This window comes from Streptomyces abyssomicinicus, from assembly GCF_008974245.1.
Classification (GTDB): Bacteria; Actinomycetota; Actinomycetes; order Streptomycetales; family Streptomycetaceae; genus Streptomyces; species Streptomyces abyssomicinicus.
In genome coordinates this window covers 1-55,320 of the sequence record NZ_BBZI01000016.1, presented here as the reverse complement: position 1 = coordinate 55,320, position 55,320 = coordinate 1, and the positions used below count along the sequence as shown (strand labels likewise).

Here is a 55,320-nt window from a genome sequence, read left to right as displayed (position 1 = left end):
CGGAGCCCGGCACCCGTCGCTGGTGCTCGTGCGGGTCGAGAACAACGGCTCGGTCCCGGTCGACGTCGACGACTACATGGAGACCGACCCCGTGGGGCTCTCCATCCGCTTCCCGCGCCGCCGGGTGGTGCGGGCGTTCGACCCCACGCGCCGCGGCCCCAGCTCGCCCACCAACGTCATCCCCGACCTCAACCAGGACCCGGAACGGGCCGATCCCGACGTGCTGCGGCTGCCCAGGGTGCCGCTCAACAGGAACGAGCACTACAAGGTGCTGGTCCTGCTGGACGAACTCGACGGGGACGACGCGCCCGACCGGGACGGGGACGAGTCCGACGCGGTGATGGTCAGCAGGATCAAGGGCGGCCGGGTCACCCGCACCCGGTACCGGGCGGGCGTCTCCCGGGGCGTGGTCGCGCTGATCACCGTGATGGCGTCGCTGATCGTCGCGCTGTACTACGTGTCCGGGGAGAACTCCACCGCGGCGGTGGACTGCGCCTCCGGCGAACTCACCGTGGTCGGCTCCACGGCCTTCCGCCCCGTGGTGGAGGAGGCCGCCGGGAGCTACCGCGAGGCATGCCGCGACGCCCCCGGCGAGGTGGAGATCCACATCCGGGCGGCCGGCAGCCAGGAAGGCGTCCGCACCCTGGACGAGGCGGGCCGCGGGGCCGGTGAGGACGGCCCGGCGATGCTCGCCTTCTCCGACGGCCGTAAGGGCGACGGGCATCCGCAGCTCCTCCCGCGCCCCGTGTCGTTCTCCCTCTTCACCCTGGTCGTCAGCAAGGAGGCCGGAGTCCAGGACCTGACGCCGGAGCAGATCCGGCGGATCTACTCCGGCCGGTACCGCAACTGGAAGGACGTGGGCGGCGAGGACCTGCCGATCGCGCTGGTCGGCCGGTACTCCAGCTCCGGCAGCCGCCGCGCCCTGGAGGAACGGGTGCTGGGCGGCGCCACCGAGCCCAACTTCACCTCGCAGGACTGCCGCAGCCGCGTCGCGCGCCCCGACAACCCGGCGCTGCGCTGCGAACGCGGCTCCACGGAAGAGGTGCTGGACACGGTGGCCGCCGTGCCGGGCGCCCTCGGCTACGCGGAGGCCCACGCGGCGGCGGCCGAGGCGGACCGCCTCCACCTGGTGCGCATCGACGGCCAGCCCGCCGAACTGGACGCCGCCGACCGGGGCGTCTACCCGTACTGGGCGACCGAGTACGCGTACACGTACGGGCAGCCGCCGGCCGACTCCCTGGTGGCCGGGTTCCTGCGGTACATCACCCTGGAGGTCGGCCAGGACGTGATCCGCGAGCACGGCCAGCGGCCCTGCGCCGACCTCGCCAACCCGAGGCTGTGCCGCCCATCGTGACGCCGCTCGTCCCGCCGCCTCCCACGACGCCCCTCACGCCGCCCTCCTGACGCGGCCGGGCCGGGGGACCTAGGGTGCGGTGCATGAGTGATCACGCGGTGCTGCGGGTGAAGGGGAGGGTGCTGGTCGGGCCCGAGGAGGTCCGGGACGAGGTCTGGGTGGTCGGCGGGCGGATCACCTACGACCGCCCGGCCGGCGCCCGGGACGTCCGCACCGTCGAGGGATGGGCCCTGCCCGGACTGGTCGACGCCCACTGCCACGTCGGACTCGGCGAACGGGGAGCGGTCCCCGACGACGTCTCGGAGAAGCAGGCACTGACCGAACGGGAGGCGGGAGCGCTGCTGCTGCGGGACGCCGGGTCGCCCGCCGACACCCGGTGGATCGACGACCGGGACGACCTGCCGAAGATCGTCCGGGCCGGGAGGCACATCGCCCGTACCCGGCGCTACATCCGCAACTTCGCCTGGGAGGTCGAGCCGGAGGACCTCGTCGCGTACGTCGCACAGGAGGCGCGGCGGGGCGACGGCTGGGTGAAGCTGGTCGGCGACTGGATAGACCGTGGCGAGGGCGACCTCGCGCCCTGCTGGCCCCGTGACGCCGTGGAGGCGGCCATCGCCGAGGCCCACCGGCTGGGCGCGCGGGTGACGGCGCACTGCTTCGCCGAGAACTCGCTGCGGGACCTCGTCGAGGCGGGCATCGACTGCATCGAGCACGCGACCGGGCTGACCGAGGAGACCGTCCCGCTCTTCGCGGAGCGGGGCGTCGCCATCGTGCCGACGCTGGTCAACATCGCCACGTTCCCGAAGCTGGCGGCGGGCGGGGAGGAGAAGTTCCCCCGCTGGTCGGCACACATGCGGCGGCTGCACGAGCGGCGCTACGACACCGTGCGCTCCGCCTGGGACGCGGGCGTGCCGGTGTTCGTCGGCACCGACGCCGGTGGGACGCTGCCGCACGGGCTGGTGGCGGAGGAGGTCGCGGAACTGGTGCGGGCGGGGATCCCCGCCGTGGACGCGGTGGGGGCGGCGTCGTGGACGGCACGGTCCTGGCTGGGCCGCCCCGGCCTCGACGAGGGGGCCCCGGCCGACCTGGTCGTCTACGGGTCGGACCCCCGCGAGGACGTGGCCGTCCTGGCCGCCCCACGCCGCGTCGTCCTCAACGGCCACATCCTCGCCTGACCACCCCGGCAGGCGCGTACCGCGCCGCGCGGCGGGACGACGATCCGCCCCGCTTCCGTCTGCGTGCGGCCGGGCCGCCCTGGTCCGCCCCGTTCCCGTCTGCGTGCGGCCGGGCCGCCCTGGTCCGCCCCGCTCCCGTCCGCGTGCGGCCGGGCCGCCCGGGGTGGCGTGAGCTCGCCTGACGGCGCCGGCAGGCGTGTGCCGGGTGGCGGGGCGATGCGCCGATCGCCCTGTTCTCGTCTGCGTGCGGCCGGGCTGCCCGGGGTCGGCGCGGGCCCGCTTCACGGTGCCGGTAGGCGTGTGCCGCGCGGCGGGGCGATGCGCCGAACGCCCCCGTCCCCGTCTGCGGGCGGCTGGGCCGCCCAGGGGGCGGCACGGGCGGGCGCAGGCGGTGCCGAACGCACCCGACCTCACAGCGGCACGGGTACGGCCCAGGCCCCGGAACCGCACGCACGTGACCGGCCGGGCCGGGACCCAGGCCGTACGCCGGAGCCCCGGCGCCACGGCAGGGTCCGGGCCCGACCGGCGAGCCCCGGCCCGACAGGCGGGGAGAGGCCTACTCGCCCACGCCGGCGAGATCCCGCAGGCGCCGCCCCTGCGCGGCCCGCTCCGCCGCCCGCTGCTCGTCGAACGTGCGCCCCACCGCCCCCCGCAACAGCGCCTTCGTCTCGATCACCGCGTTCCGCGGCGCGGCCAGCAGCGCGGCCGCGAGGTCCCGCACCGCCCCGTCCAGTTCCTCCCGCGTCACCGCGAGGTTGGCCAGCCCGCTGCCGACCGCCTCCTCGGCCGTCACGAACCGCCCGGTGGCACAGATCTCGAGCGCACGGGCGTACCCCACGAGCGCCACCAGCGGCTGCGTACCGGTGAGGTCGGGCACCAGGCCCAGGCTGGTCTCCCGCATGGCGAACTGCACGTCGTCCGCGACGACCCGCAGGTCGCAGGCGAGCGCCAGCTGGAAGCCGGCACCGACGGCATGCCCCTGCACGGCCGCGATCGACACGATGTCGTTACGCCGCCACCAGGTGAACGCCTCCTGGTACTCGGCGATGAGTGCGTCCATCTCCGCCTCACCGCCGCGCGCCATGTCGAGGAAGGACGGCTCGCCGGGGAAGCCCTCCGGCGCGAACGCCTGCCGGTCGAGACCGGCGGAGAAGGACTTGCCCTCCGCGCGCAGCACGACCACCCGGACGGCGCCCGGGAGCGCCCGGCCCGCTTCCGCGAGGGCACGCCACAGGGCGGGGCTCTGCGCATTGCGCTTGGCCGGGTTGGTCAAGGTCACCGTCGCGGTCTCACCGTCGACGACGAGCCGGACTCCGTCCTTGTCGAGGACAGGGTCGAGCGAAGTCATGACGCCTCCGAATGGGTGCGGTCGGCCGACGCGTCCCCGTGAGACGCGCCGGTAAGTGACTGCACAGTAACCACCCGGCCGGTCGGGGGACCGACCGGGTGGCCGCCGTTCATCGGAGTCGACGGCTGCCCGGCCTCAGGCGGATGCCTTCTTGCCGCGCGTCGCCCCGCCACGCCCACGCAGCGTGACGCCCGACTCGCTGAGCATCCGGTGCACGAAGCCATACGAGCGGCCGGTCTCCTCGGCCAGTGCCCGGATGCTCGCACCGGAGTCGTACTTCTTCTTCAGGTCTGCCGCGAGCTTGTCGCGCGCGGGGCCGGTCACCCGGCTGCCCTTCTTCAGAGTCTCGGCCACCCGTGCCTCCTCGTGGGAAGTGCGCTCTGGTCCTCTCATGATCACCCCTCCCCGCCGTCCTGGCCACCCATTCGGCAAGGTCCGTGAGACCGGCTTTTGACGACAGGAGTGCGTGCGCACAATCGGAATGCCTTGTTCCGTCGACCGGTACCCGCACAGCTGAGCGGTATTCAGGACGAACCAGCAGGTCATGGACGCGAGGCGGCCGGGCCTCCGTGAAAGGGAGGCCCGGCCGGGAATTCCATGCAGGACACACCTGGGGACCAGGAGTTCTCACACAGATGAAGGACCAGGGATCGTCCGAATGATCCAATACGGGTCAGGCGAGCGCCACCAGGTCGGCGTACGAGGCGCCCCAGAGGTCCTCGATGCCGTCCGGGAGCAGGATGATCCGCTCCGGCTGGAGCGCCTCCACCGCGCCCTCGTCGTGCGTCACCAGCACCACGGCGCCCGTGTAGGTGCGCAGTGCCCCGAGGATCTCCTCGCGGCTGGCCGGGTCCAGGTTGTTGGTGGGCTCGTCCAGCAGGAGGACGTTGGCCGAGGAGACGACCAGGGTCGCCAGGGCGAGCCGGGTCTTCTCGCCGCCGGAGAGCACCCCGGCCGGCTTGTCGACGTCGTCGCCGGAGAACAGGAACGAGCCGAGCACCTTGCGGACCTCGACGAGGTCCATGTCGGGCGCCGCCGAGCGCATGTTCTCGAGCACCGAGCGGTCCGGGTCGAGGGTCTCGTGCTCCTGGGCGTAGTAGCCGACCTTCAGGCCGTGCCCGGGGACGATCCGGCCGGTGTCGGGCTCCTCCACGCCGGCCAGCATCCGCAGCAGGGTGGTCTTGCCCGCGCCGTTGAGGCCCAGGATGACGACCCGCGACCCCTTGTCGATGGCCAGGTCGACGTCGGTGAAGATCTCCAGCGAGCCGTACGACTTCGACAGGCCCTCCGCCGTCAGCGGGGTCCTGCCGCACGACGCGGGCTCCGGGAAGCGCAGCTTGGCGACCTTGTCGGACTGCCGGACGTCGTCGAGGCCGGAGAGCAGCCGCTCGGCGCGGCGGGCCATGTTCTGCGCGGCGACCGTCTTGGTGGCCTTGGCGCGCATCTTGTCGGCCTGGGCGTTGAGCGCGGCGGCCTTCTTCTCGGCGTTCTGGCGCTCCCGCTTGCGCCGCTTCTCGTCCGCCTCGCGCTGCTGCTGGTAGAGCTTCCAGCCCATGTTGTAGACGTCGATCGAGGCCCGGTTGGCGTCCAGGTAGAAGACCTTGTTGACGACCGTCTCCACCAGCTCCACGTCGTGGGAGATCACGATGAAGCCGCCGCGGTAGCTCTTCAGGTAGTCCCGCAGCCAGACGATCGAGTCCGCGTCGAGGTGGTTGGTGGGCTCGTCGAGCAGCAGGGTGTCCGCGTCCGAGAAGAGGATGCGGGCCAGCTCGATACGGCGGCGCTGACCGCCGGAGAGGGTGTGCAGCGGCTGGCCGAGCACCCGGTCGGGCAGGTTGAGCGCGGCGGCGATGGTGGCGGCCTCGGCCTCGGCGGCGTAACCGCCCTTGGTGAGGAACTCCGTCTCCTGGCGCTCGTACTGCTTCATCGCCTTCTCGCGCGTGGCGCCCTTGCCGTTGGCGATGCGCTCCTCGTTCTCGCGCATCTTGCGCAGCAGCACGTCGAGTCCGCGCGCGGACAGGACCCGGTCGCGGGCGAGCACGTCGAGGTCGCCGGTGCGCGGGTCCTGGGGGAGGTAGCCGACCTCGCCGGAGCGGGCGACCGATCCGCCGGCGGGGATGCCCTCGCCGGCCAGGACCTTGGTGAGGGTGGTCTTGCCGGCTCCGTTGCGGCCGACCAGGCCGATGCGGTCGCCCTTGGCGACGCGGAAGCTGGCGGACTCGATGAGGACGCGGGCGCCGGCACGCAGCTCGATACCGGTGGCGGTGATCACGGACAGACTCCAGGGCGTGGGATGAGGGCGGACGGTCTTCGCGGAGGCGTACCGCCGTCTAATGCGCGAGGAGAAAGGCCATGCCGAAAGTCTAGCGGGCGTATGCAAGCACTCTCTCCGGCGTGCGTTGTCGGACCCTGGTGCAAGACTGGGCAACAGGTCACAGATCAGGCGATACGGACGAACGCGAGGCAAGTGCGAGGCAAGCACGAGAAGGAGAAGGTGGGAGCGATGACGGATGCGCGGAACGGACGCGCGGGCCTGTGCCCGACGCTGCTGTACGCCGACGCCAGGGCGGCGGTCCGGCAGCTGACCGAGGGCCTGGGCTTCCGGGAACTCGCCCTCTACGAGGGCGAGAACGGCACGGTGGCGCACGCCGAGCTGACGCAGGGCGGCGGCGTGGTGATGCTCGGCTCGCAGGACAGCGGCCGCGGGGTGTTCGCCCGCGCCATGAGCGGGGCCGGGCCGGCCGGGGTCTACGTGGCGGTCGAGGACGTCGACGCACACCACGCCCGCGCGGTGCGGCACGGGGTGGAGATCCTCATGGCGCCGGCCGACCAGGACTACGGCTCGCGGGACTACATGGCCAGGGACCTCGAGGGCAACGTGTGGTGCTTCGGCACGTACGCCCCCGAGATACCGGCCTGACGCGTCACCCGCCCCCGGTGTGCACCTGGAAGGCGGCCCTGCGCACGGCCTTGGCCAGCGCCGGGTCGGGGTGCGCCGCGGCCAGCGCCACCAGCACCTGCACGGTCCGCGGGTGGCCGACGGCGCGCACCTCCTGGAGCAGCTGGGGCACGGTCGCCTGCATCGCGGACTCCAGGTGGCGCACCAGCATGGGCCCCTCGCCGTGGTCGGCGACGGCCGCCGCGGTGTCCACCCAGAGCCAGGTCGCCTCGTCCCGGGTGAGCGCCTCGTGCGCGTCCTCGGGGTCGGCGCCGTCGTGCTCGGCGAGCCACAGCAGCGCGTACGGCCGCAGCGTCGCCTCGGAGGCCGCGGCGCGTACCCCGGCCTCGGCCGGCGCGCCGACCACCCTCAGCGCCTCGAAGGCGAGCCCGCGCAGCAGGGCGTCCTCGCCGCGGGCGGCGGCCAGCAGTTCGGTCACCGCGCGGCCCACCGGGCGGGCGGCCAGCCACGCCTGGTACTCGGCGCGGGCGGCGTTGGGGCGCAGCCGGGCGCAGCCGCGGAGCATGTCCTCGGCGGCCTGCTCGATGTTGCCGGCGGGGCTCTGCGCGGCCACGCAGATCTGCTCCAGCTTGACCCAGACCGCCCAGCTGCCGAGCGGGGTGAGGGTGGCCTGGCCGCCCTGCGGCTCGTCGTCCAGCTCCAGGGCGCCGACACCGGCCAGCGCGCCCAGTGCCCAGTCCAGCAGAGGGGCGAGCTCACCCGGGGTGACGGGCTCCGCCGCCCGCCGGTCCTCCGGCCGCGGCGGCGCAGCGGAGGGTTCCGTCGGGCCGGCCTCGGCGGCCGGGGCGTAGGGCACCTCGCAGCGCTCGGTGCGCAGTTCGGTGACGCGCTGGCCGAGCAGGTCGAGGAGCTGCTCCACCGGGACCGGACCGGCCGACAACTGGAGGAAGGAGAGGACCTGGGGCATCGCGGAGACGGTGTCGGCGACCGCCGACGGCTCCTGCCCGCCGGGTTCCGGACAGGCCAGGGACCAGGCGTCGAACAGGGCCACCCAGCCCCGGAGCACGGCGCTGTCGTCGCGGTCCCAGGCGCGCAGCCGCCAGCCGGGGCGGGCGTCGGCGCCGTGCACCTCGACCAGGCCGGCCAGCCGGGCGATGTCCCAGTCGGAGCGGACCTGCTCGGTGGTCAGGCCCAGTTCGCCGGCGGCGCGGGCGGCGGTCCGGTCGGAGAGGGTGCCCTTGCCGTCGGGGGTTCCGCCCTGGGTGCCGGGGCCCAAGGCCCCGTCGGCCCAGCGGGCCACGCGGACCGCGTCGGCCAGCCGGGTGCGTGCCATGGCGGCCAGTGCGGACCGGGCCGGCGTGCCCTCCGGTGGTCGGGGTGCCGGCCTGGGGGCACGCCGCTGGTCCGTCACTCGGGGGGCGGCGGCCAGGGGTCGGGTACGGACGAGTCGAAGCCTGGAGTCGCGCGGAATACGGGACGTCACGGGGGCAGTCTCTCGGGTGGGGGACCGAAAACCCAAACGGAACCCCCGCCCGGCCTTCGGAACGGGGCCTCGGAAGGCCTCCGGGGTGGTCACATGAAGGGGGTGAGGAAGCGGCGTAGGGCCTCCTCGTAGCGCGTCGGGTCGCTGTTCCACATGGCGGCGTGAGGGGCGCCGCGGAAGGTCCGGAGGGTGACCAGACGGGGGAGCCGGTCCGCCAGGCCGCGCGACAGCTCCCAGGACGCCACCTCGTCGTCCGGTCCGTGCAGGATCAGCGTCGGGGTCCGCAGCGGCTCGGGGTCGTCGAAGGCGGAATCCTCGTGCGCCTGGAGCCGGCCGCGCGCGGCGCGCACCGCGAGCGGCAGCAGCGCCCGGGGCACTCCGCGGGCGGTGGCGAGGGTGCGTGCGGTGGCCTCCCAGTCCAGCACCGGGGAGTCCAGCACCAGTCCGGCGATCCGGCTCCGCAGCCCGGAGCGCTGGGCGGCGCGCAGGGCCATGGTGGCGCCGGCGGACCAGCCGAGGAGCACCACCCGGCGGGCTCCGTAGCGGACGGCGTAGCGGATGGCGGCGTCCAGGTCCCGCCACTCGGTCTCGCCGAAGTGGAAGCGGCGGTCCGGGGAGCGGGGCGCGTCCGGGTCGCCCCGGTGGGCGAGGGCCAGCACCGCGAAGGCCTGGTCGTGGAAGAAGGGGAGCAGGTTGAGGACCTGCTCGCGGGAGGATCCCAGGCCGTGCGCGGCGATCACCCAGGTGGAGCGCCGGCCCGGCAGGAACCATGCGGGCAGCAGACCCAGTTCGCCCGGGACCTCGACGTCGGCGTAGGTCAGGTCCAGGGCGGTCACCGGGTTGCCGACGCGCAGCGAGGGGGTGAGCCACACCCGGTCGCCGCGCCGGAAGGTCCCCCGGGTGACGCGCTCCAGGCGGCGGACCACCGCGTCGGCGGGGTGCGGGAGGTCCTCGCGGACCGGTCCGACCACGGCGTGCGGGCCGCCGTCCCCGTGGTCCTTCCCGGTGAGTCCGTAGACCCCCGGGCGGAGGGCCGCCAGGTCGCGGGTGAGGCTGATCCAGTCCGCGCCGACGTCGTGCACGGTGAGGTGGGGCTCCGTGGGCAGCGGGCGGTCCGGGGGTGTCTTGAGCGCCGCGTCGCCCGCGAGCCGCCCGGCGGCCACCGCCGCCGCGCCCGCGACCGCCGTGACGGTCGCGGCCTTGATACCGCCCGCCCGCAGACCGCCCGTCCGCAGACCGCTTGCTCGCAGGCCGCCGGCCCGCAGGCCGCTCGCCCGCCGGGCGCCCGCCCTCACGTGCCCCGTCCTGAAGTTCACTGTGCGCACCCGACCAGTTTCAAGGGGCTCCCCTGTCCTCGCCACCGGAGCCGCGGCCCGGCGACCGGGCTCCCTGCAGGGCACGTGTTCCCCGTCCCGGCGGTGTCAGCCCCGGTGCGTCAGCTCCCGGCGCGGCGGCCGTAGTGGCGCAGGCGGTCGGCGGTCTCGGCGAGCTGTCCGGTGGTGAGCAGCGTGGGGGAGCGGCCGGGGACGGAGGAGGCGAGGAGCCACAGCCGGCACATCCACTCCAGCTGGGCGGTCCGGTCGTAGGCCTGGTCCAGGTCCTCGCCGTACGCGACCGTCCCGTGGTTGCGCAGCAGGCAGGCGGAGCGGCCCTCCAGGGCGGCGAGCGCGGCCCCGGCCAGCTCGGGGGTGCCGTAGCCCGCGTACGGGGCGACCCGCACAGGGCCGCCGAGCGCGGCGGTCATGTAGTGGACCGGCGGGAGCTCGTCGACCAGCGTGGAGACGGCGGTCGCGTGCACGGCGTGGGTGTGCACCACGGCCCGCGCGTCGGTGGCGCGGTAGACCGCCAGGTGCAGCGGCAGTTCGCTGGTCGGCTCCGCGGTCCCCAGCAGCCGCCGCCCGTCCAGCCCCACGCCGACCAGGTCCCGCGGCCCCAGCCGGTCGTACGGCACCCCTGAGGGCGTCACCAGCACCGTGTCGCCCACCCGTACCGAGACGTTGCCCGAGGTGCCGACCACCAGCCCTTCGTCGTGGGTGCGCCGGGCGGTGGCCACCAGCCGCCGCCACGCCCCGCCGGTTTCGTCCGGTATGCTCGCCGGTTCCGTGTCCCGCATGTGCGGGATCCTGCCACCCCGGCCGGCCGTCGGCCACGGAGTGACAAGGATCATCCCGGCGCCTGCCCCGCCGTCGGCGCCGTTGTCCGGCCGCCGGGTCGAGGGTGCCGTGCTGACCAGGTTGTATCGACAAATCGACAAGTTCTGCGAGCTTCCCGCCCCTCCGGCCCGGAGCCGCCGTGGGGTCCGCATGGGTGACCGTAAACCGCATGTAGGGCGTCAGTTCACCTTCCGTTCACCATGGTTACCTACGTTCGAATCGCCAATGACGTCGAACGATTGCCTGGGTAAATGGAAAGCTTCTCGCTGATCCTCGCGATTGTGGTGATCACCGCTCTCGCGTTCGATTTCACGAACGGTTTCCACGACACCGCCAACGCCATGGCCACCACGATCTCCACCGGCGCGATGAAGCCGAAGATCGCCGTGGCGATGTCCGCCGTGCTGAACCTTGTGGGTGCTTTCCTCTCCGTGGAGGTCGCCAACACGATCTCCAAGGGACTCGTCGACGAGTCGGGGATCCAGCCCGAGGTGATCTTCGCGGCCTTGGTGGGTGCCATTCTCTGGAACCTGCTGACCTGGCTGGTCGGCCTGCCTTCCAGCTCCTCCCACGCCCTCATGGGCGGTCTCCTGGGCGCCACCGTCGCCTCCGCCGGTTTCGGCGCGGTGCACGGCGGCACGCTGATCACCAACGTGCTGATCCCGGCCCTCGCCGCCCCGCTGGTGGCCGGCATCGCCGCCACGGTCGGCGCGCGGATCACCTACAAGCTCGGCTCGAAGACCGAGGAGCAGACCGCCAAGAAGGGCTACCGCGCCGGCCAGATCGCCTCCGCGGCCCTGGTCTCCCTCGCCCACGGCACCAACGACGCGCAGAAGACCATGGGTGTCATCACCCTGGCCCTGGTCACCGGTGGCGTCCTCGTCCCGGACTCCGACCCGCCGGTCTGGGTCATCGCCTCCGCGGGTCTGGCCATCGCGCTCGGCACCTACCTCGGCGGCTGGCGCATCATCCGCACCATGGGCAAGGGCCTGACCGACCTCCAGCCGCAGCAGGGCTTCGCCGCCCAGACCTCCGCGGCCACCGTCATCCTGGCCTCCTCGCACCTGGGCTTCTCGCTCTCCACCACCCACTCCGTCTCGGGCGCCGTGATGGGCGCCGGCCTCGGCCGCAAGGGCGGCGTGGTCCGCTGGTCCACCGCCGGCCGGATGCTGGTCGCCTGGCTGCTGACGCTGCCGGCCGCCGCGCTGGTCGCCGCCGGCGCCGAGTACGTGACGCAGCAGGGCACCTGGGGCACCGTGCTCGTGGCGGTCTTCCTCGTGGGCTCCAGCCTCGCCATCTGGCTGCTCTCCCGCCGTGAGGTCGTCGACCACACCAACGTGAACCACGTCGAGGAGGACGGGGTCGTCGCCGACGCCGTCGCCGCGGTCACGCCGCCCCCGACCGTGGCGCTCGAGGAGGAGCTGGACCGCGTGATGCCCTCCCAGGCCATCGGGTCGCCGGCCGCGGCCGGCGAGAAGCCCGTGACCACGGCCGCCAAGGTCTGACGCCCCCTAGCGCACCCGCAACGAAGTAGGAAGAGAAGCAGCATGAAGATCGACTGGGCGGCTCTCGGCTCCGTCTTCGGGGTCAGCCTCGTGGCCACGGTTCTCCTGGTGGGCCTGTTCACCCTCGGCATCGCCGGCCTCTCCCAGAAGGAGAAGGCGGCCCGCACCGGCGGCTCGGCCCCGCTCGCGGTCACCGGCGCCTACCTCTGCTTCGCCGCCTGCGCGGCGGCGGTGGCGTTCGGCATCTACCTGATCGTCGCCTGACCCGTCCCGTCCTCGGCCTGCCCCGGCGGGACGGGGGCGGGAGCGGGCGGGACCCATGGCCATCGCGTCCGAAGGGCCCGGCGGAGAACCTCTCCCCGCCGGGCCCTTCGGCGTACCCGGCCCCGCTGCCGCTGCCGCTGCCGCTGCCGCAGTCCTGCCGCTGCCGCAGTCCTGCCGCTGCCCGCTGCCGCCCGCCGCCGGGCCGCGCCGCTGCCCGCCGCCGGGTCGTGCCACCGCCGGCCGCACCGGCACGGCGCGGACTACTCGACGGCGGTGACCAGTACCGCCACCGAGGCCTCCGGCAGCGCCGCCGTCACGGCCTCCCGCACGTCCCGTGCCACCTCCAGCGGCCGCCGCGCCCCGCTCACCGCCACGTCCACCCGGACCAGGGTCCGGCCGGTCGCCGCCTCCCGGGACAGGTGCAGTCCCCGCCGCGGCGGCCCTCCGGGGACCACCGGCATCCCGCGCAGGTCCAGCACGCCGTGGACCGCCCGCACCGCCGCCTCGGCCAGCGCCTCGTCACCGCCCGCCGGCGCCGAGTGGTCCCCGGCGGGCCGCGACGGGCCAGGGGGACCGGCGGGCAGGTCCTCCTCGTCCTCCTCCAGGTCGTCACCCGAACGGGCGTCCTCGCCGAGGAGAAGATCCGTCACCTCCAGATCGATCGCCTCGACGGCCAGCCCCAGCTCCCCGGCCGCCTCGGTGACCGCCTCGCGCAGCCGTCGCGCGGCCTCCGTCACCGGCTCCCCGCCCACCGCCGCGAAGGCCGCCTCCACCCGCAACGGACCCGGCGCCACCGCGGCCTCCGGGGCGGGCGGCGCGGCACGCCCGGTGGACGGGTCCCGCGGCCCGACCCGCAGTGCCCGCAGGCGGATCCCCCGCACCGACCGTGCGGCCCGCCGCAGCTCGGTCTCGGCGGGCCGCGCGGCGATCCACAGGCCGTCCCGCGGCCCGCCCAACGGCAGCGGCCTGCCGAGTCCGATCCGGCGCCGGACCGCCCCGGCCCACTCCTGAGAGGTCGTTCTCGCATGGGAGGTCATTCCTCCACCTTGCCGTATCCGCACGGCGAGTCACGGAAGCGCCACTTAGCGTGGTCCCAGGAGGACGACCGAAAGGACGTACGGCTATGAGCGAGACGACGAACGCCACCGGTGCCGCGGGAACGCGCGGCCGCACGACGATCGCCGACGGCGTGGTCGAGAAGATCGCCGGCCTGGCGGCCCGCGACGTGGTCGGCGTGCACGCGATGGGCAGCGGCACCTCGCGGGCCTTCGGCGCCATGCGCGAGCGGGTCCCCGGAGGGAGCGGCCCCAAGTCCGTCTCCCGCGGGGTGAAGGCCGAGGTCGGAGAGGTGCAGACGGCGCTCGACCTGGAGATCGTCGTGGACTACGGCGTCTCGATCTCCGACGTCGCCCGCGACGTACGGGAGAACGTGGTCGCCGCCGTCGAGCGGATGACCGGCCTCCAGGTGGTCGAGGTCAACATCGCGGTCAGCGACGTCAAGCTCCCCGACGAGGAGGACGAGTCGGCGCCGGAGCCCAGGATCCAGTGACCCGGTCCTCCGACGAGAAGAGCGGGACCGACAGGCGCACGATGAGGAGCGCACGATGAACATGGCCGTGATCGGCATGATCGCCGGAATGGCACTGGGCTTCGCCGGATACTTCGGCGGCTTCGGGGCCTTCCTGCTGGTGGCGGCGCTGGGCGCCGTCGGCTTCCTGGTCGGCAGGTACCTGGAGGGAGACCTGGACGCCGGCGACCTGTTCCGCTCCCGCGGCAGCCGGCGGGGGTGACGGTGCCCGCCACGACCACGGACCACCGCCGCCCGGACGCCGCTCCGGGCGGCGGCCCGGCATCCGTGCCCGCCGCGGAGCGGGGCGAGACCCGGCTCGCCGACCGCGTGGTGGCCCGGATCGCCGCCCAGAGCGCCCGCGAGGCGCTGCACAGCCTCCCCGCCGACGCGGTGCCGCCGTACGCCAACGTGACCCTCCACCAGGACGCCGGCACCGCCCGGGTGAACATCAACCTCGAACTCGCCTACCCCTCCGACATCGGCGCCCAGTGCCGGGCCGTGCGCCGCCGCGTCAGCGAGCGGGTGGCCGAGCTGGCCGGGCTGAAGGTCCTGGAGGTCGTGGTGCACGTGGAACGCCTGCACTCCGTCCGGGGAGAACTGCGATGAGCGACACGACGGCCGAAGAGCGCCCCGCCCCGCAGCCCCCGGCGCCGGACACCGGGGCCACCGTGGTCGAGCCCGGCGCCACCGGACGGTTCTGGTCCACCCGCCGCAGGCCCTCCGCCGTGGTGGCGCTGCTGCTGCTGGCCGCGTCCGTCCTGCTCCTGTCCGACCTGGCCGCCGTCCGCGCCGGCCGCCCCGCGCTGCACGTGCGCCGAACGCTGGCCCAGGAGCTGGCGGAGCGGCCGCTGGACGACGTGTGGGTGCTGGTCGGGGCCGGGGTGGCCGCGGCCCTCGGGCTCTGGCTGCTGGTCCTCGCCCTCACGCCCGGGGTGCGGGGCATCCTGCCCATGAGGCGCGCCACCCCGGACGTGCGCGCCGGACTGGACCGCAAGGCCGCCGCCATGGTGCTGCGGGACCGGGCGCTGGAGGTTCCCGGGGTGCGGTCGGTCCGGGTGAGGATGCGCCGCCGGAAGGCCGACGTGCGCGTGGCGGCGCACTTCAGGGAGATCGACGAGGTCGACGCGGACGTCCGGCACCGGCTGGAGGAGGCGGTGAGCGGCCTGGGCCTGTCGCGGCCGCCGTCCCTCACCGTCCGGGTGCGGCGTCCCGAGCGGAGGAAGGGGTGAACACGGTGCTGCGGACGGTCAACCGGGTGCTGCTGGGACTGATCGGCCTGCTGCTGATCGTGACCGGCGGATCGGTGCTGGCGATCGGGCTGGGCGCCCCCTCGCCCGGCTGGTGGATCCACCGGGACCGGCACGACGTCCTGCTGACCGCCGCCGAGCGCACCAAGTGGCGGGACCAGGGCTGGTGGTGGCCCGTCGTCTTCACGGTGCTCGCTCTGCTGGTGGTGCTGACCCTGTGGTGGCTGACCCGGTCGGTGCAGCGGCACCGGCTGGCGGTGGTGCGGGTCGAGACCGGCGACGACGAGGGCGCGGCGCTGCGGGCCCGCGCGCTGGAGAGTTCGCTCGCGATGGAGGCCGCGCGGCTGGAGGGCGTGGAGCGCGTGCGGGTACGGCTCACCGGGCGGCGCCGGGCCCCCCGGGTCCGGGTGCGGGTGCGGCTGGAACCGGACGCGGATCCCGGGCGCACGCTGGACACCCTCACCTCGGAGACGCTGGCCCACGCCCGGGCCTCGGTGGGCCTGACCTCGCTCCCCTCGGAGATCCGCATGCGGGCCACCGGGCACCGCCCGGAGCGGGTGACCTGAGAGGGGACGGGAGGGGCGGGGATGCGCGCCGCGGACCCCGCCCCTGCCACGTAGCCCCGCCGCCGCGTAGCCCCGGCCCGCCGCGGGTCAGAAGCCGCGCCGCACTCCGCCGTCGACCGGGACCATGATCCCCGTCAGGTAGGAGGCGGCGGGCGACAGCAGGAACGCGGCCACCCGGCCGAACTCCGCCGGGGCCCCGTACCGGCCCAGCGGGATGTGCGACTCGTTGGCCGCCCGGGTGGCGGCCGGGTCGGCGGAGAGCGCGTCCAGCTCCCGCACCCGGTCCGTGTCGATCCGCGACGGCAGCACGCCGACCACCCGGATCCCGCGCGGCCCCAGCTCGTCGGCGAGCGACTTGGCGAAACCGGCCAGCCCCGGCCGCAGCCCGTTGGAGATGGTCAGCCCGCCGATCGGCTCGTGGACCGAGGCGGAGAGCACCAGGCCGATCACACCGCCCGCGCCCAGCTCCGCGGCGGCCGCCCTGGCCATCCGCACGGCCCCGAGGAACACCGTCTCGAACGCGCCGAGCCACTGCTCGTCGGTGTTGTCGGCGGCCAGCCCGGCCGGCGGCCCGCCCACACTGATCAGCACGCCGTCGAACCGGCCGAAGTGCTCGCGCGCCGCCGCGATCAGCCGTTCGGGGGTACCGGGGTCGCCGTTGTCGGCGGCGACGCCCACCGCGTTCGGGCCCAGCTCCTCGGCGGCGGCGGCCACCGAGGCGTCGTCCCGGCCGGAGACGACCACCTTCGCGCCGTCGGCCACCAGTTCACGCGCGGTGGCGTTGCCCAGTCCGCGGGAGGCGCCGGTGACGACGTAGACACGGTCCTTCAATCCAAGATCCATGCCCCCCATCCTGCACCCGGCGGCGCGGTCAGGCGGTGGCCGGGGTCGCGCTCTCCTCCGTGGCGTCCTCGCCGCCGTCCTCGCTCCCGCCCTTCCCGGACGCCTCGCCGGCGTCCTGGCCGGTCTTCTCGCGCCGCTCTCGCAGCTCGCGGCGGACCAGCACCACCCAGCCGACCGGCACCCCGGCGGTGAACAGCCACCACTGGACCGCGTACGCCATGTGGTTGCCGATGCTGTCGTGGTCGGGGCCGGGGACCAGCTCGGGGCTGCCGTCCGCCGGTGCGGGGGAGACCAGCTCGACGTACCCGCCGAGGACCTCGGCGCCCAGCCGCTCCGCCTCGCCCTCGCTGCTGATCAGCATCACCTGCCGGTCGGGCAGGTCGGAGAGATCCTTGATGCCGCTCTCCGCGGTGGTCTGGTCGGCCATCAGCCGCCCGGTCACCGTCACCTCGCCGGCCGGCGGCGCGGGGATCTCCGGGAACTCCGTCTGCCTGCCGTCGGCCGGCACCCAGCCGCGGTTGACCAGCAGGTACCGCCCGTCCTCCAGGCGCAGCGGAGTCAGCACGTGGTAGCCGACGCGGTCGTCGGCGTTGGTGCGGCGGCGTACCACCACCTCGCGGTCGGTCTCGAAGACGCCGCGCGCGCTCACGTGCCGGTAGTACAGGTCGCGGTCGATCCGCGCGCCGGGCCGGGTCAGCGAGCCCACCGGCACCGGAGCGGTGTCCAGCGCGTCCTCGATGCGCTGGTTGGAGGCCACCCGGTCCCAGTGACGGTGCCACTGCCAGAAGCCCAGCTCGATCATGGTGGGAACGAGCGCCAGGGCGACCAGGGTGACGATCACCCATTGCCGGGTCAGCAGGAAGCGGTACACACGACGACGGTAACAATCGCCGCGTCCCGGTCCTCCGTCGGCCCCGGCCGCCCCGGACCGGGTCACACCCGGTCGACGATGCCCGCCTTGCCGTCCGCCCTGGCGCAGTGGGCGCCGCAGTACCACTTGCCGTCGGCCTCCACGCCCTGGCCGATGACCTGCACCCGGCAGTGCTCGCAGATCGGGGCCATCCGGTGGATCGCACAGGCGAAGCAGTCGAAGACGTGGACGGCGCCCTGTGCGTGCACCTCGAACGTCATGCCGTAGTCGTTTCCGCAGACCTCACAACGTGCCATGGGCCACAGCGTGAGCCGTCCCGGCCGCACGTCCCGGCAGCCGGACCGCGCGCCGCGGTGGGTTCACCCGTCCGCCGGTTCGACGTCCCCCAGCAGCTGGCCGAAGGCCGCCTCGTCCACCACCGGGGTGCCGAACTGGCGGGCCTTGACGGTCTTGGAGGTGCCCGAACCGGGGTCGTTGGTCACCAGCAGGCTGGTCAGCCGGGAGATGCTGCCCGCCACGTGCAGCCCGGCCTCGGTGGCCCGGTCCTCCAGCAGCTCGCGCTCCACCGAGGTGTCGCCCGAGAACGCCACCCGCATGCCCTGCCTCAGTCGCTCGCCCGGCACGTAGCGGCCGGGGTTCGGGAAGGGGCACGGCGGGCGCTTCTTCGCACGGTTCCACGCCGTCGGGCGGTAGCCCCCGGCCCCGGAGCCGTAGCCGCCGCGCCCGCCGGGCTGCCGCCCGATCCGCGCCGCCGGACCGTCGGACCACTCGGTGAGCGGCAGGCACTCCAGCAGCGGCAGCCGCAGCGCCGAGGCCGCCGCCGCCCGCAGACTGGGACGGAACGCCTCGGCCAGCACCCGGGCGTCGTCCAGCGCGTGGTGGGCACGCCGCTGGACCACGCCGAAGTGCGCCGCCAGCGACTCCAGCTTGTGGTTGGGCAGCGGCAGCGCCAGCGCCTTGGCCAGCGCGATGGTGCACAGCCGCTGCCGCACCGGGGCCTCGCGGCCGGCCCGGGCGTACTCGCGGGCGATCATCTGCCAGTCGAAGACGGCGTTGTGCGCGACCAGCACCCGGTCCGCGAGACGGTCCGCGAACTCCTCGGCGATGTCGGCGAAGAGCGGAGCGCCCGCCAGCGCGTCGCTGGTCAGCCCGTGGATCCACACCGGGCCCGGATCGCGCTCCGGATCGACCAGGGTGTACCAGTGGTCCTCCACCTCGCCGCGGGCGTCCAGCCGGTAGACGGCCGCGGAGATGATGCGGTCGTCCCGGGCCAGTCCGGTGGTCTCCACGTCGACGACCGCGTACCCCTGTGGATACGCGGCCGGCCAGGGAGCGGTGGACGCTTCGGGCGTGCGGTCTTCGAGCATGGTCAACGAGGATAAGCGCCAGGGCCGACACCTCCGTCGTCCGGGGAGCGTCGGTACCCCACCGGACGCATGTCCGGTGCCATCCTCCCGATGTGACGGAACGACAGGATCCCGGCGAAAGCCGTCAAGAGCGGAAAAGCCGTGAAGCTCTCGAAGGGGAGGAAAAGGGGCGCGGTCCCCGCGGTCTCGGCGTCCGGCTCAACTGGCTGCGCGCCGCCGTGCTCGGCGCCAACGACGGCATCGTCTCGACCGCCGGACTGGTGGTCGGTGTCGCGGGCGCCACCGAGAGCCGCGACGCCCTGCTGACCGCGGGGCTGGCCGGGTTGCTCGCCGGGTCGATGTCCATGGCGGCGGGGGAGTACGTCTCGGTCTCCACCCAGCGCGACTCCGAGCGCGCCGCCCTCGCCGTGGTGCGGCGCCGGCTCCGCGAACGTCCGCAGGCCGGGCTCGGGAAGCTCACCGGCCTGCTGGAGGAGCGCGGGCTGCGCCGGGAGACCGCCGGCGACGCCGCCCGCCAGCTCACCGCACGCGACCCGGTGCGCGCCCACGCGGCGGTGGAACTGGGCATCGACCCCGACGACCTGACCAACCCCTGGCACGCGGCGGGCGCCAGCTTCGCCGCCTTCACGGTCGGCGCGCTGCTCCCGCTCCTCGCCATCGTGCTGCCACCGGCCGGCTCGCGGCTTCCGGTCACCGTGGTCTCGGTGCTCGTCGCCCTGGTGTGCACCGGCTGGAGCAGCGCCCGCCTCGGCGCCGCCGACCCCCGCCGGGCCATGGTGCGCAACGTCGGCGGCGGAGCGCTGGCGATGACGGTCACCTACGCCGCCGGGAACCTGCTGGGCGCGGCCGGGGTCTGACCAGGGCGGCGGCGGCCTCGACGGGCCGGCCGGGCGCGGCGGCCGTTGGCGGAGATCCACAGGAAAAGCCGCCCTACCGGCGGTAATAGTTGTCGATGCCGACGTCTGGTCCCGCTCCCGCACCGCCCCTACCGTGCAGGTATGCCGAACCTGCCCGATGTGGTGCTCTGGTCGATACCGGCCTTCCTGCTGCTCACCCTGATCGAGGTGGTGAGCTATCGCGTCCACCCGGACGAGGACGCGGAGGGGTACGCGGCCAAGGACGCCGCCACCAGCATCGGCATGGGCCTGGGCAGCCTCTTCTGGGACTTCCTGTGGAAGATCCCGATCGTGGCGCTCTACACGGTCGTCCACGAACTGACCCCGCTGCGGGTGCCCGTGCTGTGGTGGACGGTCCTGCTGATGCTGCTCGCCCAGGACTTCCTCTACTACTGGTCGCACCGCGGCCACCACGTGATCCGCCTGCTGTGGGCCTGCCACGTGGTGCACCACTCGAGCCGGAAGTTCAACCTGACCACCGCGCTGCGGCAGCCGTGGACCTCGCTCACCGGCTGGCCGTTCTACCTGCCGCTGATCGCGCTCGGCGTGCATCCGGCGGCGCTGGCCTTCCTCAACTCGGTCAGCCTGGTCTACCAGTTCTGGATCCACACCGAACGGATCGGCAAGCTGCCCCGGCCGGTCGAGTTCCTCTTCAACACCCCCTCGCACCACCGGGTCCACCACGCCTCGCAGGGCGGCTACCTGGACCGCAACTTCGGCGGCATCCTGATCGTCTGGGACCGGATGTTCGGCAGCTTCGCGCCGGAGACCGAGCGGCCGGTGTACGGACTGACGAAGAACATCGAGACCTACAACCCGCTGAGGGTCGCCACACACGAGTACGTCGCCATCGCCAAGGACCTGAGGGCGGCACGGAGCTGGGGCGAACGGGCGGGGCGCGTCTTCCGCGGCCCGGGCTGGCAGCCGGCCGCCCCGGGCCCGGCCGCGCCCGCCGCCTCCGCGGAACCCGCCGCTCCCGCCGCACCGGCCCCTTCGGCAGCCGGGGCCGGCCCCGGCCCCGGCCCCGGCCCCGCCGCGGTCGCCGCGGTCGCCACCTCCGCCGCACCGGCCACCCTTGCCGCTCCGGCCGCCCCCGCCACCCCCAGCAACCCCGTGAAGGAGTCCGCGTGAGCACCGCGATCGTGACGGAAGGCCGTGCGCCCTGGCTGCGCAAGGCCCTCCCGGCGGCCTTCCTCCTCGCCTCGGCCGTCAACCTGGTCACGGTGTCCACCGGTCACAGCGTGGTGGAGACGGCGTCGAAGGCGCTGCTGATGCCGCTGCTGGCGGCGACCGCCGCACTGGCCGGTGCGCCGAGGCTCCTGCTGGTGGCACTGGCCTTCGGCTGGGGCGGCGACGTCCTGCTGTCCTTCGGCGGGAACGGCTTCCTGTTCGGCATGGGCTCCTTCGCCGTCGGCCACCTGGTCTACCTGGCGCTCTTCCGCCGCCACGGCACGGACCGGAGCCGCGCGGAGAGCGTCGGCTCGGCCGTGGTGTACGCGGCGGGGCTGGCGGCGCTGATGGCGCTGCTGCTCCCGGGGCTCCCGGCAGACCTGCGCGTCCCGGTGGCCGGGTACAGCTGCCTGCTCACCGCGATGGCCTGGTCGGCCGGGCGGGCGGGCCGCGTCGCGGCGGCGGGCGGGGCGCTCTTCCTGCTGTCCGACTCGTTGATCGCGGCCGAGATGGCGGGCTGGGGCCCGCTGCCGGTGCACGGCCTGTGGGTGATGACGACCTACCTCGCCGCCCAGGCGCTGCTCGCCGTGGGCCTGCTCGGCCACATCCGGCCCGGGGCGCCGCGGGCGGCCGCCGTCACTGCCAGCGGATCGGCACCGGCAACGCCGTGAGCAGGCCCGAGGCGGCCACCACCAGCCCGAGCAGGGCCACCTCGGCCCGGGCCGGGACGCAGGCGGACAGCGGGTCGGCGGCCCGGCGCAGCCGCAGCCTGGCCCACAGCGCGAGCGCGGCCACGGCGGCCACCAGCACCACCTTGGCCAGCAGCGTCCGCCCGTAGGCGGTGGTCACCAGCTGTTCCAGCACCGTCCCCGGCGGCATCCGGCGCAGCGCGCTGCACACGCCGGTGGCGGTGACCGCCGCCATCAGCAGCGCGGCGGCCCGGGCGTACCGGCCGAGCAGCGCGGCCGCCTCCGCGGGCGCCTCGGCGCGCCAGAGCCGCAGGACGCGCAGCGCGTGGAGCAGCCCCCCGGCCCACAGCGCGCCGCAGGCGACGTGGACGGCGGTGAGCGCGGCGCCGGTCCGCGGGTCGTGGTAGTCCCAGGCGGGGTGGGCCCGCAGCGCCTCCGCCACCACCACCGCGCCCAGCGGCCACACCTGGGCGGCGGGGCGGCGGGAGAGGGCCAGCAGCCCGGCGACCAGGAAGGCGTTGACCTCCGTCAGGGCCAGCAGCCCCTCCCGGTGCGACTGGAGCCCGCCGAGGTCCAGGTCGCCCCAGCCGCGCGGCACCCGGTTGCCGGCGGCGACGACCAGCGCGAGCCCCAGGGCGGCCAGGAAACCGGCCCCCGCGGCCGCCGCCGACCAGCCCGGCGGCCGTGCGCCCCCGGGCCGCAGCCGCCGGGCCGCCCGGCCGACGAACAGCTCGCCCAGCGGTACGCACAACGCCGCGAACAGCACGGCCCGCAGCAGGCCGATCCCGGGCGTGCCGGGCGCGGCGGCCTCACCGCTGCCGTGCAGCGCGGCGGACGGCCCCAGGAGGGGGACCAGCGCCCCGGCCGCCACCAGGACGAGCAGCGCGACGGCCCGGCCGACGGATGCTCCGCGGGGTGCCGGTCCGTCACCCGCTGCCGAGGGATCGGATGTCGGCGTCGTCACGGTCACGGGACGATCTTCACCGGAGGGGATGAATCCGGGCAAGTGAGCCACGGCAAGTGGCGGACCGCGTTCCGTCCCGCGCGGGAGGGGCAGGTCGGGCGGGCGCCTTCCGGAGGACGCCCTCCTGGGTGCCGTTCGGGGATGCTCTCCGTAGGGCGCCCTCCGGGGGACGGCCTCACGGCGGGTGCTCCCGGGTGGGAGACGGAACGACGTCCGCCCGGCCCAAGGGCCGGGCGGACGCCGGTGCCGCGGTGGTGCGTGCGACGGGGTGCTACTTGGTGACGGCCTTCAGGGCGTCGACGATGCCGGCGCCGTAGAAGCCGTTCTGGCGCGGGCCGCCGACGCAGATCGCGTCCTCGACGCCGTCGTTGTTGTAGTCGTACGTCTCGGGGCAGTCGAACTTGGTCGCCTGCGCCTTCAGCATCGCCGCCAGCGCGCCCGGAGTGGCGTGCGGGTGCGTCGACTTGATGAGGGCGGCCACGCCGGCGACGTGCGGGGCGGCCATCGAGGTGCCCTGGAGCCAGGCGTAGCCGCCGCTCGGCATGGTGGAGAGGATGCGGCCGTTCTGCGACGGGGTGCCCGTCGGGATCTGGCGCGCGTCGCCACCCGGCGCGGCGACGTCGATGACGCCCTTGCCGTAGTTCGAGTAGTACGACTTGCCGTTGAAGTAGCCGGTGGCGGAGACGGTCACCACGCCGTCCAGCTGGGCCGGCATGTCGAGGCACACGTGCGGGTCGATGGTCCGCGTGACCGGGGTGCCGTCGTCCGGGCTGCCCTCGTCGAGGATGGCGTCCCCGTCGAGGTCGTTGTAGGAGTTGCCGGCCGAGGCGACGTGCAGGGTGCCCTTGGACTCGGCGTACTTCTTGGCCCGGGTGACCGCGTCCAGAAGGGCCTTCTGGTCCGGGTCGTCGGGGCAGTTGTACTCCCACGGGTCGATGTAATAGCTGTTGTTCGTGACCTCGACGCCGCTGTCGGCGGCGAAGACGAAGGCACAGACGATGGCCTCCGTGAAGAACAGCTGGTTCTCGTCCGGCTGGGCGACGGTGATGCCCGAGACCTTCACGCCGGGCGCGACGCCGGCGATGCCGACGCCGTTGCGGGCGGCGGCGATCGAGCCGGCGACGTGAGTGCCGTGGTAGTGGTCGTCGTCGACCGGGCGCCAGGCGCCGGGGGTGGTGTCGGCCACGCCGGTGGAGCAGTCGGCGGACTGCGAGGCCGAGAAGGACGGCGCCAGGTCCGGGTGGGTGTCGTCGACGCCGGTGTCGATCACGGCGACGGTGACCTTCTTGCTGCCGGGGTTGATCGCGGCGGCCTTGTCGGCGCCGATCGCCGGCAGGTCCCACTGGTCGGCCTCGAGCGGCTCGCTCAGGCCCGCCTCGGCGGACGCCTCGGCGATCTCGGAGGCCTCGGCCGCGCTCAGGCGGTCCACGGCGCCCACGTCGGTGGTGGCGGCCGGGACGAACGGCACGGTCCGGGTGGCGCCGGCGCTCTGCACGCCGCGCACGGTGCGGATCTTCGCGCCGAAGGACGGGTCGGCCGAGTGGACGACGATCACGCCGATCTTGTCGTACGACGTGACGATCGAGCCACCGGCCTTGGCTATCGCCTTCTTGACCGAGGCGACCGTGCCACGGTCCGTCCGGGTGTTGACGACGTAGGACATCGTCTCGCCGGCCGTGGTGGCCGCGGCGGTGACGTCGGACGTCGGGGCCGCCACGGCGGTGGCCGGCAGGAAGCCGAGTGACGCCGTCAGCGACAACGCGACCGGCACCGCGAGGGCCAGCCGGCGTCTTGAGCTCAGATGAGCCATGGGGTCTCCACATCATCCTGAATCGAAGCCCGCCCGGGCAGAGTTGTGCCACAGACAGGTACATGACGGATGGTTCAGGGAGGAAGCTATCTCCCGAAGTCGCTGGCCAGCAATGACCTACCGCAACGATTACCGAACATCGGTAATCGGTTGAACCGGTCCCGCTTCCGCTCCGTGAAGGCGGACAAGGGGCGAAGAGCCGCGACCCCCTGTCGGATCACGTTCCGGGGCCCTAGCATCTCGACCTTGTCGAGTGATCCACATCACAAGCAGGCTGATTTTCCTATGTCCGTACCGACCGATTCCGTTGTACGAGGAGACTCCGTGGCAGACTCACCGCCCCTCGAGACACCGCACACGCGGGTGCCGTCCACCGAGGAGTACGCCCAGGTGCAAGAGAGCGAGGAATTCGGCGAACTACGCCGCTCCTACCGCTCGTTCGCCTTCCCGCTGACCATCGCCTTCATAACCTGGTACCTGCTGTACGTCCTGCTCTCCAGCTACGCGGGCGGCTTCATGGGCGCCAAGGTCGTCGGCAACATCAACGTCGCCCTCGTCCTCGGTGTCCTGCAGTTCGTCAGCACCTTCCTCATCGCCTGGTGGTACGCCCGCACCGCCGCGGCCAAGCTCGACCCGAAGGCGGAAGCCATCAAGACCCGGATGGAGGGCGGCGCGTGAGCACCGACTACGTGATCCTCGCGGCCAACGAGGCCAGTGAGCACCGCACACTGATCATCAGCCTCTTCACCGCCTTCGTCCTGGCGACCCTGGGCATCACCGTCTGGGCCGGCCGCCAGACCAAGGACGCCGCCGACTTCTACGCCGGCGGCCGCCAGTTCTCCGGATTCCAGAACGGCCTCGCCATCTCCGGCGACTACATGTCCGCCGCGTCCTTCCTGGGCATCGCCGGCGCGATCGCGCTCTCCGGTTACGACGGCTTCCTCTACTCCATCGGCTTCCTGGTGGCCTGGCTCATCGCCCTGCTGCTGGTCGCCGAGCCGCTGCGCAACTCCGGCCGCTACACCATGGGCGACGTGCTCGCCTACCGGATGCGCCAGCGCCCGGTCCGCACCGCGGCCGGCGTCTCCACCATCGTCGTCTCGATCTTCTACCTGCTCGCCCAGATGGCCGGCGCCGGCATCCTGGTCTCCCTGCTCCTCGGCATCACCAGCGAGGCCGGCAAGATCCTCATCGTCGCCCTGGTCGGCGTGCTGATGATCATGTACGTGTCCATCGGCGGCATGAAGGGCACCACCTGGGTCCAGATGGTCAAGGCCGTGCTGCTGATGTTCGGCGCGGCGCTGCTGACCTTCCTGGTGCTGCTGAAGTTCAACTTCAACATCTCCGACCTGCTCGGCACCGCCGCCGCCAACAGCGGCAAGGGCGACGCCTTCCTCGAGCCCGGCCTGAAGTACGGCATCAGCGAGATGAGCAAGATCGACTTCATCTCCCTCGGCATCGCCCTGGTCCTCGGCACCGCCGGCCTGCCGCACATCCTGATCCGCTTCTACACGGTTCCCACCGCCCAGGCGGCCCGCAAGTCGGTCCTCTGGGCCATCGGCCTCATCGGCGCCTTCTACCTGATGACCCTGGCCCTCGGCTTCGGCGCCGCCGCGCTGATGAGCCCCAAGGAGATCACCGACTCCAACCCGGCCGGCAACACCGCCGCGCCGCTGCTCGCCCTGCACCTGGGCGGCGTCGACTCCACCTGGGGCGCGATCCTGCTGGCCTCGATCTCCGCGGTCGCCTTCGCCACCATCCTCGCCGTGGTCGCCGGCCTCACCCTGGCCTCGTCCTCCTCGTTCGCCCACGACATCTACGCGAACGTCATCAAGCGGGGCCAGGCCACCGAGAAGCAGGAGATGAAGGCGGCCCGCTGGTCGACCGTGTTCATCGGCATCGTGTCGATCGGCCTCGGCGCCCTCGCCCGCGACCTCAACGTCGCCGGTCTCGTCGCCCTGGCGTTCGCGGTCGCCGCCTCCGCCAACCTGCCGACGATCCTCTACAGCCTCTTCTGGAAGCGGTTCACCACCCAGGGCGCGCTGTGGTCCATCTACGGCGGACTGATCGCCGCCGTCGGCCTGGTGCTGTTCTCGCCGGTCGTCTCCGGCGCACCCACCGCGATGTTCCCGGACGTCGACTTCCACTGGTTCCCGCTGTCCAACCCCGGCATCATCTCGATCCCGGTCGGCTTCCTTCTCGGCTGGCTGGGCACCATCCTCTCCAAGGAGGAGCCCGACAAGGGCAAGTACGCGGAGCTGGAGGTCCGTTCGCTCACCGGCACCGGAGCGCACTGACCGCCGCCCGACGGCACGCCGCGGCCGCGCCGACCCCGGGGAAGTCCGGGGCGGCGCGGCCGCGGCCGTCACGTACGCTCAAGGCTGCGGGCACTCGACCGCGGCAGCGGACCGCGGTGCCCGACCGCGGCATTCCGGCCGCGGTACTCGACTGCGAGGGAGGGGCCCTGGTGAAGCTCGTCGACACCTACGGCCGGGTGGCCACCGATCTGCGGGTCTCGCTGACCGACCGGTGCAACCTGCGCTGCACCTACTGCATGCCCGAGGAAGGCCTCCAGTGGCTGGCCAAGCCGGACCTGCTCACCGACGACGAGATCGTCCGTCTGATCCGCGTCGCCGTCACCACGCTCGGCGTCGACGAGGTCCGCTTCACCGGCGGCGAACCGCTGCTGCGCCCCGGCCTGACCGGCATCGTGCAGCGCGTCGCCGAGCTGGACCCCCGTCCCGAGATGTCCCTCACCACCAACGGCATCGGCCTCGGCCGGATCGCCCCCGCCCTCAAGGAGGCCGGGCTCGACCGGGTGAACGTCTCCCTGGACACCCTGCGCCCCGAGGTCTTCAAGGCCCTCACCCGCCGCGACCGGCACCACGACGTCCTCGCAGGGCTCGCCGCCGCCCGCGACGCCGGACTCACCCCGGTCAAGGTCAACGCCGTCCTGATGCCCGGCTTCAACGAGGACGAGGCACCCGACCTGCTGGCCTGGGCAGTGGAGAACGACTACGAGCTCCGGTTCATCGAGCAGATGCCGCTGGACGCCCAGCACGGCTGGAAGCGCGACGGCATGGTCACCGCCGGGGACATCCTCACTTCGCTGCGCACCCGCTTCGCGCTCACCCCCGAGGGCGACACGGCCCGCGGTTCCGCCCCCGCCGAGCGCTGGCTGGTCGACGGCGGCCCGCACCGGGTCGGCGTCATCGCCTCCGTCACCCGGCCGTTCTGCGCGGCCTGCGACCGCACCCGGCTCACCGCCGACGGCCAGGTGCGCACCTGCCTGTTCGCCACCGAGGAGACCGACCTGCGCGGCGCGCTGCGCTCCGGGGCGCCGGACGAGGAGATCGCCCGGATCTGGCGGACCGCGATGTGGGGCAAGAAGGCCGGCTCCGGCCTGGACGACCCCACGTTCCTCCAGCCGGCCCGCCCGATGTCGGCGATCGGCGGCTAGCGGGGCGGGCTAGCTCCCGGTCCACTCCGGGAGCGCCACGACGTCCTTCAGGAACCCGCGGACCCCCAGGAACTGCGACAGGTGCTCCCGGTGCTCCTCGCAGGCCACCCAGGTCTTGCGGCGCTCGGGGGTGTGCACCTTGGGATTGTTCCAGGCCAGCACCCACAGCGCGGGTTCACGGCAGCCCTTGGCCGAACAGACGGCGGTCTCGTCGCTCACGGTCTCTCGCAGGGAAGAACGAACGGTCATGGAAGACGCCGGGCAGCCACGGGGGGAGCTGCCCGGCGTCGGTCCTTCGCTCCGAACGGGGGATGCGGAGCGCTTGGAAAGTATGTCACGCGAGGCCGGTCCGAGGGGACGGGTTCGGCAGTACCGGCAGGTGGAAGCCCCGCCTCCGCCGGCCGGTCACCCCCGGTCGCCGGACCCCGGCCGCACCTTCGCCGCGGGTTCCTCCACGCGTTCCTCCACGCGTCCTTCCACGGGTTCCTCCACCGGTTCCCCCACGGGCCGCTCCCACGGCTCCGCGACCCCGTCCGCGCGCGGCGGCGCGATCATCGGCCGGGCCGGGGTGGACAGGAAGGTCGACGGGAGCGAGGGAGCGTTCTCCCGTCCGGCGTTGGCGATCACCACCGCCACGTAGGGGAGCAGGGCGCCCAGCACCAGCGCCACCACGGCCACCGGACGCTGCACGTTCCACAGCGAGGCCGCCAGGATCACCGAGAGGGTGCGGACCAGCATGGAGATCACATAGCGCCGCTGCCGTCCGCCCACGTCGTCCGCGAGGCTCTGCCGGGCGCCGGTGATCCGGAAGACCTGGCCCGTCGAGCCGTTCCGCCGTAGCTTCCGCATCACATTCCACCATCCACCAGCATCGGTCCGAACCGGCACGTACAACGGTACGCCCGGCCCCGCCCGGCGAGGAGGCCGGGGGGCCACCGGGAGGGCGTACCGGTTGCGCCGTCCCGCGTACGGACTTGTCCGACATGCGCCGTGCGGGGTGCGGGCGGACACTGGGCGTACTGCTCACGTCGATCCGTACGAGGAGGCAGCCATGGGCTGGTTGTGGGCGATCATTGTCGGATTCGTGCTCGGCCTGCTGGCCAAGGCGATCCTGCCGGGCAAGCAGAACATCCCGTTGTGGCTGACGACGCTGCTCGGCATCGGCGGCGCGATCGCGGGCAACGCGATCGCACGCGGCATCGGCATCGACGCGACGCCAGGCATCGACTGGGGCCGGCACGCGCTGCAGCTGGTCGCTGCGATCGCCCTGGTGGCCCTCGGGGCCGCCGCCTGGAACGCCATCATGTCCAAGAGGCGGGGGACCTCGACACGAACCATCGCCTGACCCGATCCCACCCCCGACCTGACCTGACCTGACCTGAGCCGATCCGAGCCGACCACCACCGACGACGGCGGCGGGCCGGGGGAGACGGTGTCTCCCCCGGCCCGCCGCCGTCAGGACGTCGTCAGGGTCCGGTGCGCGTCACGCCCCGGTGACCTCGACCGCCGCCAGGTTCTTCTTGCCGCGGCGCAGCACCAGCCAGCGGCCGTGCAGCAGGTCCTCACGGGCCGGCACGGCGTCCTCGGCGGTCACCTTGACGTTGTTCACGTAGGCGCCGCCCTCCTTCACGGTGCGGCGGGCCGCCGACTTGCTGGCCACCAGGCCGACCTCGGCGAACAGGTCCACCACCGGGCCGAGCTCGGCGACCCGGACGTGCGGGACCTCGGAGAGCGCCGCGGCCAGCGTCCGGTCGTCCAGCTCCGCCAGCTCGCCCTGGCCGAACAGCGCCCGGGAGGCGTTGATCACGGCGGCGGTCTGGTCCGCGCCGTGCACCAGGGTGGTCAGCTCCTCGGCCAGCGCGCGCTGGGCGGCGCGCGCCTGCGGGCGCTCCTCGGTCTGCCGCTCCAGCTCCTCCAGCTCCTCGCGGGAGCGGAAGGAGAGGATGCGCTGGTACCGGACGATGTCGCGGTCGTCCGTGTTCAGCCAGAACTGGTAGAACGCGTACGGCGTGGTCATCTCCGGGTCCAGCCAGACGGCACCGCCCTCGGTCTTGCCGAACTTGGTGCCGTCGGCCTTCACCATCAGCGGCGTGGCCACGCAGTGGACGTGGGCCTCGGGCTCCAGGCGGTGGATCAGGTCCATGCCCGCCGTGAGGTTGCCCCACTGGTCGCTGCCGCCCTGCTGGAGGACGCAGCCGTGGCGGCGGTACAGCTCCAGGAAGTCCATGCCCTGGAGCAGCTGGTAGCTGAACTCCGTGTAGCTGATGCCCTCCTGCGACTCCAGGCGGCGGGCCACCGAGTCCTTGGTCAGCATCTTGTTGACGCGGAAGTGCTTGCCGACGTCCCGCAGGAACTCGATCGCCGACAGGCCGGCGGTCCAGTCCAGGTTGTTGACCATGGTGGCCGCGTTGTCGCCCTCGAAGGAGAGGAACGGCTCGATCTGCGCGCGCAGCCGGCCCACCCAGGCGGCGACCGTCTCCGGCGCGTTCAGCGTGCGCTCGGCGGTCGGCCGGGGGTCGCCGATCTGCCCCGTCGCGCCGCCCACCAGGGCGAGCGGGCGGTGGCCCGCCCGCTGGAGCCGGCGCATGGTGAGCACCTGCACCAGGTGGCCGACGTGCAGTGACGGCGCGGTCGGGTCGAAGCCGCAATAGAACGTGACAGGACCGTTCGCCAGCGCCTTGCGGAGGGCGTCCTCGTCGGTGGACTGGGCGAACAGCCCGCGCCACTTCAACTCGTCGACGATGTCCGTCACGGTTCTCGTGTCTCCTCGAAACGATCTTCGACCGCCGTCCCGGCAGCCTCTACGAGGTTATACGCCCCGGGCCGCGGGGGACGCAGCCCCTTATGGCGCGGGGGACGCAGCCCCTCACGGCGCTGCGCGGCCCCGCTCCCCCGCGGCCCGGCCTGCTCAGACGCCCTGGCTCACCGAACTCATGTTGAAGTCCGGCACCCGCAGCGCGGGCATCGCCGCCCGCGTGAACCAGTCGCTCCACTCCCGCGGCAGGGTCCGCTCCGTCCGCCCGGCCTCGACCGCGCGCCCCAGCACGTCCACCGGCGACTCGTTGAACCGGAAGTTGTTCACCGCCCCGGTGACCTCCCCGTTCTCCACCAGGTAGACCCCGTCCCGGGTGAGCCCGGTAAGCAGCAGCGTCGCCGGATCGACCTCCCGGATGTACCAGAGGCAGGTCAGCAGCAGCCCCCGCTCCGTGGCGGCGACCATCTCCTCCAGCGACCGGTCGTCCCCGCCCTCCAGGACCAGGTTCCCGATCGACGGCGTCACCGGCAGGCCGGTCAGCGCGGCGCTGTGCCGCGTGGAGGTCAGGTGGCGCAGCTCGCCGCTGGAGATCCACTCCGTGGCCGACACCGGCAGCCCGTTGTCGAAGACCGAGGCGTCGTCCCCCGACGAGTGCGCCAGCACGAACGGCGCGCACTCGAGCCCGGGCTCACCGGGATCGCTGCGCAGGGTCAGCGGCAGCGCCGTCAGCTTCTCCCCGACACGGGTGCCGCCCCCGGGCTTGCTGAACACCGTCCGCCCCTCGGCGGCGTCCCGGGCCGAGGACGACCACAGCTGGTAGACCATCAGGTCCGCCACCGCGGAGGGCGGCAGCAGCGTCTCGTACCGCCCGGCGGGCAGGTCGACCTGCCGCTCGGCCCATCCCAGCCGCCGCGCCAGCTCGGCGTCGAGGGCGGCCGGGTCCACGTCGGTGAAGTCCCGCGTCGAGCGGCCCGCCCAGGCGGAGCGGAGGCGGTCGGGAGACTTGGCGTTGACCTCCAGGGTGCCGTTGGGCTGGTCGTGGCGCAGCCGCAGGCCGGTGGAGGAGCCCAGGTAGCTGGTCACCATCTCGTGGTGGGCGAAGCCGTACAGTTCCCGCCCGCCGTCCCGGGCGCGCGCGAACGCCTCGCCGAGTGCCGGGGCGAAGGCGTCGAACACCGCGGAGGAGGTCTCCGCGGGCGCCTCGGTGAAACCGGGGGAGTGCGGCTCGCCGCCGACCAGCGCGGTGGCGTCCTCCGCGGGCGCCGCACCGCGCGCGGCGGCCTCGGCGGCCCGCACCAGCGGCTCCAGGTCGTCGGCGGTCACGGCGCCCCGGCTCACCACGCCGGCGGCCGTGCCCTCCTTGCCGTCGACCGTGGCGATCACGGTCAGGTGCCGGCCCCGGGTGACGCCGTTGGTGGTGAGGGCGTTCCCCGCCCAGCGGAGGTTGGCGCTCGACGTCTCGTCCGCGATCACGACGCATGCGTCGGCCCGGGACAGCTCCAGGGCGCGCTCGACGATCTCGTGCGGCTTGTGGGTACGCGGGCTCATCGACCGGCCTCCTGCGTGGTGTTCAAGATGTTGACGCCCCGGAAAAGTGCTGACGGGCAGCCGTGCGAGACGGCAGCGATCTGCCCCGGCTGGGCCTTGCCGCAGTTGAACGCGCCGCCCAGCACATAGGTCTGAGGGCCGCCGACCGCCTCCATGGACCCCCAGAACTGCGGGGTGACGCCCTGGTAGGCGAAGTCCCGGACCTGGCCGTCGAGCCGCCCGCCCCTGATCCGGTAGGCGCGCTGCCCGGTGAACTGGAAGTTGTAGCGCTGCATGTCGATGGACCACGACCGGTCGCCCACCACGTAGATGCCGTTGTCGACGCCGCCGATCAAATCCTCGGTGGACATCCCCGCCGGGTCCGGCAGCAACGACACGTTGGCCATCCGCTGGACCGGCACATGGGCGGGGGAGTCGGCGAAGGCGCAGCCGTTGGACCGCTCGAAGCCGGTCAGCCTCGCCATCCTCCGGTCCAGCTGGTAGCCGACCAGCACGCCGTCCTTGACCAGGTCCCAGGACTGCCCGGCCACGCCCTCGTCGTCGTAGCCGACGGTCGCCAGCCCGTGCTCGGCGGTGCGGTCCCCGGTGACGTTCATCTTCTCGGAGCCGTACCTCAGCGTGCCGAGCTGGTCGAAGGTGGCGAACGAGGTGCCCGCGTAGGCCGCCTCGTAGCCGAGCGCGCGGTCCAGCTCGGTGGCGTGGCCGATCGACTCGTGGATGGTCAGCCAGAGGTTCGACGGGTCGACGACCAGGTCGTGCACGCCCGCCTTCACGCTCGGGGCGCGCATCTTCTCGCGCAGCAGCTCCGGGATCTCGGCGAGTTCCGCCGCCCAGTCCCAGCCGGTGCCGGTCAGGTACTCCCAGCCACGTCCGGCGGGCGGCGCCAGGGTGCGCATCGAGTCGAACTCGCCGGTCGACCCGTCGACCGAGACGGCGTTGAACTGGGGGTGCAGCCGGACCCGCTGCTGGGTGGTGACGGTGCCGGCGGTGTCCGCGTAGAACTTGTTCTCGTGGACGGTCAGCAGCGAGGCGTCCACATGGTCGACGCCGTCGGCGGCGAGCAGCCGGGCGCTCCACTCGGCCAGCAGACCCGACTTCTCCTCGTCCGGCACCTCGAACGGGTCGATCCCGTACGCCGACACCCAGGTCCGATCGGCGTGCACCGGCTCGTCCGCCAGCTCCACCCTCTCGTCCGACCCGGCGGCCGCGATCACCTTGGCGGTCAGCCTGGCCATCGCCACGGCCTGCGAGGCCACCTTGGCCGCGGCGTCCATGGTGAGGTCCACCCCGGAGGCGAAGCCCCACGCGCCGCCGTGCACCACGCGCACTGCGTACCCCAGGTCGGTGGTGTCCGAGGACCCGGCCGGCCGCGCGTCCCGCAGCCGCCAGGCCGCGCTGCGCACCCGCTCGAACCGGAAGTCGGCGTGATCCGCACCCAGCGCCCTGGCCCGCGCCAGCGCGGCGTCGGCCAGGGCCCTCAACGGCAGTGCCAGGAAGGACGGGTCGATTTCATGGGGCACGAGGTGGCATCCCTTCAGGCGGTCACTGCGCTGACAACAGGGCAGTGAACCACGGGGGGACCGTGCCGTGCGCGCGAGTTGACGGCCGCGGCCGACGCGAGGGGGAACCGGCCGACCGCCGCGCGGGGGCGCCGAGCGGGCCGCGGGGGCCGGCGTCACGGCCCGCTCCGGAAACGTCGGGTGGCGGACGGGTGACGGACGGGTGGCGGACCGGTGGTGGACCGGTGTCGGACCGTCGGCGGGCCAGTGGCGGGCCGCTGGTGGGCTGCCACAACCGTCCGCCGCCCTCCGCCCGGTCCTCCGCACGTTCGGGGCGCGCACGTGCCCGGCACGGGGGAGGCCGACTGTAGGGATCCCACAGTCGGCGGGGGTGCGCTGCTGTTCGTGCCCGAAGGCCCCCGACGGCGGGCGGACCGATAGGTTTTCGGGGAAGCCGCCGGTCGGCGCGGGAACGCGGCCCGGCGGGGAAACTCGTACACAGCACGAAGGGGGACGGATGAGCCGCTCGGTTCTCGTCACCGGAGGCAACAGGGGCATCGGCCTCGCCATCGCCCGCGCGTTCGCCCAGGCCGGCGACAAGGTCGCGTACACCTACCGCTCCGGCGAACCGCCGGCCGAGCTCACCGACCTCGGCTGCCTCGCCGTCCGCTGCGACATCACCGACTCCGAGCAGGTGGAGCAGGCCTACAAGGAGGTCGAGGAGCGGCACGGGCCGGTCGAGGTGCTGGTGGCCAACGCCGGCATCACCAAGGACCAGCTCCTGATGCGCATGTCGGAGGAGGACTTCACCTCCGTCATCGACACCAACCTGACCGGCACCTTCCGTGTGGTCAAGCGGGCCAACAAGGGCATGCTGCGCGCCCGCAAGGGCCGGGTCGTCCTGATCTCCTCCGTCGTGGGCCTCGCCGGCCAGGCGGGCCAGGCCAACTACTCGGCCTCCAAGGCCGCGCTGGTCGGCTTCGCGCGCTCCCTCGCCCGTGAGCTGGGCTCGCGCAGCATCACCTTCAACGTCGTCGCCCCCGGCTTCGTGGACACCGACATGACGCGCGACCTCCCCGAGGAGACGCGCGACGACCTCCTGTCCAAGATCCCGCTGGGCAGGTACGCGGCGGTCGAGGAGATCGCCGGCGTGGTGCGCTTCCTCTCCTCGGACGAGGCGTCGTACATCACTGGAGCCGTCATCCCCGTTGACGGCGGATTGGGCATGGGTCACTGATCGACATGAGCGGAATTCTCGAGGGCAAGCGGATCCTGATCACCGGCGTGCTGCTGGAGTCCTCCATCGCCTTCCACACGGCGAAGCTGGCCCAGGAGCAGGGCGCGGAGATCATCCTCACCGCCTTCCCCCGGCCCACGCTCACCGAGCGGATCGCCAAGAAGCTGCCCAGGCCGACGAAGGTCGTCGAGCTGGACGTCACCAACGACGAGCACCTCGGGCGGCTCGCCGACGTGGTCGCCGAGGAGCTCGGCACGCTGGACGGCGTCGTCCACTCCATCGGCTTCGCGCCGCAGGACGCGCTGGGCGGCAACTTCCTGAACACGCCGTTCGAGTCGGTGGCCACGGCGATGCACGTCTCGGCGTTCTCGCTGAAGTCGCTGGCCATGGCCTGCCTGCCGCTGATGCAGAACGGCGGTTCGGTGGTGGGCCTCACCTTCGACGCGCAGTACGCGTGGCCCCAGTACGACTGGATGGGCCCGGCGAAGGCGGCCCTGGAGGCCACCAGCCGGTACCTGGCGCGTGACCTGGGCAAGCAGAACGTGCGGTCCAACCTGATCTCGGCGGGGCCGATCGGGTCCATGGCGGCCAAGTCCATCCCCGGATTCGCCGACCTGGCCTCGGTGTGGGACTCGCGGGCCCCGCTGGAGTGGAACCTGGCGGACCCGGAGCCGGCCGCGCGCGGTGTCGTCGCCCTGCTGAGCGACTGGTTCCCGAAGACGACGGGCGAGATCATCCACGTCGACGGCGGCCTGCACGCGATCGGCGCGTAACGCCTGCCCGCCCCTTCCTGACCCATCCGTCGCCCCGCGCCCACCCGGCCCGGGGCGGCGGCGTTTCCGCCCGTCCCCACGCCCACGGGCGCAGGGTGGTGGGGAGGGCCGGGTTCGTCCTGCGGGCAGTCGTGCCGCCGGGGCGGCACGGGTGGGCGCAGGCCGCCGCGTGCGCACGCGGCGGCCTGCCTCGAGGGGCCCCAGCCGTCCACGGGACGCCACCCGCACAGGCGGCGGCTCGCGCGGTGCCGGCCCCGGACGACGGCAGCGCGTCCGACGGCGCGCGGGACTCCCGGCGCACCCCGGGCGGGCAACTCGCCCCGGCCGGGGTCGCGTCACCCGTTCGGCGGAGCACCACAGGCGGCCGAGCCCCGCGCGGGGGCAACCTGAGGGCGTCCTCACCCCCGGGAGGCGCGATGACCCCCCGCTTCCGCCCCGCCGCCCTCGCGGCCCTGACCGCCGCCGCGGCGACCCTCGCGCCCGCACCCCCGGGCCCCGCACCGGCCGCGTCGGGCGCCGACTGCGCCGTGAAGGTCACCGGCTCGGAGGTCACCGCCCACTGCCACAACCCCCACTCCCGCACCGACCGGGTCCGCCTGCACATCGAGTGCGCCCGCTGGTGGGACGTGGACAGCGACGGCGCCCCCGCCGACGCCGCCCCCGCCCGCGGCGTGGAGCTCACCGGCCGCTGCTGGAAGGAGGTCGGCTCGGCCTGGGTGAGTCACCGGCCGGGGTGAACGCCCGCTACCAGGCCCCGAGGTCCGACGAGGTCCACCGCTCGGGCCGCATCCGCACCACCACGGACTCCGCCAGGGCCACGGGCGACGCCACGTACCGCTCCAGCGCCGCCCCCGACAGGTACCGCCCGGCCATCTCCCGCACGTGCTCCGCCGTCGCGGCCACCGTCTCCGTGACCGGCCCCTCCACCGACACGTACCGCACCGTCGGCGTCAGCCGCTGCACCAGCAGCGAGAAGCGTCCCGCCTCCGCGATCAGCGCGGCCTTCCGGGAGTCGCGCCCGGTCAGGATCCACGGCAGGCCCCCCGGCTCGTAGCCGTACCAGAGGGGCACCAGCAGCGGCCCGCGCTCCGGGCCCGCCGCAACCCCGAGCGTCGCCGTCAGCGGTTCGGACAGGAACGCCTCGCGTTCTTCCTCGGAAAGCGCCATACCCCGACGTTAGGACCGGACCGCCCGCTCCCGCAGCCGGACACGTCGGCCGTGCGCGTCGCTCACCCGGCTCCGTGCGCCTCGCCCACCGCGGCCCCGGGGACCGGGCCGGGTTCAGCCCGCACGCCCCGGCCGGCAGGACAGCGGATAGTCCGCCGCCTCCCGCGCCGCGGTCGCCGCGTCACCGCGCCGGATCGCCTCCACCAGCGGGGCGTGGTCCATGTAGGAGTCAGGGTGGAGCACCGCCCCCACGTCCCCCCGCAGCCAGTCCCGCAGCACCTCGCCGAGGTCCGCGTAGAGCGCCGACATCACGTCGTTGTGGGAGGCGGCCACCACCGCCATGTGGAACCCCGTGTCGGCCGTCACGAACGCCTCCACGTCCCCCGACTCCCACGCCTCGTCCCGCCGGCGCAGCAGCGCCTCGAGCTGCCGCAGCTCCCGCTCGGTGCGCCGCTCGGCGGCCAGCGACGCCGCGCTCGCCTCCAGCGAGGAGCGCAGCTCCGCGACGTGCCGGGGATCGGCGTCGGCGAACCGGCGGTGCATCACCCCGGCCAGCTCGCTGGTGGCGACGACATACGTGCCGGAGCCCTGCCGGATGTCCAGCAGCCCGTTGTGGGCGAGCGCCCGCACCGCCTCGCGGACGGTGTTGCGGGCCACACCCAGCTGCTCCACCAGCTCCGGCTCCGTGGGGATCCGTGAGCCGACCGGCCACTCGCCGGAGGTGATCTGCGTCCGCAGGGCCGCGATCACCTGTTCGGACAGTGCCGAGCGACGGGGATGGGTCAAAGGCATGGCAAACCTTTGCACGAGGCGGGCCGGCCGGGGGCCGGTGGGGGTGGACAGCCAATCATCCCATGATTCTATGATGGTTCCATGTCTGATGGGCGCAGTGCCTCATACGAGGCGACCGAGAACCCGGCCACGCGGCCGAGCACCCGCCACGGCGGCAACGGCCGTGGTGAGGCGGGCCTGGGCGTGGACGCCGCCCCCGTCGTGCCGCACGCCTGGCGCACCCGGCTGCTGGTGGCCGCCGTGGTCCTGGCCGCGCTCAACCTGCGCCCCGCCGTCACCAGCCTCGGCGCCCTGCTCGAAGAGGTCCGCGAGGGCTTCGGCATGAGCGGCGCCGTCGCCGGGCTGCTGACCTCGGTGCCCTCGCTCTGCTTCGCCGTCTTCGGCGTCGCCGCGCCCCGTCTGGCCCGCCGCTTCGGCGCGGCCGCGGTGGTCTGCGCCGGCATGGCCGCCATCGCCCTGGGCCTGCTGATACGCCCCTGGACGGGTGTCACCGCCGGGCTGCTCGCGGCCACCGCGCTGGCCCTGATGGGCATCGCCGTCAGCAACATCCTCATGCCGGTCATCGTCAAGGAGCGGTTCCCCGACCGGGTCGGCCCGATGACCGGCCTCTACTCGATGGCGCTGGCCATGGGCACCTCCTCGGCCGCCGCCTTCACCGTCCCGCTGACCGGCGCCCTGGGCGGTGACTGGCGCCTGGGCCTGACCGCGTGGTCCCTCCTCGCGCTGGCCGCCGCCCTCGTCTGGCTCCCGCTGCTGCGCGACCGCGACCGCCCCGGCGACGGCACCCGCGGCCGCGAGCGGGGCCTCGGCACCGCGCCCCGGTCCCGCGGTCGTGCCCGGGCCGCGGCCCACACGCCGGCCCCGGCGCCGGCACCGGCCGGTGGGTCGGCCGGGGTGTCGGCCAGGCCGCCGATGCGGAGCATCACCCGCAGCCGCACCGCGTGGGCCCTCGCCGTCTTCTTCGGCCTCCAGAGCACCTGCGCCTACGTCACCATGGGCTGGCTCGCCCAGATCTTCCGCGACGCCGGGGTCTCCGCCGGTACGGCCGGCGTGCTGCTCGCCGTGAGCATGGTGATGGGCGTCCCGCTCTCCTTCGTCATCCCGCGGATGGCCGCCCGGCTGCCCCACCAGGGCCCGATCGTCATCGCCCTCGGGGTCAGCGGGCTCGCCGGGTACGCGGGCCTGATCCTCGCCCCGGCCGCCGGGGCCTGGCTCTGGGCGGTGCTGCTGGGCCTCGCCAACTGCGCCTTCCCGCTCGCCCTCACCATGGTCGGCATGCGCGCCCGCACCGGCGAGGGCGTCGGCCGCCTCTCGGCGTTCGCGCAGAGCACCGGCTACCTGATCTCCATCCCCGGCCCGGTGCTGGTCGGCGTCCTCTACCAGCACAGCGGCGGCTGGGCCCTGCCGCTGACCCTGATGGCCGCGCTGATGATCCCGCAGATGGTCTTCGGCGTGCTGGCCGGGAAGAACCGGACGGTCGAGGACGAACTGGCCCCGCGCCAGGAGCCCGCGACGGCCGCCCTGCGCTGACCACCCGGTTCCGGCGCGGCGCCGGGGGAGTGCGAGACTGTGACCATGGTGCTCGACCCGAACCCCCAGAACGGCCAGAAGAAGCTGCTGCTCGTCCTCGGCTCGTTCCTGCTCATCATGGTGATCATCGGCGTCATCGCCTCGATCGCCGCCCCCTGACCTCCCCCGACGGCCCCGACAGTCCTGCGGCCCCGGCGGCCCCCGCCGTGACCGCGGTCCCGGCGGTCCCTGCCGGAACCGCGCACGCCCGCCTCGGGTGGCGGGGTGGGGCCAGTGGGGTGGGGCCGGCAGGGTGGGGCTGTCCCCACGTCCCCTAGGGGACGTTCCTCAGGGTCGAATGGGTGGATCACCGGATGTGACGCACTACGCCCGTTGCGTAGCGTCGGAGCGTGGCCCTGGGACGGCCACCGGCCGTGCGACGGCCGGGACGCGCCCCTACAGCATCCGGAGGCATCATGCCGGTCCGTACGACGACCTCCTGCCCCGCCCCGGCGACCGGTGACGGCTCCGCTCCGGGCACCGGCTCCGGCCCCGACGCCAGGCTGCCCTGGTGGGGCCTCGCCCTGCCCGTCCTGGCCTTCGTGACGCTGCTCCTGCTGGTCGCCGATCCCGCCGCCGGCGCGGGCCCCGGCGGCGGCGTACTGCTGACCCGGCTGGCGGAGATGGCCGGCCGCTGACACGCCCGTCCACCCCGGCCCGGTGACGCCTGCCAACTCCCAGCGCCTCGCCGCCCCTTTCGTGCAAAGCTGGGATCCATGAGCGTCGCAGAACCCCGCAGGATCGTCCTTTTCCGGCATGCGAAGGCCGACTGGCCCGACGTCGCCGACCACGAACGGCCGCTCGCCGAGCGGGGGCGCATGGACGCCCCGGTCGCCGGCCGCAAGCTCGCCGACTCCGGCATCCCCTTCGACCTGGCCCTCTGCTCCACCGCGAACCGCACCCGCGAGACCTGGAAGCTCGCCGTGCACGAGTTCCCCCAGCGGCCGCGGACGGTCTACGAGGAGCGGATCTACGAGGCGACCCCCGGCGAGCTCGTCGCCGTGCTGAACGAGACACCCGACGAGGCGGGCAACGTCCTCCTGATCGGCCACAACCCCGGCGTCCACGGCCTCGCCGAGGTGCTGGCGGGCTCCGCCGAGGGCGACGCGGGGGAGCGGATGGCCCGGCGTGGTTTCCCCACCGCCGCCTTCGCGGTGCTCACCTTCACCGGTTCCTGGAAGTCCCTGGAACCGGGCGTGTGCACGCTGACCGACTACTGGGCGCCCACCAAGTGACGAACGGCGCGCCTCGCCGGGGATCCGCCCCCGGCGCGGCGCGCCCGGCCCTTGCCCGCCCCGTCCGCCGACCGCGGACGGCGGTCAGTTCTCGACGAGGCCCCCGTCGGCGGCCTCGACCTCCTCGCGGCTGATGCCCAGCAGATAGAGCACCGTGTCCAGGAACGGCACGTTCACCGCCGTGTGGGCGGCCTCCCGGACCACCGGCTTGGCGTTGAAGGCGACACCCAGACCCGCCGTGTTCAGCATGTCCAGGTCGTTGGCGCCGTCGCCGATCGCCACCGTCTGGGCCAGCGGCACCCCCGCCTCCGCCGCGAACCGGCGCAGCAGCCGCGCCTTGCCCGCGCGGTCCACCACCTCGCCGATCACCCGGCCGGTCAGCCGGCCGTCGACGATCTCCAGCGTGTTGGCCTGCGCGAAGTCCAGGCCCAGACGCTCCTTCAGGTCGTCGGTCACCTGGGTGAAGCCGCCCGACACCACGCCCACCTGGTAGCCCAGCCGCTTCAGCGTGCGCACCAGGGTGCGCGCGCCCGGCGTCAGCCGCACCTCGCTGCGCACCTTCTCGACCACCGAGGCGTCCAGGCCCTCCAGCAGCGCCACCCGGGCGTGCAGCGACTGCTCGAAGTCCAGCTCGCCGCGCATCGCCGCCGCCGTCACCTCGGCGACCTTCTCCTCGCAGCCGGCATGGGCGGCGAAGAGCTCGATGACCTCGTCCTGGATGAGCGTGGAGTCCACGTCCATCACCACCAGCCGCTGCGCCCGGCGGTGCAGCCCCGCCGACACCACCGCGATGTCCACGCCGAGCGCGGCGGCCTCGGTCGCCAGGGCGGTGCGCAGCGGCGCCGTCTCCACGCCGGAGACCGCGAACTCCACGGCCGTCACCGGGTACTTCGCCAGACGGAAGATACGGTCGATGTTGCCGCCGGCGCCGGTGATCCGGGACGTGATCGCGGCGGTCGACCCGGCGGTCAGCGGGTTGCCCAGCACGGTGACGATGGACCGGCCGCTGCCGCGCGGCCGGTTGTCACCGGTGCCGGAGAGGATCTCCGCCTCCAGCTTGACCGACCCGGCCCAGCTGTGGACGGCGGCCCGCAGATCGCCCTCCTGACCGGCGGGCGGCGGGGTGATCAGGGCGCAGAGCACCATCCGGCCGCGGATGACGACCTGCTCGATGTCGACGACGTCGACACGGTAGGCGGTGAGGGTCTCGAACAGACCGGCGGTGGTCCCGGGGCGGTCCTTGCCGAAAATCTTGACGAGGAGAGTGGGGACGTCGGAGTTCTGCGCAGCGCTCATGGTCCTCCCACCGTATCCGCCCACCCGCCCCGTCCGCCCCACCGGTCCGCCACCCGGACGCCCCGGCCCCCCCACCTCGTCGCCTCCCGCCGAGCGCCGCCGTCCGCCGCCCCCGCGGCCGGGCCGCGGCCGCCCCCGCGGCCGGAAAGGCGCGGGTGCGGCCCCGTCCGATCGCACGGTTGGACCCCCTCTGCCCGCTTTCGCGTCATCGCCGGGTCCGGTGAAGATGGCGATTCGGTACCTGTCCATGGGTCCCGCTTCCGGTCGCCCCTCGTCGCCTGGGATAGTTCCCCCGGACGTTCGACTTCCCTGGACTCCCTGTGTCGGGGGCCAATTCGGGGGACAACTCAGTGGGGCATGGAGTGCCAGAACTCGTACTCGAATTCAACGGACGGACGTGGACGCTCGATTCGTCCAGGTCCTACACGATCGGCCGGGACCCGCAAGGGGACTTGGTCCTCGACGACGCCAGGGTCTCCTGGCGCCACGCCACCGTCAGCCACGCCGACGGTGGCTGGGTGCTCGAGGACCACGGTTCCACCAACGGCACCTTCGTGCGGGGGCAGCGGGTCCAGCGGACGCGGCTCGAGCCCGGCACCCCGGTCCATCTCGGCAACGCGACCGACGGCCCGCGGCTGAATACCGCCGCGGCCGCTCCGGCCGCGCAGCCGCTGCAGCACGCCTCGGCGCCGGCGCAGGCCCAGCCGCAGCCCGCCGCGCCGCACGCGCAGCCGCAGCCCTACCAGGGCGGCGCGCCGCAGCAGCCCCCGCAGACACCGCAGCCCCCGCAGGCCGGCGGCTGGGGCCCCCGGCCGCCGCAGCCGCAGCAGCAGTCGCAGCCGCCGTTCCCGCACCAGGCGGGCCCCGCCGGCGCGCACCCGGTCCACGCGGAACGCAGCCCCACCACCTTCCACCAGCTGGCCCTCGGCCGGGTGATGCGCATCGGCCGCGCCCTGGAGAACGAGCTGGTCGTCTCCGACCTCCAGGTCTCCCGGAACCACGCCGAGTTCCACGCCATGCCCGACGGCCGCTGCGAGATCCGCGACCTCGGCTCGCACAACGGCACCTACGTCAACGGCCAGCCGATACCCAAGGGCGGTACCCGGGTCCTCGGCCCGTCCGACGTCATCGGCGTGGGCCACTCGACGTTCCGGCTGGTCGGCGACCGGCTGGAGGAGTTCGTCGACACCGGCGAGGTCAGCTTCTCGGCCCGCCACCTCACGGTGACCGTCGACGGCGGCAAGCAGATCCTCAAGGACGTCTCGTTCGCCGTCCCCGAGAAGTCGCTGGTCGCGGTGATCGGCCCGTCCGGTTCCGGCAAGTCGACCCTGCTCAAGGCCCTCACCGGCTACCGGCCCGCAGACCAGGGCGACGTCCTCTACGACAACCGGAACCTGTACAAGCAGTTCGCCGAGCTCCGCCAGCGCATCGGTCTGGTCCCGCAGGACGACATCCTGCACAAGGAGCTCACCGTCAAGAAGGCCCTCGGCTACGCGGCCAAGCTCCGCTTCCCCGCGGACACCACGTCCGCCGAGCGCGCGGCCCGGATCGACGAGGTGCTGCGCGAGCTCAAGCTCGACGTGCACAAGGACAAGAAGGTCACCTCGCTCTCCGGCGGCCAGCGCAAGCGCGTCTCGGTGGCGCTGGAGCTGCTGACCAAGCCGTCGCTGATCTTCCTGGACGAGCCCACCTCCGGCCTCGACCCGGGCATGGACCGCGACGTGATGCAGCTGCTCCGCGGCCTGGCCGACGACGGCCGCACGGTCCTGGTGGTCACCCACTCGGTGGCCGAGCTGGCCATCTGCGACAAGCTCCTGGTGATGGCGCCCGGCGGCGCGGTGGCCTACTTCGGCCCGCCGGACGAGGCCCTCAACTTCTTCGGCTACTCCACCTGGGCCGACGTCTTCTCCGCCTTCGAGAACTACCGCGACTACGACTGGGCGGGCCGCTGGAAGGGCTCGCAGCACTACCAGACGTACGCCGCCGACCTCGACGCGGTGGCTCCGCAGACGGCGTACGCGCCGCCGCAGGCCATCCGGCCCCCCAAGCCGCAGGGCTGGTTCTCCCAGTTCCTGACGCTGGTCCGCCGCTATGCCTCGGTGATCGCCTCGGACCGAGGCTTCCTGGCGCTGATGGTGATCCTGCCGGCCGTAATCGGCGCGGTGAGCCTGCTCATCAATCCGGACCGCGGACTGCTGCCCAACCCGCTGAACCCGCAGACCGGGCGGATCGTCCCCAACGGCACGGCCACCACCGTCCTGCTGATCCTCGCGGTCGGCGCCTGCTTCGCGGGCGCCGCCAACTCGGTCCGTGAACTGATCAAGGAACGGGTGATCTACGAGCGGGAGCGGGCCACCGGCCTGTCCCGGTCGGCGTACCTGATGTCCAAGGTCTTCGTGCTGGGCCTGATCACGGTCTTCCAGGGTCTGCTGGTGGGCGTGATCGGCTTCGCGAACCGCGAGATCCCCGAGGAGGGGCTGCTGCTCAAGGGCATGGCGCTGGTCGAGCTCTCGCTGCCGATCATGGGCCTGGGGTTCACCTCGATGATGTTCGGTCTGATCATCTCGGCGCTGGTGAAGACGGCCGAGAAGACCATGCCGCTGCTCGTCATGTTCTCGATCATCCAGGTGGTCTTCACCGGCTGCCTCTTCGCCCTGCACGGCACACCGGGCGTCAACGAGTTCTCGTACCTGATGCCCTCGCGCTGGGCGGTCGCGGCGGCGGGCGCCACGCTCGACTTCAACCGCATCGCCCCGCCGGAGCCCGGCACGGCGAACGACCCGCTGTGGGAGCACACCCTCGGCACATGGTCGCTGGACATGATCGCGCTCATCGGCCTCGGCGCCGTCTGCGGCTTCTTCGTGGCCCGCTTCCTGCGCCGGCACGAGCCGGAGGTCATGCGCAAGTGATCCGGCCGGTCCGCGCCTGAAGCGGGTCTCCGGACATGACGCAAGGGCGGCACCCCGGTGGGGTGCCGCCCTTTCAACGTCAGCGGTTGTCGCTCTGAGGTCCGCGCCTGCCTCAGTACGCGCTGTTGACGTTGTCGATGGTGCCGTAACGGTCGGCGGCGTAGTTGGCCGCGGCCACGATGTTGGCCACCGGGTGGTAGATGTCGTCCGGCGTGCCCTTGACGTGGTACGTCTCGAAGGTCGGCGGGATCACCTGCAGCAGGCCCTTGGACGGGATGCCGTTCTTGGCGTTGATGTCCCAGAGGTTGATCGCCTTCGGGTTGCCCGAAGACTCTCGGATGATGTTCTTGTACAGACCGTGGTACGAGCCCGGAATGTCGTTCTTGTCCATGATGTCGAGGGCCTCGCGGATCCAACCGTCCAGGTTGTTCGCGTAGACCTTCTTCGTCTCGGCCTTCTTGGCGACCGGACGGGCGGCGGAACGGCTGGCTTCCTTCTCCTGGCGCTCCTTGGCGGCCTTCTCGGCAGCGGCCTTCTTGGCAGCGGCCTCGTCGGCGGCCTTCTTCTCCTCGGCCTTCTGCTCCGCCTGCTGGGCGGCCACGGCCTCGGCCTTCACGCTCGCACCCGCGGCCTGGTCGGCGATGTCGGCCTTCACGTTCTGGATCTGACCGGCGCTGTAGACCACCGGCTGGGCCTGGGCGGCCTCGTTGGTGGTGGTCTCGGCGCTGGCCGGGACGACGGTGAAGGCGAGAGCCGCGGCGCTCAGCGCACCGGCACCCGCGATGCCGACCTTCTGCATCTGCTTCTTGGTGGCGGCGGTGCGGTAAGCGGAAAGGTTGAACTTCGGCATGGAACCTCATTCGTTGCGCGGAGGTCGCTCGGCGTCCGGGGGTTCGGACTGTCCGGACGGGCCGGACGGAAGTGCACCCGAGGGGCGTGGCTGCGCCGCGGACGAATCCGCTGCGGTGAGCGACATGAGCAATTCTTAGCGATCGCAAAACGGCCTGGCAATCATGTGATCTACGATCCCGGGTAGGAGAACGTATCCGGCAAATCGGGACAGACGGTGATCTAAAGCCAGTTCAGGCGGGGCAACTATGTCCAGCTTGTCTCCTATCGTCCTTCGTACGTGACGGCCGTCTCGTGGACGGCCTCACACGGCGCCCCCTGCCGCCTCACGCACGGTTGCTTGCGCAATGCGTTCTGTCAGTGGATTTCGGAGGGAGTCCGGGGCCGCTCCGGGACCGGGGACCGGTCTGCTCCTGGTCCTCGCGACCGATCCGGCCCACCCGGGCCGCCGGTAGCGTGACCGCCATGAACGAAGGCACCACCCGCTCGCCCGCCGGCCTGGCCGCCGTCAGCGACGCGCTGCTGGCCATGAGCCGGCGCCTGGAGGTGGGGGACGTCCTCAAGACGATCGTCTCCCGCGCCCGCGAGCTGCTCGGCGCCCGCTACGCCGCCCTGGGTGTGCCCGACGACTGCGGCGGCTTCGCCCGCTTCGTGGTCGACGGCGTCGACGAGCGGACCTGGAAGGCCATCGGCCCCCTCCCGCGCCAGCACGGCATCCTCGCCGCCATGCTGCACGAGGGCCCGCAGCGCCTCGACGACGTCCGCGCCGACCCCCGCTTCGAGGGCTGGCCCGCAGCCCACCCGGAGATGACCGACTTCCTCGGCATGCCGATCCGCGACGGCGACGAGATCCTCGGCGCCCTCTACCTGGCGAACAAGGAGAGGACGCACGAGGCGGCGACGGAAGGGGAGACGACGGCCGGGGGCGCGACGGAGGGGCAGAGCACGGACCAGGAGGGGGCGGGCCCCGTGGGGGCCGGTCCGCGGGCCCCCGCGGCCGAGCCCGACGCCTGCGGCTTCACAGAGGAGGACGAGGAACTGCTGTCCCTCTTCGCCCAGCACGCCGCCATCGCCCTCACCAACGCGCGCCTCTACGAGCGCAGCCGCGAGCTCACCATCGCCGAGGAGCGCTCCCGCCTCGCCCACGAGCTGCACGACGCGGTCAGCCAGAAGCTGTTCTCACTCCGCCTCACCGCCCAGGCCGCCGCCACCCTGATCGACCGGGCGCCCGCCCGCGCCAAGGAGGCCATGGGCGAGGTCGCCGCACTGGCCGCCGAGGCCACCGACGAACTGCGCGCCGCGGTGATCGAACTGCGGCCCGCCGCACTCGACGAGGACGGCCTGGTCGCCACCCTGCGCAGCCAGATCCAGGTCCTCGACCGCGCCCACACCGCCCGGGTCTCCTTCACCAGCCACGACGTGCGCGCCCTGCCCGCCGCGCAGGAGGCCGCGCTGCTGCGCGTCGCCCAGGAGGCCCTGCACAACGCCCTCCGGCACGGCGACCCGCGCAACGTCGAGGTCGTCCTGGAACGCCGCGGGCCCAAGGCCGTGCTGCGGGTCGGCGACGACGGCCGGGGATTCGCGCCGGAGGCCGTGCTCACAGCGGGCCGGCACCTCGGCCTGGTCTCCATGCGGGACCGCGCCACCGGCGTGGGCGGCACCCTCACGGTCAGATCGGCGCCCGGTGAGGGCGCCGTCGTGGAGATGGAGGTTCCCGGTGGCTGACCCGGTCAAGGTCCTGCTCGTCGACGACCACCAGGTGGTCCGGCGAGGACTGCGCACCTTCCTCGAGGTGCAGGACGACATCGAGGTCGTCGGCGAGGCCGCGGACGGCGAGGAGGGCGTCGCCCGCGCGGAGGAGCTGCGGCCCGACGTCGTCCTGCTGGACATCCGGATGCCCGGCTCCGACGGCATCGAGGCCCTGCGCCGCCTGCGCGCCCTGGGCAACCCGGCCCGCGTCCTGGTGGTGACCAGCTTCACCGAGCGCCGCACCGTGGTCCCCGCGCTGCGGGCGGGCGCCGCCGGATACCTCTACAAGGACGTCGACCCCGACGCCCTCGCCAAGGCCATCCGCTCGGTCCACGCGGGCCAGACCGTCCTCCAGCCGGAGGTCGCCGAGGCCCTCCTCTCCCAGGAGGAGGGCGCGGGCGAAGGCCGGGGCGCCACCCTCACCGAGAGGGAGCGGGACGTCCTGGGCCTGATCGCCGACGGCCGCTCCAACCGCGAGATCGCCCGCTCGCTCTTCCTCAGCGAGAAGACGGTCAAGACGCACGTCTCCAACATCCTCATGAAGCTCGACGTCGCCGACCGCACGCAGGCCGCCCTCTGGGCGGTCCGCAACGACCACTCCTGATGCCCGGGGCCCACCCGGCAGCGCCGCGTGGGGCCCGGGTTCCGGGGGCACGGCTCGCGCGGGCCCCGGCGCGGGGGCCGACGCACCGCGCGAGGGGCTGGTTGCCGCAGAGGCGGCGAGGCCCCGGCCCTGGCTGGGGGCAAGGCCGGGCCGGGGCCGGGGCCGGGTCCTGGGGCCGCTGCGGCGAGCGAGGGGCCTGGCCCGAGGTCGGTGGCCTCTGCGGGGGCCGGCCCGCCGCGCGAGGGGCTGGTTGCCGCAGAGGCGGCGAGGGTCGGCCCTGGCTGGGGACAAGGCCGGGGCCGGGGCCGGGTCCTGGGGCCGCTGCGGCGAGCGAGGGGCCTGGCCCGGGGGCCGGTGGCCTTTGCGGGGGCCGGCGCATCGCGCGAGGGGCGGCCCGGCCGCCGCTGAGGCGGCGAGGAGCGGGCCCGCACGACGGCGCGGGCCCGCCGCAGGGTCCGGCGCCCTCCTCGCACGGCCGTGGCGGGAGCGGCCCGCGGGCCGGTGCCCCCGGTGGCCGTCACCCGCGGTGACGTTCCTCCACCGCCGCGTTGTACGCGGCGACCATCGCCCGCCGGGCCGTCCGCTCCACCGGCCGCAGCGCCTCCCGCCGCGCCGCCATCTCCCCGGCGCTCACCGCGCCCCCGTGCCCCCGCTCGTACGCCAGTGAGACCAGCAGCCCCACCCGCTCGGCCAGCCGCAGCACCCGCGCGGCCCGGGGCGGATAACCCGGAGCCAGCGCGTCACGCCCGTGCACCCGCTCCGCCCGCGCCCGGTACGCGTCCAGCGCCGCCTCCGCCACCGGACCCGACGCCGCCACGTCCAGCCGCGTCAGCACCTCGGTCGCCTCCCGCAGCGCCTCCGCCAGCTCCCGTTCCGCCTCACCCAGCGACGGCACGTCGGCCGGCGGCCCCTCCCGCACCGGCAGACAGCGCCAGACGACCTCCACGTGCACGTCCGCGGCGTCACCCGCGCCCTCGGGCCCGGCCTCGTACACCTCCGGCACCAGCCCCAGCGCCACCCCGTGGCAGACGACGGCCTCCTCCGCCTCCAGCGCCCGCGCGTTGAACTCCGCGGGCCCGCTCAGCCCCAGCGGGTGCCCCGGCGCGGGCAGCGCCAGCCGCAGTCCGGTGGCCCCCAGCGCGCGCAGCCGCCCGAGCGCCAGCGACAGACCGACCGGGGCGTCCTCCCCGGGCAGGCCCTCGACCCGGTGCAGCGCGTCGTCCCCGACAATCCCGGCCACCGCGTCGTCAGGCGGGACGAGATGGGCAAGAAGGGCATTTCCCCAGGCGGTCAGGCGCCCGGCACGTGGTTCCGTGAGCATGCGCCCAGCCTAAGGACCGTCCCACTGGATTCCCCAGGACACCGGGTGGCGTAGATTTTTCCGAAAGGGCTGCGCCCGCCGGCGCACACGACAGCCGACACCGGCCGCCGCCGTCACGACGGGGAGGGCCGAGAACGCAAGGGGAGACAGCGCGCTGATGAGCGATGTTCTGGAGCTTGAGGGCGTATCCGTGGTCCGGGAGGGCCGGGCTCTGGTGGACCGGGTCTCCTGGTCGGTGAAGGAGGGGGAGCGCTGGGTCATCCTCGGCCCCAACGGCGCGGGCAAGACCACCCTGCTCAACGTCGCCTCCAGCTACGTCTACCCGAGCAAGGGCACCGCCACCATCCTCGGCGAGACCCTCGGCAGGCCGGGCACCGACGTCTTCGAGCTGCGCCCCCGCATCGGCGTGGCCGGCATCGGCATGGCGGAGAAGCTGCCCAAGCGCCAGACCGTCCTGCAGACCGTGCTCACCGCCGCCTACGGCATGACGGCCGCCTGGCAGGAGGAGTACGAGGACGTCGACAAGGAGCGCGCCGTCGCGTTCCTCGACCGCCTCGGCATGACCGGCTTCATGGACCGCAAGTTCGGCACCCTCTCCGAGGGCGAGCGCAAGCGCACCCTGATCGCCCGCGCTCTGATGACCGACCCCGAGCTGCTCCTCCTCGACGAGCCCGCCGCCGGCCTCGACCTCGGCGGACGCGAGGACCTGGTGCGCCGCCTCGGCCGTCTGGCCCGTGACCCGATCGCCCCCTCGATGATCATGGTGACCCACCACGTCGAGGAGATCGCCCCCGGCTTCACCCACGTCCTGATGATCCGCCAGGGCGAGGTCCTCACCGCCGGCCCCATCGAGCTGGAACTGACCTCCCGCAACCTCTCCCACTGCTTCGGCCTGCCCCTGGTCGTCGAGCAGGTCGGCGACCGCTGGACCGCCCACGGCCTGCCGCTCGCCTAGCCGCCGCCCGCGACCGGGTCACGTCCCGGTGAGTCCAGGGCCGAGCCCGCACCGGGTCCCGTCCGAGCCCTTTTCCGCGCCCCCGTTCGCGCTCTGTCCGCGACGGGGGCGCGGTCCTACCATGAGCGGGTGGACATCGACGCGTGGGTCTGGTGGCTGGTGGCGGCGGCGGTGCTCGGCATCGCCCTGGTGATCACAGCGATGCCCGAACTCGGCATGCTCGCCGTCGGCGCGATCGCCGCGGCGATCACCCGGGGCCTAGGCGGCGGCATCGTGCTCCAGGTGGCCGCCTTCGTGGTCGTCTCCGTGGCGCTGATCGCGGTGGTCCGCCCCATCGCAGCCCGGCACAAATCCCGGCCCCAACTCTCCACCGGGGTCGACGCGTTGCGCGGACGCCGGGCGGTCGTCCTCGAGCGGGTGGACTCACAGGGCGGGCGGATCAAGCTCGCCGGGGAGGTGTGGTCCGCACGCGCCCTGGAACCGGGCCGGGCCTACGAGACGGGCGAGGAGGTGGACGTCGTCGACATCGAGGGCGCGACCGCCGTCGTCCTGTAGGCGCGCAGGCCCGCAGGCCCGCAGGCGCGTAAGGCGCGCCGGCCGAGTCCGGTGATCCGCCGGCTCCGGCGTCCGTCCGGCGAATCGGGCAAGTGGCCGGAACCCGCCCCAGCGGTCACCGGGGTCTGCGAGACTCGGGCGGAAAGATCTTCGACAACCACGCCATCCGCCGCCCGCGACGCGGCCGAGAGGGGTACGGGGAGCCACGATGGAACCGGTCATCATCGTCCTGGTCATTCTGGTGGTGTTGGTCTTCATCGCCCTGATCAAGACCATCCAAGTCATTCCGCAGGCCAGCGCCGCGATCGTCGAGCGATTCGGCCGCTACACCCGCACCCTCAACGCGGGACTCAACATCGTGGTGCCGTTCATCGACACCATCCGCAACCGCATCGACCTCCGTGAGCAGGTCGTCCCGTTCCCGCCCCAGCCGGTGATCACCCAGGACAACCTGGTCGTCAACATCGACACGGTGATCTATTACCAGGTCACCGACGCCCGGGCCGCCACCTACGAGGTGGCCAGCTACATCCAGGCCATCGAGCAGCTCACCGTCACCACGCTCCGCAACATCATCGGCGGCATGGACCTCGAGCGGACCCTCACCTCCCGCGAGGAGATCAACGCCGCCCTGCGCGGCGTCCTCGACGAGGCCACCGGCAAGTGGGGCATCCGCGTCAACCGCGTCGAGCTCAAGGCCATCGAGCCGCCCACCTCCATCCAGGACTCGATGGAGAAGCAGATGCGCGCCGACCGTGACAAGCGCGCCGCGATCCTCCAGGCCGAAGGTGTCCGGCAGTCCGAGATCCTGCGCGCCGAGGGCGAGAAGCAGTCGCAGATCCTGCGCGCCGAGGGTGAGGCCAAGGCCGCCGCGCTCCGCGCCGAGGGTGAGGCCCAGGCGATCCGTACGGTCTTCGAGTCCATCCACGCGGGCGACCCGGACCAGAAGCTGCTCGCCTACCAGTACCTGAAGATGCTCCCGGAGATCGCCCAGGGAGACGCCAACAAGCTCTGGATCGTGCCCAGCGAGATCGGCGACGCCCTCAAGGGCCTCGGCGGCGCCCTCGGCAACTTCACCCCGCAGAACGGCGGTTCACCCGGCTCCGTGCCCAGGCCCGCGTCCGGTGGCGCCGACCGCCTCGAGAAGCCGACCATCGACTGACGACGTCCGGACGCCCGACGCACGCGTCCGGACACCCGACGCCGCTGCGTCCGGGACCGGACCGCGACCGGCGCACGGCCGAGGGCCCGTCACCCCGCCCGGGGTGACGGGCCCTCGGCCGTGCGCCGGCGGGACTCAGGCGGCCGCCCGGACGGCCAGCCAGTCCGGCAGATCGTCGAGATCGCCCCTCCCACCCATCGCCAGCAGCATCGCGTCGGCCGGCGTCGGCTCGAACGGCTCCCGCAGCAACGGCATTCCGGCCTGCTCCGGCGTCCGGTCGGCCTTGCGGTGGTTGTCCTCGGCGCAGGAGGCCACGGTGTTCAGCCAGGAGTCCCTGCCGCCCTGGGCCCGGGGCACCACGTGGTCGACGGTGGTCGCACGGCCACCGCAGTAGGCGCACCGGTGCCTGTCCCGCACCAGCACACCCCGCCTCGACCATGGCGCTTGTCTTCGGAACGGCACCCTGACGTACCGGCAGAGCCTGATCACCCGCGGCGCGGGTATCTCGACCGCCGCGCCCCGCATCCGCAGATCGGGGTGGGCCTGCTCCACGACCGCCTTGTCCTGGAGCACCAGCACCACGGCGCGGTTGAGCGTCACCGTCGACAACGGCTCGAAGCTCGCGTTCAGCACCAGCGTGTCCCGCACAACCAGCCCACCTCTCGTGTGCCGGCCGCCCCCCTGGCAGGCCGGAATCCCACTCTGGCCGGGCGTGCCGCAAGGGACAACGCAATATCCGCCGCCCCTACGGCAGAAAAAGAAGCCCGCCCCTGATCACTTCCAAGACCAGGGGCGGGCAAACGTGCCGTACGGCACCGAGACCGACTCAGCTTCCCGCCGGCACCTCGTACTCGCCGATCAGCTGGGCCCGGGCCAGTGTGTGGAAGCGCAGATTGAATCCGACAGCCGCCGCACTGGTGTCCGCGTCGGGACCGAGGTTTTCCTGGTCGACGGCGTAGACGGTGAACACGTAGCGGTGCGGTCCGTCCCCGGGCGGCGGCGCGGCACCGCCGAAGTCGCGGGTGCCGTAGTCGTTGCGCACGTGCACGGCGCCCTCGGGCAGGCCCTCGAACTTCCCCGACCCCGCACCGGCCGGAAGCTCGGTCACGCCGGCCGGGATGTCGAACAGCACCCAGTGCCAGAAGCCGCTGCCGGTCGGCGCGTCCGGGTCGAAGCAGGTCACCGCGAAGCTCTTGGTCTGCGGCGGGAAGCCCTCCCAGCGCAAGTGCGGCGAGGTGTTGCCCGCCGCGTGCACCTGCGCCCGCGCGAGCGTGCCGCCCGCCTCGACGTCGTCACTCGTCACCGAGAACGACGGCACCTGCGGGTGGAAGTCGTGCGGCAGCGGCGGCCTGGTGGACTCGGTCACCTGGGTACCTCCTGGCTGTGTTTCAGAAAGACTCGGTCCTACTGCTTGTCCCCGCCGAGCCTAGAACCAGTTGCGCCTGCTGCCGACCTCGGACAGCCACTGGTTGAGGTACGCCGCCCAATCGGTCGCCTGGTAGTCGTGGAGGCTCACCTTGAACGAGCGGAAGGTGTCGCTGCCCTCGCTGAACAGCCCCGGCTTCTTGTCCATCTCCAGGACGACGTCCATCTCCGACTGGTCGGCGACGAAGCTGACCTCCACCTGGTTCAGGCCGCGGTACTGCTGCGGGGGAAGGAACTCGATCTCCTGGTAGAACGGCAGCTGCTGCCGGGTGCCGCGGATGTGCCCGCGCTCCAGGTCGGCGTTCTTGAAGCGGAAGCCCAGCCGGACGAAGGCGTCCATGATCGCCTTCTGCGCCGGCAGCGGGTGCACGTTCACCGGGTCGAGGTCGGAGGAGTCCACGGCCCGCGCGATGGCCAGCTCCGTGGTCACACCGACATGCATGCCGCGCAGGGGCGCGCCCTCGATCATCGTGATCGGGGTCTCCCACGGGATGTCGATGCCGAACGGCACCACGTGCGTGGCACCGGCCTGCAGCTGGAAGGCTCCGCCCAACGGCACCTTCAGGAACTCGATGTTCTGCCGGTGCTCCTGGTTGTCACCGCCCTCGACCTCCACCTGCGCCTGGAGACCGACCGCAAGCCCTTCGATCTGCTGGTCGACGGAACCGCCCTGGATCCGCACCTCACCCTGGACCACGCCGCCGGGAACCACGTTGACCTCGGTCAGCACGGTCTCCACCGAGGCGCCGCCGGCCCCGAGACTGGCGAGCAGCTTCTTGAACCCCATCTGTCTCCCTCTCTCCAGGCGCCCCCGTGGGTCCGCGCCCGCTCAGTCGCCCTGCAATCTGTGCTTGCTGACGACTACTGGTAACGCGTGGGGCCGTGGGACGGTTCCTGACCTCCGGATCCCCACATGGCGGACCGACTTCCTCCGCATCCGCGGCCCCACCTGCGATCGGTGCCCCTCCAGTAATCTCGGAGGACATGATCGCGCGCCTCGACCGTACGCCCCCGCCCAGGTCCCACTTCGACGGGCCCGTCGCCCGCGGCACCCAGGGTGTCGCTTCGAGGCGGCCGGCATGAACGTCGAAGACCTCGCCCAAGCCGCTGAGGAAGTCGCCCCGAAGCTGCTCGGCGCCGTCCTCACCCACGAGAGCCCCGAGGGAACCGTGAGCATCGCCGTCACGGAAACCGAGGCGTACTCCGGTGCCGCCGACCCCGCCTCCCACGCCTACCGGGGCAGGACGCCACGCAACGCCGTCATGTTCGGGCCGGCGGGGCACATGTACGTCTACCGGTCCCACGGTCTGCACTGGTGCGCCAACATCGTCACCGGGACGGACGGCATCGCCTCCGCCGTCCTCATCCGGGCGGGCAGGGTCATCGAGGGCGAGGACCTGGCGCGCGAGCGGCGAGGAGACACGGTCGAGGGGCCGCGTCTCGCGCGGGGGCCGGGAAACCTCTGCCAGGCACTCGGCATCACGGCGGAGCACGACGGCGCGGATCTCCTGACGGGCCCCGCGGTCACGCTGTCCGAAGGGGAACCGGTCCCCGCCGAGCTGGTGCGCGTCGGCCCTCGGGTCGGCGTGAGCAAGGCCCACGACTGGCAGCACCGCTTCTATCTGGCGGGTGACCCGACGGTCTCGGCCTACCGGCTGAGCCCGAGGGCCAGGCCGTCCGCCAGAGCCTGAGCCCGCGGTGCGCGTGTGCCGGTGAGTGCCGCTCCGTGCCGACGAGGGCGTCGAGGGTGCCGGACTCACCCGGACGGACGGTCGACTTCCGGCCTGTCATGGAAAGGAACTGGCCAGAATCCCGCGCGCCGGGTCCCGGTGCTGGACTTGGGCCGAGCCCTTCGGCGCCGCGGAGGCCCCCGCGGCGAGGGGTTCCCCGCTCACGACCCCTCGCCGGTGCCCCGCCCCTTCCGACCAGGTACGCAACGACTCCCATGCAGGGGCGGCCGACACAGGGAGCACAGGGACGCCCGATCCCGGGTACCGCTGACCAGCCGGAGGCCTCCGCCCGACTGCCCCTGACGATGGGCTTGACTCGGACCCTCGGGGTCCGTAAGGTAGCCCGAGCCGCAAGACACGGCGGGTGTTCTGCCCTCACCGTGTGCGGCCACTCCACTACTCACTTCTCCCCTTCAGCGGGGCGAATTCTTGCGTGCCCGCACGCCTGTAATTCGAACGGCCGGACTCGATTATGAGTTTCGCTGGGGAGTCGGTTAGCGTAGTGAATGTCGAAAGGCGGACGGACCTGGTCCGAAAGCCCAAGGCAATCCCAGCC

General features: G+C 73.2%; 55 protein-coding genes and 3 pseudogenes (1 of these 58 only partly in view). 32 read left to right on the top strand and 26 right to left on the bottom strand.

The features are described from left to right. Both GBN72_RS32795 and GBN72_RS32790 read left to right on the top strand, forming a co-directional pair. Positions 1-1,354, top strand: partial view of a PstS family phosphate ABC transporter substrate-binding protein gene (locus GBN72_RS32795; protein ID WP_151775632.1) — the 3' portion only. The gene continues 149 nt to the left of window position 1, outside the view; the window shows 1,354 of its 1,503 coding nt (coding positions 150-1,503); its start codon lies beyond the left edge, outside the window; the stop codon is at positions 1,352-1,354. Between the two features lie 83 nt (positions 1,355-1,437). Beyond that, positions 1,438-2,529 carry an amidohydrolase family protein gene (locus GBN72_RS32790; RefSeq protein WP_151775631.1) on the top strand — a complete coding sequence of 364 codons (1,092 nt, stop codon included), beginning with the start codon at positions 1,438-1,440 and terminating at the stop codon, positions 2,527-2,529. 556 nt (positions 2,530-3,085) lie between these two features. On the opposite strand, the gene GBN72_RS32785 is transcribed toward GBN72_RS32790, so the two are convergent. The 3 genes from GBN72_RS32785 to GBN72_RS32775 all read right to left on the bottom strand — a co-directional run bounded on the left by GBN72_RS32785 (position 3,086) and on the right by GBN72_RS32775 (position 6,149). Continuing rightward, positions 3,086-3,877 carry an enoyl-CoA hydratase/isomerase family protein gene (locus tag GBN72_RS32785; RefSeq protein ID WP_151775630.1) on the bottom strand — a complete coding sequence of 264 codons (792 nt, stop codon included), beginning with the start codon at positions 3,875-3,877 and terminating at the stop codon, positions 3,086-3,088. 135 nt (positions 3,878-4,012) lie between these two features. Next, on the bottom strand, positions 4,013-4,231 hold the full coding sequence (locus tag GBN72_RS32780; protein ID WP_023542602.1) for a helix-turn-helix domain-containing protein: 219 nt from the start codon (positions 4,229-4,231) through the stop codon (positions 4,013-4,015). A gap of 319 nt (positions 4,232-4,550) precedes the next feature. Further along, the gene (locus GBN72_RS32775; protein ID WP_151775628.1) at positions 4,551-6,149 is read right to left on the bottom strand and encodes an ABC-F family ATP-binding cassette domain-containing protein; all 1,599 of its coding nucleotides are present in this window, start codon (positions 6,147-6,149) and stop codon (positions 4,551-4,553) included. A gap of 231 nt (positions 6,150-6,380) precedes the next feature. Between GBN72_RS32775 and GBN72_RS32770 the strand changes: the two genes are divergently transcribed. Next, positions 6,381-6,797, top strand: coding sequence for a VOC family protein (locus GBN72_RS32770; RefSeq protein ID WP_151775627.1), 417 nt, complete (start codon positions 6,381-6,383; stop codon positions 6,795-6,797). A gap of 4 nt (positions 6,798-6,801) precedes the next feature. Here the strand turns inward: GBN72_RS32770 and GBN72_RS32765 are convergent, their stop codons facing one another. From GBN72_RS32765 to GBN72_RS32755, 3 genes are all read right to left on the bottom strand, one after another. Further along, positions 6,802-8,259 carry a hypothetical protein gene (locus tag GBN72_RS32765; protein ID WP_174887246.1) on the bottom strand — a complete coding sequence of 486 codons (1,458 nt, stop codon included), beginning with the start codon at positions 8,257-8,259 and terminating at the stop codon, positions 6,802-6,804. 89 nt (positions 8,260-8,348) lie between these two features. Beyond that, positions 8,349-9,479: an alpha/beta hydrolase gene (locus GBN72_RS32760; protein ID WP_151775659.1), complete on the bottom strand. Its 1,131-nt coding sequence runs from the start codon at positions 9,477-9,479 to the stop codon at positions 8,349-8,351. 215 nt (positions 9,480-9,694) lie between these two features. Then, positions 9,695-10,372 carry a class II aldolase/adducin family protein gene (locus GBN72_RS32755; RefSeq protein WP_151775626.1) on the bottom strand — a complete coding sequence of 226 codons (678 nt, stop codon included), beginning with the start codon at positions 10,370-10,372 and terminating at the stop codon, positions 9,695-9,697. 291 nt (positions 10,373-10,663) lie between these two features. On the opposite strand from GBN72_RS32755, the gene GBN72_RS32750 reads away from it, so the two are divergent. Continuing rightward, the gene (locus GBN72_RS32750; RefSeq protein ID WP_151775625.1) at positions 10,664-11,917 is read left to right on the top strand and encodes an inorganic phosphate transporter; all 1,254 of its coding nucleotides are present in this window, start codon (positions 10,664-10,666) and stop codon (positions 11,915-11,917) included. Positions 11,918-11,959: 42 nt separating this feature from the next. Next, positions 11,960-12,181: a hypothetical protein gene (locus GBN72_RS32745; RefSeq protein WP_151775624.1), complete on the top strand. Its 222-nt coding sequence runs from the start codon at positions 11,960-11,962 to the stop codon at positions 12,179-12,181. 260 nt (positions 12,182-12,441) lie between these two features. On the opposite strand, the gene GBN72_RS32740 is transcribed toward GBN72_RS32745, so the two are convergent. Next, positions 12,442-13,218: a nucleopolyhedrovirus P10 family protein gene (locus GBN72_RS32740; protein WP_151775623.1), complete on the bottom strand. Its 777-nt coding sequence runs from the start codon at positions 13,216-13,218 to the stop codon at positions 12,442-12,444. Positions 13,219-13,304: 86 nt separating this feature from the next. Here GBN72_RS32740 and GBN72_RS32735 point away from each other — a divergent pair, with 86 nt between their 5' ends. The 5 genes from GBN72_RS32735 to amaP are packed head-to-tail and all read left to right on the top strand — an operon-like array spanning position 13,305 to position 15,564. After that, positions 13,305-13,730 carry an Asp23/Gls24 family envelope stress response protein gene (locus GBN72_RS32735; protein WP_246213044.1) on the top strand — a complete coding sequence of 142 codons (426 nt, stop codon included), beginning with the start codon at positions 13,305-13,307 and terminating at the stop codon, positions 13,728-13,730. Between the two features lie 55 nt (positions 13,731-13,785). Then, positions 13,786-13,971, top strand: coding sequence for a hypothetical protein (locus GBN72_RS32730; RefSeq protein ID WP_151775622.1), 186 nt, complete (start codon positions 13,786-13,788; stop codon positions 13,969-13,971). 2 nt (positions 13,972-13,973) lie between these two features. Further along, complete coding sequence (locus tag GBN72_RS32725; RefSeq protein WP_439959845.1) at positions 13,974-14,357, top strand: Asp23/Gls24 family envelope stress response protein; 384 nt, start codon at positions 13,974-13,976, stop codon at positions 14,355-14,357. Continuing rightward, positions 14,354-14,980 (top strand): DUF6286 domain-containing protein, encoded by a 627-nt coding sequence (locus tag GBN72_RS32720; protein ID WP_174887245.1) that lies wholly within the window; start codon positions 14,354-14,356, stop codon positions 14,978-14,980. Before GBN72_RS32725 ends, GBN72_RS32720 begins: the two co-directional genes overlap by 4 nt. Further along, complete coding sequence (gene amaP / locus GBN72_RS32715) at positions 14,977-15,564, top strand: alkaline shock response membrane anchor protein AmaP (protein WP_151775621.1); 588 nt, start codon at positions 14,977-14,979, stop codon at positions 15,562-15,564. The genes GBN72_RS32720 and amaP overlap by 4 nt, the downstream gene beginning before the upstream one ends. 87 nt (positions 15,565-15,651) lie before the next feature. Here the strand turns inward: amaP and GBN72_RS32710 are convergent, their stop codons facing one another. The 4 genes from GBN72_RS32710 to GBN72_RS32695 form a co-directional block, all read right to left on the bottom strand. Then, positions 15,652-16,407 (bottom strand): SDR family oxidoreductase, encoded by a 756-nt coding sequence (locus tag GBN72_RS32710; protein ID WP_151775620.1) that lies wholly within the window; start codon positions 16,405-16,407, stop codon positions 15,652-15,654. Between the two features lie 28 nt (positions 16,408-16,435). Continuing rightward, positions 16,436-17,278 carry an SURF1 family cytochrome oxidase biogenesis protein gene (locus GBN72_RS32705; protein WP_151775619.1) on the bottom strand — a complete coding sequence of 281 codons (843 nt, stop codon included), beginning with the start codon at positions 17,276-17,278 and terminating at the stop codon, positions 16,436-16,438. Positions 17,279-17,340: 62 nt separating this feature from the next. Beyond that, positions 17,341-17,574, bottom strand: a complete 234-nt coding sequence (locus tag GBN72_RS32700) for a metallothionein (RefSeq protein WP_151775618.1) — start codon at positions 17,572-17,574, stop codon at positions 17,341-17,343. A 63-nt stretch (positions 17,575-17,637) separates the two neighbouring features. After that, positions 17,638-18,645, bottom strand: coding sequence for a DEDDh family exonuclease (locus GBN72_RS32695; RefSeq protein WP_151775617.1), 1,008 nt, complete (start codon positions 18,643-18,645; stop codon positions 17,638-17,640). Positions 18,646-18,851: 206 nt separating this feature from the next. Between GBN72_RS32695 and GBN72_RS32690 the strand changes: the two genes are divergently transcribed. The 3 genes from GBN72_RS32690 (at position 18,852) to GBN72_RS32680 (ending at position 21,382) form a co-directional block, all read left to right on the top strand. Further along, positions 18,852-19,502, top strand: a complete 651-nt coding sequence (locus GBN72_RS32690) for a VIT1/CCC1 transporter family protein (RefSeq protein ID WP_246213048.1) — start codon at positions 18,852-18,854, stop codon at positions 19,500-19,502. 141 nt (positions 19,503-19,643) lie between these two features. Further along, the gene (locus tag GBN72_RS32685) at positions 19,644-20,672 is read left to right on the top strand and encodes a sterol desaturase family protein (RefSeq protein ID WP_151775615.1); all 1,029 of its coding nucleotides are present in this window, start codon (positions 19,644-19,646) and stop codon (positions 20,670-20,672) included. Beyond that, positions 20,669-21,382, top strand: a complete 714-nt coding sequence (locus GBN72_RS32680; protein ID WP_246213043.1) for a lysoplasmalogenase — start codon at positions 20,669-20,671, stop codon at positions 21,380-21,382. The genes GBN72_RS32685 and GBN72_RS32680 overlap by 4 nt, the downstream gene beginning before the upstream one ends. Here GBN72_RS32680 and GBN72_RS32675 read toward each other — a convergent pair. Further along, positions 21,348-22,370 (bottom strand): CopD family protein, encoded by a 1,023-nt coding sequence (locus GBN72_RS32675; protein WP_151775614.1) that lies wholly within the window; start codon positions 22,368-22,370, stop codon positions 21,348-21,350. The genes GBN72_RS32680 and GBN72_RS32675 overlap by 35 nt on opposite strands. Before the next feature lie 265 nt (positions 22,371-22,635). After that, positions 22,636-24,174 (bottom strand): S8 family peptidase, encoded by a 1,539-nt coding sequence (locus GBN72_RS32670; protein WP_151775613.1) that lies wholly within the window; start codon positions 24,172-24,174, stop codon positions 22,636-22,638. A gap of 285 nt (positions 24,175-24,459) precedes the next feature. Here GBN72_RS32670 and GBN72_RS32665 point away from each other — a divergent pair, with 285 nt between their 5' ends. The 3 genes from GBN72_RS32665 (at position 24,460) to moaA (ending at position 27,634) form a co-directional block, all read left to right on the top strand. Continuing rightward, positions 24,460-24,852 (top strand): DUF485 domain-containing protein, encoded by a 393-nt coding sequence (locus tag GBN72_RS32665; RefSeq protein WP_151775612.1) that lies wholly within the window; start codon positions 24,460-24,462, stop codon positions 24,850-24,852. After that, positions 24,849-26,471: a monocarboxylic acid transporter gene (locus GBN72_RS32660; RefSeq protein ID WP_151775611.1), complete on the top strand. Its 1,623-nt coding sequence runs from the start codon at positions 24,849-24,851 to the stop codon at positions 26,469-26,471. The genes GBN72_RS32665 and GBN72_RS32660 overlap by 4 nt, the downstream gene beginning before the upstream one ends. Before the next feature lie 170 nt (positions 26,472-26,641). Beyond that, complete coding sequence (gene moaA, locus GBN72_RS32655) at positions 26,642-27,634, top strand: GTP 3',8-cyclase MoaA (protein ID WP_151775610.1); 993 nt, start codon at positions 26,642-26,644, stop codon at positions 27,632-27,634. 9 nt (positions 27,635-27,643) lie between these two features. On the opposite strand, the gene GBN72_RS32650 is transcribed toward moaA, so the two are convergent. Both GBN72_RS32650 and GBN72_RS32645 read right to left on the bottom strand, forming a co-directional pair. Next, positions 27,644-27,853 (bottom strand): hypothetical protein, encoded by a 210-nt coding sequence (locus GBN72_RS32650; protein ID WP_151775609.1) that lies wholly within the window; start codon positions 27,851-27,853, stop codon positions 27,644-27,646. 186 nt (positions 27,854-28,039) lie between these two features. Next, positions 28,040-28,483 (bottom strand): DUF3099 domain-containing protein, encoded by a 444-nt coding sequence (locus GBN72_RS32645; protein WP_151775608.1) that lies wholly within the window; start codon positions 28,481-28,483, stop codon positions 28,040-28,042. 202 nt (positions 28,484-28,685) lie between these two features. Between GBN72_RS32645 and GBN72_RS32640 the strand changes: the two genes are divergently transcribed. Next, positions 28,686-28,979, top strand: coding sequence for a GlsB/YeaQ/YmgE family stress response membrane protein (locus tag GBN72_RS32640; RefSeq protein ID WP_151775607.1), 294 nt, complete (start codon positions 28,686-28,688; stop codon positions 28,977-28,979). A gap of 138 nt (positions 28,980-29,117) precedes the next feature. Here the strand turns inward: GBN72_RS32640 and tyrS are convergent, their stop codons facing one another. From tyrS to GBN72_RS32625, 3 genes are all read right to left on the bottom strand, one after another. After that, positions 29,118-30,386, bottom strand: a complete 1,269-nt coding sequence (tyrS, locus tag GBN72_RS32635; RefSeq protein WP_151775606.1) for a tyrosine--tRNA ligase — start codon at positions 30,384-30,386, stop codon at positions 29,118-29,120. Between the two features lie 156 nt (positions 30,387-30,542). Then, positions 30,543-31,937 (bottom strand): metallopeptidase TldD-related protein, encoded by a 1,395-nt coding sequence (locus GBN72_RS32630; RefSeq protein ID WP_151775605.1) that lies wholly within the window; start codon positions 31,935-31,937, stop codon positions 30,543-30,545. Beyond that, a complete protein-coding gene (locus tag GBN72_RS32625) occupies positions 31,934-33,457 on the bottom strand; it encodes a TldD/PmbA family protein (protein ID WP_151775604.1) in 1,524 nt (507 codons plus the stop codon). The genes GBN72_RS32630 and GBN72_RS32625 overlap by 4 nt, the downstream gene beginning before the upstream one ends. Positions 33,458-33,953: 496 nt before the next feature. Between GBN72_RS32625 and fabG the strand changes: the two genes are divergently transcribed. The 3 genes from fabG (at position 33,954) to GBN72_RS32610 (ending at position 36,183) form a co-directional block, all read left to right on the top strand. Next, positions 33,954-34,673, top strand: a complete 720-nt coding sequence (fabG, locus tag GBN72_RS32620) for a 3-oxoacyl-[acyl-carrier-protein] reductase (RefSeq protein WP_151775603.1) — start codon at positions 33,954-33,956, stop codon at positions 34,671-34,673. A 5-nt stretch (positions 34,674-34,678) separates the two neighbouring features. Further along, the gene (fabI, locus tag GBN72_RS32615; RefSeq protein WP_151775602.1) at positions 34,679-35,446 is read left to right on the top strand and encodes an enoyl-ACP reductase FabI; all 768 of its coding nucleotides are present in this window, start codon (positions 34,679-34,681) and stop codon (positions 35,444-35,446) included. Between the two features lie 416 nt (positions 35,447-35,862). After that, complete coding sequence (locus GBN72_RS32610; RefSeq protein WP_151775601.1) at positions 35,863-36,183, top strand: hypothetical protein; 321 nt, start codon at positions 35,863-35,865, stop codon at positions 36,181-36,183. Positions 36,184-36,190: 7 nt separating this feature from the next. Here GBN72_RS32610 and GBN72_RS32605 read toward each other — a convergent pair whose 3' ends face one another. Both GBN72_RS32605 and GBN72_RS32600 read right to left on the bottom strand, forming a co-directional pair. Further along, positions 36,191-36,613 (bottom strand): pyridoxamine 5'-phosphate oxidase family protein, encoded by a 423-nt coding sequence (locus GBN72_RS32605; protein ID WP_151775600.1) that lies wholly within the window; start codon positions 36,611-36,613, stop codon positions 36,191-36,193. Positions 36,614-36,727: 114 nt separating this feature from the next. Then, positions 36,728-37,405 carry a FadR/GntR family transcriptional regulator gene (locus GBN72_RS32600; RefSeq protein WP_151775599.1) on the bottom strand — a complete coding sequence of 226 codons (678 nt, stop codon included), beginning with the start codon at positions 37,403-37,405 and terminating at the stop codon, positions 36,728-36,730. 81 nt (positions 37,406-37,486) lie between these two features. Between GBN72_RS32600 and GBN72_RS32595 the strand changes: the two genes are divergently transcribed. From GBN72_RS32595 to GBN72_RS32585, 4 genes are all read left to right on the top strand, one after another. Continuing rightward, a complete protein-coding gene (locus GBN72_RS32595; RefSeq protein ID WP_151775598.1) occupies positions 37,487-38,935 on the top strand; it encodes a CynX/NimT family MFS transporter in 1,449 nt (482 codons plus the stop codon). 48 nt (positions 38,936-38,983) lie between these two features. Beyond that, a complete protein-coding gene (locus tag GBN72_RS35950) occupies positions 38,984-39,094 on the top strand; it encodes an SGM_5486 family transporter-associated protein (protein ID WP_281372112.1) in 111 nt (36 codons plus the stop codon). 296 nt (positions 39,095-39,390) lie between these two features. Next, positions 39,391-39,612, top strand: a complete 222-nt coding sequence (locus GBN72_RS32590; protein ID WP_151775597.1) for a hypothetical protein — start codon at positions 39,391-39,393, stop codon at positions 39,610-39,612. A gap of 78 nt (positions 39,613-39,690) precedes the next feature. Next, positions 39,691-40,209 (top strand): SixA phosphatase family protein, encoded by a 519-nt coding sequence (locus GBN72_RS32585; RefSeq protein WP_151775596.1) that lies wholly within the window; start codon positions 39,691-39,693, stop codon positions 40,207-40,209. An 84-nt stretch (positions 40,210-40,293) separates the two neighbouring features. On the opposite strand, the gene serB is transcribed toward GBN72_RS32585, so the two are convergent. After that, positions 40,294-41,505 carry a phosphoserine phosphatase SerB gene (gene serB, locus GBN72_RS32580; protein WP_151775595.1) on the bottom strand — a complete coding sequence of 404 codons (1,212 nt, stop codon included), beginning with the start codon at positions 41,503-41,505 and terminating at the stop codon, positions 40,294-40,296. Between the two features lie 362 nt (positions 41,506-41,867). Here serB and GBN72_RS32575 point away from each other — a divergent pair, with 362 nt between their 5' ends. Continuing rightward, complete coding sequence (locus GBN72_RS32575) at positions 41,868-44,414, top strand: FHA domain-containing protein (RefSeq protein ID WP_439959844.1); 2,547 nt, start codon at positions 41,868-41,870, stop codon at positions 44,412-44,414. 112 nt (positions 44,415-44,526) lie between these two features. Here the strand turns inward: GBN72_RS32575 and GBN72_RS32570 are convergent, their stop codons facing one another. Further along, positions 44,527-45,264: a transglycosylase SLT domain-containing protein gene (locus GBN72_RS32570; RefSeq protein ID WP_151775593.1), complete on the bottom strand. Its 738-nt coding sequence runs from the start codon at positions 45,262-45,264 to the stop codon at positions 44,527-44,529. A 464-nt stretch (positions 45,265-45,728) separates the two neighbouring features. Between GBN72_RS32570 and GBN72_RS36250 the strand changes: the two are divergent. From GBN72_RS36250 to GBN72_RS32560, 3 genes and pseudogenes are all read left to right on the top strand, one after another. Continuing rightward, positions 45,729-46,142 (top strand): annotated as a pseudogene (locus GBN72_RS36250) (GAF domain-containing protein); the annotation flags it as partial. A 126-nt stretch (positions 46,143-46,268) separates the two neighbouring features. Beyond that, a pseudogene (locus GBN72_RS36245) lies at positions 46,269-46,988 on the top strand (sensor histidine kinase); the annotation flags it as partial. Continuing rightward, a complete protein-coding gene (locus GBN72_RS32560; protein ID WP_151775591.1) occupies positions 46,981-47,616 on the top strand; it encodes a response regulator in 636 nt (211 codons plus the stop codon). The pseudogene GBN72_RS36245 and the gene GBN72_RS32560, both read left to right, overlap by 8 nt. 517 nt (positions 47,617-48,133) lie before the next feature. On the opposite strand, the gene GBN72_RS32555 is transcribed toward GBN72_RS32560, so the two are convergent. Next, positions 48,134-48,937: an Rv1486c family protein gene (locus tag GBN72_RS32555; RefSeq protein ID WP_151775590.1), complete on the bottom strand. Its 804-nt coding sequence runs from the start codon at positions 48,935-48,937 to the stop codon at positions 48,134-48,136. A 157-nt stretch (positions 48,938-49,094) separates the two neighbouring features. Between GBN72_RS32555 and GBN72_RS32550 the strand changes: the two genes are divergently transcribed. The 3 genes from GBN72_RS32550 (at position 49,095) to GBN72_RS32540 (ending at position 51,609) form a co-directional block, all read left to right on the top strand. Continuing rightward, complete coding sequence (locus tag GBN72_RS32550) at positions 49,095-49,892, top strand: ABC transporter ATP-binding protein (RefSeq protein WP_151775589.1); 798 nt, start codon at positions 49,095-49,097, stop codon at positions 49,890-49,892. Between the two features lie 129 nt (positions 49,893-50,021). Continuing rightward, positions 50,022-50,447 (top strand): NfeD family protein, encoded by a 426-nt coding sequence (locus GBN72_RS32545; protein WP_151775588.1) that lies wholly within the window; start codon positions 50,022-50,024, stop codon positions 50,445-50,447. A 208-nt stretch (positions 50,448-50,655) separates the two neighbouring features. Then, complete coding sequence (locus GBN72_RS32540) at positions 50,656-51,609, top strand: SPFH domain-containing protein (protein WP_151775587.1); 954 nt, start codon at positions 50,656-50,658, stop codon at positions 51,607-51,609. Between the two features lie 135 nt (positions 51,610-51,744). On the opposite strand, the gene GBN72_RS32535 is transcribed toward GBN72_RS32540, so the two are convergent. The 3 genes from GBN72_RS32535 to GBN72_RS32525 all read right to left on the bottom strand — a co-directional run bounded on the left by GBN72_RS32535 (position 51,745) and on the right by GBN72_RS32525 (position 53,821). Next, positions 51,745-52,257 carry an HNH endonuclease gene (locus GBN72_RS32535; RefSeq protein WP_151775586.1) on the bottom strand — a complete coding sequence of 171 codons (513 nt, stop codon included), beginning with the start codon at positions 52,255-52,257 and terminating at the stop codon, positions 51,745-51,747. Between the two features lie 178 nt (positions 52,258-52,435). Beyond that, a complete protein-coding gene (locus GBN72_RS32530) occupies positions 52,436-52,975 on the bottom strand; it encodes a YbhB/YbcL family Raf kinase inhibitor-like protein (RefSeq protein WP_151775585.1) in 540 nt (179 codons plus the stop codon). 60 nt (positions 52,976-53,035) lie between these two features. Next, the gene (locus GBN72_RS32525; protein WP_151775584.1) at positions 53,036-53,821 is read right to left on the bottom strand and encodes a sporulation protein; all 786 of its coding nucleotides are present in this window, start codon (positions 53,819-53,821) and stop codon (positions 53,036-53,038) included. 197 nt (positions 53,822-54,018) lie between these two features. Between GBN72_RS32525 and GBN72_RS32520 the strand changes: the two are divergent. Further along, a pseudogene (locus GBN72_RS32520) lies at positions 54,019-54,725 on the top strand (DNA-3-methyladenine glycosylase). Positions 54,726-55,320 lie beyond the last annotated feature (595 nt).

Coding starts and splice junctions, on each gene's coding strand:
- serB (WP_151775595.1), bottom strand. CDS start 41,505: ATGAGCGCTGCGCAGAACTCCGACGTCCCCACTCTCCTCGTCAAGATT.
- GBN72_RS32590 (WP_151775597.1), top strand. CDS start 39,391: ATGCCGGTCCGTACGACGACCTCCTGCCCCGCCCCGGCGACCGGTGAC.
- GBN72_RS32790 (WP_151775631.1), top strand. CDS start 1,438: ATGAGTGATCACGCGGTGCTGCGGGTGAAGGGGAGGGTGCTGGTCGGG.
- GBN72_RS32735 (WP_246213044.1), top strand. CDS start 13,305: ATGAGCGAGACGACGAACGCCACCGGTGCCGCGGGAACGCGCGGCCGC.
- GBN72_RS32785 (WP_151775630.1), bottom strand. CDS start 3,877: ATGACTTCGCTCGACCCTGTCCTCGACAAGGACGGAGTCCGGCTCGTC.
- GBN72_RS32555 (WP_151775590.1), bottom strand. CDS start 48,937: ATGCTCACGGAACCACGTGCCGGGCGCCTGACCGCCTGGGGAAATGCC.
- fabI (WP_151775602.1), top strand. CDS start 34,679: ATGAGCGGAATTCTCGAGGGCAAGCGGATCCTGATCACCGGCGTGCTG.
- GBN72_RS32700 (WP_151775618.1), bottom strand. CDS start 17,574: ATGGCACGTTGTGAGGTCTGCGGAAACGACTACGGCATGACGTTCGAG.
- GBN72_RS32730 (WP_151775622.1), top strand. CDS start 13,786: ATGAACATGGCCGTGATCGGCATGATCGCCGGAATGGCACTGGGCTTC.
- GBN72_RS32550 (WP_151775589.1), top strand. CDS start 49,095: ATGAGCGATGTTCTGGAGCTTGAGGGCGTATCCGTGGTCCGGGAGGGC.
- GBN72_RS32740 (WP_151775623.1), bottom strand. CDS start 13,218: ATGACCTCCCATGCGAGAACGACCTCTCAGGAGTGGGCCGGGGCGGTC.
- GBN72_RS32585 (WP_151775596.1), top strand. CDS start 39,691: ATGAGCGTCGCAGAACCCCGCAGGATCGTCCTTTTCCGGCATGCGAAG.
- GBN72_RS32695 (WP_151775617.1), bottom strand. CDS start 18,645: ATGCTCGAAGACCGCACGCCCGAAGCGTCCACCGCTCCCTGGCCGGCC.
- GBN72_RS32605 (WP_151775600.1), bottom strand. CDS start 36,613: ATGGCGCTTTCCGAGGAAGAACGCGAGGCGTTCCTGTCCGAACCGCTG.
- GBN72_RS32525 (WP_151775584.1), bottom strand. CDS start 53,821: ATGGGGTTCAAGAAGCTGCTCGCCAGTCTCGGGGCCGGCGGCGCCTCG.
- GBN72_RS32595 (WP_151775598.1), top strand. CDS start 37,487: ATGTCTGATGGGCGCAGTGCCTCATACGAGGCGACCGAGAACCCGGCC.
- fabG (WP_151775603.1), top strand. CDS start 33,954: ATGAGCCGCTCGGTTCTCGTCACCGGAGGCAACAGGGGCATCGGCCTC.
- GBN72_RS32710 (WP_151775620.1), bottom strand. CDS start 16,407: ATGGATCTTGGATTGAAGGACCGTGTCTACGTCGTCACCGGCGCCTCC.
- GBN72_RS32610 (WP_151775601.1), top strand. CDS start 35,863: ATGACCCCCCGCTTCCGCCCCGCCGCCCTCGCGGCCCTGACCGCCGCC.
- GBN72_RS32685 (WP_151775615.1), top strand. CDS start 19,644: ATGCCGAACCTGCCCGATGTGGTGCTCTGGTCGATACCGGCCTTCCTG.
- GBN72_RS32630 (WP_151775605.1), bottom strand. CDS start 31,937: ATGAGCCCGCGTACCCACAAGCCGCACGAGATCGTCGAGCGCGCCCTG.
- GBN72_RS32670 (WP_151775613.1), bottom strand. CDS start 24,174: ATGGCTCATCTGAGCTCAAGACGCCGGCTGGCCCTCGCGGTGCCGGTC.
- GBN72_RS32645 (WP_151775608.1), bottom strand. CDS start 28,483: ATGCGGAAGCTACGGCGGAACGGCTCGACGGGCCAGGTCTTCCGGATC.
- GBN72_RS32540 (WP_151775587.1), top strand. CDS start 50,656: ATGGAACCGGTCATCATCGTCCTGGTCATTCTGGTGGTGTTGGTCTTC.
- GBN72_RS32665 (WP_151775612.1), top strand. CDS start 24,460: ATGTCCGTACCGACCGATTCCGTTGTACGAGGAGACTCCGTGGCAGAC.
- GBN72_RS32745 (WP_151775624.1), top strand. CDS start 11,960: ATGAAGATCGACTGGGCGGCTCTCGGCTCCGTCTTCGGGGTCAGCCTC.
- GBN72_RS32755 (WP_151775626.1), bottom strand. CDS start 10,372: ATGCGGGACACGGAACCGGCGAGCATACCGGACGAAACCGGCGGGGCG.
- GBN72_RS32750 (WP_151775625.1), top strand. CDS start 10,664: ATGGAAAGCTTCTCGCTGATCCTCGCGATTGTGGTGATCACCGCTCTC.
- GBN72_RS32570 (WP_151775593.1), bottom strand. CDS start 45,264: ATGCCGAAGTTCAACCTTTCCGCTTACCGCACCGCCGCCACCAAGAAG.
- GBN72_RS32640 (WP_151775607.1), top strand. CDS start 28,686: ATGGGCTGGTTGTGGGCGATCATTGTCGGATTCGTGCTCGGCCTGCTG.
- GBN72_RS32600 (WP_151775599.1), bottom strand. CDS start 37,405: ATGCCTTTGACCCATCCCCGTCGCTCGGCACTGTCCGAACAGGTGATC.
- GBN72_RS32770 (WP_151775627.1), top strand. CDS start 6,381: ATGACGGATGCGCGGAACGGACGCGCGGGCCTGTGCCCGACGCTGCTG.
- GBN72_RS32720 (WP_174887245.1), top strand. CDS start 14,354: ATGAGCGACACGACGGCCGAAGAGCGCCCCGCCCCGCAGCCCCCGGCG.